Source organism: Gordonia sp. NPDC003376 (genome assembly GCF_053589235.1).
The window spans coordinates 309,590-367,260 of the sequence record NZ_JBSFRM010000003.1 but is presented as its reverse complement, the minus strand read 5'-3'; the positions used below and the strand labels follow the sequence as shown (position 1 = coordinate 367,260).

50 protein-coding genes, 1 tRNA gene and 1 other RNA gene (1 of these 52 cut by a window edge) are annotated in these 57,671 nt (G+C 67.6%); 21 read left to right on the top strand and 31 right to left on the bottom strand.

Annotated features, from left to right (window positions below):
- Positions 1-818 carry the 3' portion of a serine hydrolase domain-containing protein gene (locus ACWDUA_RS05625; RefSeq protein ID WP_449750011.1) on the top strand. It extends 10 nt beyond the left edge of the window, so the window shows 818 of its 828 coding nt (coding positions 11-828); its start codon lies beyond the left edge, outside the window; the stop codon is at positions 816-818.
- 237 nt (positions 819-1,055) lie between these two features.
- A complete protein-coding gene (locus tag ACWDUA_RS05620; protein WP_053777543.1) occupies positions 1,056-1,574 on the top strand; it encodes a DUF3145 domain-containing protein in 519 nt (172 codons plus the stop codon).
- A gap of 111 nt (positions 1,575-1,685) precedes the next feature.
- Here ACWDUA_RS05620 and ACWDUA_RS05615 read toward each other — a convergent pair whose 3' ends face one another.
- From ACWDUA_RS05615 to aceE, 5 genes are all read right to left on the bottom strand, one after another.
- Positions 1,686-2,957, bottom strand: a complete 1,272-nt coding sequence (locus tag ACWDUA_RS05615) for a KasA/KasB family beta-ketoacyl-ACP synthase (protein WP_449750010.1) — start codon at positions 2,955-2,957, stop codon at positions 1,686-1,688.
- A complete protein-coding gene (gene acpM / locus ACWDUA_RS05610) occupies positions 2,954-3,259 on the bottom strand; it encodes a meromycolate extension acyl carrier protein AcpM (protein WP_059034900.1) in 306 nt (101 codons plus the stop codon). Before acpM ends, ACWDUA_RS05615 begins: the two co-directional genes overlap by 4 nt.
- Before the next feature lie 128 nt (positions 3,260-3,387).
- Entirely contained in the window at positions 3,388-4,296 is a 909-nt protein-coding gene (locus tag ACWDUA_RS05605; RefSeq protein ID WP_449750009.1) for an ACP S-malonyltransferase, read from the bottom strand.
- Between the two features lie 195 nt (positions 4,297-4,491).
- Positions 4,492-5,763, bottom strand: a complete 1,272-nt coding sequence (locus ACWDUA_RS05600; RefSeq protein WP_449750008.1) for a PucR family transcriptional regulator — start codon at positions 5,761-5,763, stop codon at positions 4,492-4,494.
- A gap of 131 nt (positions 5,764-5,894) precedes the next feature.
- A complete protein-coding gene (gene aceE, locus ACWDUA_RS05595; protein ID WP_449750047.1) occupies positions 5,895-8,615 on the bottom strand; it encodes a pyruvate dehydrogenase (acetyl-transferring), homodimeric type in 2,721 nt (906 codons plus the stop codon).
- A 433-nt stretch (positions 8,616-9,048) separates the two neighbouring features.
- Here aceE and ACWDUA_RS05590 point away from each other — a divergent pair, with 433 nt between their 5' ends.
- The 4 genes from ACWDUA_RS05590 (at position 9,049) to ACWDUA_RS05575 (ending at position 11,811) form a co-directional block, all read left to right on the top strand.
- Complete coding sequence (locus ACWDUA_RS05590) at positions 9,049-9,603, top strand: hypothetical protein (RefSeq protein ID WP_449750007.1); 555 nt, start codon at positions 9,049-9,051, stop codon at positions 9,601-9,603.
- Between the two features lie 137 nt (positions 9,604-9,740).
- A complete protein-coding gene (locus tag ACWDUA_RS05585; RefSeq protein WP_449750006.1) occupies positions 9,741-10,181 on the top strand; it encodes a DUF3052 domain-containing protein in 441 nt (146 codons plus the stop codon).
- On the top strand, positions 10,178-10,672 hold the full coding sequence (locus ACWDUA_RS05580) for a peroxiredoxin (protein ID WP_449750005.1): 495 nt from the start codon (positions 10,178-10,180) through the stop codon (positions 10,670-10,672). The genes ACWDUA_RS05585 and ACWDUA_RS05580 overlap by 4 nt, the downstream gene beginning before the upstream one ends.
- Before the next feature lie 233 nt (positions 10,673-10,905).
- Positions 10,906-11,811 carry an SGNH/GDSL hydrolase family protein gene (locus ACWDUA_RS05575; RefSeq protein ID WP_449750004.1) on the top strand — a complete coding sequence of 302 codons (906 nt, stop codon included), beginning with the start codon at positions 10,906-10,908 and terminating at the stop codon, positions 11,809-11,811.
- Positions 11,812-11,848: 37 nt separating this feature from the next.
- Here ACWDUA_RS05575 and ACWDUA_RS05570 read toward each other — a convergent pair whose 3' ends face one another.
- From ACWDUA_RS05570 to ACWDUA_RS05555, 4 genes are all read right to left on the bottom strand, one after another.
- Complete coding sequence (locus ACWDUA_RS05570; RefSeq protein WP_449750003.1) at positions 11,849-16,066, bottom strand: acyltransferase family protein; 4,218 nt, start codon at positions 16,064-16,066, stop codon at positions 11,849-11,851.
- 354 nt (positions 16,067-16,420) lie between these two features.
- On the bottom strand, positions 16,421-18,577 hold the full coding sequence (locus ACWDUA_RS05565; protein ID WP_449750002.1) for a protein kinase domain-containing protein: 2,157 nt from the start codon (positions 18,575-18,577) through the stop codon (positions 16,421-16,423).
- Positions 18,578-18,608: 31 nt separating this feature from the next.
- A complete protein-coding gene (locus ACWDUA_RS05560; RefSeq protein WP_449750001.1) occupies positions 18,609-20,882 on the bottom strand; it encodes a protein kinase domain-containing protein in 2,274 nt (757 codons plus the stop codon).
- Between the two features lie 229 nt (positions 20,883-21,111).
- Positions 21,112-21,810, bottom strand: coding sequence for an alpha/beta fold hydrolase (locus ACWDUA_RS05555; RefSeq protein WP_449750000.1), 699 nt, complete (start codon positions 21,808-21,810; stop codon positions 21,112-21,114).
- A gap of 110 nt (positions 21,811-21,920) precedes the next feature.
- Here ACWDUA_RS05555 and ACWDUA_RS05550 point away from each other — a divergent pair, with 110 nt between their 5' ends.
- A complete protein-coding gene (locus ACWDUA_RS05550) occupies positions 21,921-22,490 on the top strand; it encodes a TetR/AcrR family transcriptional regulator (protein WP_449749999.1) in 570 nt (189 codons plus the stop codon).
- A gap of 119 nt (positions 22,491-22,609) precedes the next feature.
- Here the strand turns inward: ACWDUA_RS05550 and ACWDUA_RS05545 are convergent, their stop codons facing one another.
- Positions 22,610-23,536 carry a DMT family transporter gene (locus tag ACWDUA_RS05545; protein ID WP_449749998.1) on the bottom strand — a complete coding sequence of 309 codons (927 nt, stop codon included), beginning with the start codon at positions 23,534-23,536 and terminating at the stop codon, positions 22,610-22,612.
- 79 nt (positions 23,537-23,615) lie between these two features.
- Between ACWDUA_RS05545 and ACWDUA_RS05540 the strand changes: the two genes are divergently transcribed.
- On the top strand, positions 23,616-24,452 hold the full coding sequence (locus tag ACWDUA_RS05540) for a LysR family transcriptional regulator (protein ID WP_449749997.1): 837 nt from the start codon (positions 23,616-23,618) through the stop codon (positions 24,450-24,452).
- 16 nt (positions 24,453-24,468) lie between these two features.
- Here ACWDUA_RS05540 and ACWDUA_RS05535 read toward each other — a convergent pair whose 3' ends face one another.
- Positions 24,469-24,666, bottom strand: a complete 198-nt coding sequence (locus ACWDUA_RS05535) for a hypothetical protein (protein WP_449749996.1) — start codon at positions 24,664-24,666, stop codon at positions 24,469-24,471.
- Positions 24,667-24,870: 204 nt separating this feature from the next.
- On the opposite strand from ACWDUA_RS05535, the gene ACWDUA_RS05530 reads away from it, so the two are divergent.
- On the top strand, positions 24,871-25,275 hold the full coding sequence (locus ACWDUA_RS05530) for a hypothetical protein (protein WP_449749995.1): 405 nt from the start codon (positions 24,871-24,873) through the stop codon (positions 25,273-25,275).
- A gap of 1,876 nt (positions 25,276-27,151) precedes the next feature.
- Here ACWDUA_RS05530 and ACWDUA_RS05525 read toward each other — a convergent pair.
- The 4 genes from ACWDUA_RS05525 to ACWDUA_RS05510 all read right to left on the bottom strand — a co-directional run bounded on the left by ACWDUA_RS05525 (position 27,152) and on the right by ACWDUA_RS05510 (position 30,135).
- On the bottom strand, positions 27,152-27,589 hold the full coding sequence (locus ACWDUA_RS05525) for a hypothetical protein (protein ID WP_449749994.1): 438 nt from the start codon (positions 27,587-27,589) through the stop codon (positions 27,152-27,154).
- Between the two features lie 1,531 nt (positions 27,590-29,120).
- Positions 29,121-29,516, bottom strand: coding sequence for a hypothetical protein (locus ACWDUA_RS05520; protein WP_449749993.1), 396 nt, complete (start codon positions 29,514-29,516; stop codon positions 29,121-29,123).
- An 8-nt stretch (positions 29,517-29,524) separates the two neighbouring features.
- Positions 29,525-29,992, bottom strand: coding sequence for a P27 family phage terminase small subunit (locus ACWDUA_RS05515; RefSeq protein WP_449749992.1), 468 nt, complete (start codon positions 29,990-29,992; stop codon positions 29,525-29,527).
- Entirely contained in the window at positions 29,989-30,135 is a 147-nt protein-coding gene (locus tag ACWDUA_RS05510) for a hypothetical protein (RefSeq protein WP_449749991.1), read from the bottom strand. The genes ACWDUA_RS05515 and ACWDUA_RS05510 overlap by 4 nt, the downstream gene beginning before the upstream one ends.
- Before the next feature lie 216 nt (positions 30,136-30,351).
- On the opposite strand from ACWDUA_RS05510, the gene ACWDUA_RS05505 reads away from it, so the two are divergent.
- Together ACWDUA_RS05505 and ACWDUA_RS05500 are read left to right on the top strand one after the other, a co-directional pair.
- Entirely contained in the window at positions 30,352-31,653 is a 1,302-nt protein-coding gene (locus tag ACWDUA_RS05505) for an AAA family ATPase (protein ID WP_449749990.1), read from the top strand.
- A gap of 5 nt (positions 31,654-31,658) precedes the next feature.
- Positions 31,659-32,282: an RloB family protein gene (locus ACWDUA_RS05500; protein WP_449749989.1), complete on the top strand. Its 624-nt coding sequence runs from the start codon at positions 31,659-31,661 to the stop codon at positions 32,280-32,282.
- A gap of 187 nt (positions 32,283-32,469) precedes the next feature.
- Here the strand turns inward: ACWDUA_RS05500 and ACWDUA_RS05495 are convergent, their stop codons facing one another.
- The 8 genes from ACWDUA_RS05495 to ACWDUA_RS05460 form a co-directional block, all read right to left on the bottom strand.
- Positions 32,470-33,459, bottom strand: a complete 990-nt coding sequence (locus ACWDUA_RS05495; protein ID WP_449749988.1) for a hypothetical protein — start codon at positions 33,457-33,459, stop codon at positions 32,470-32,472.
- A gap of 1,386 nt (positions 33,460-34,845) precedes the next feature.
- Complete coding sequence (locus tag ACWDUA_RS05490) at positions 34,846-35,223, bottom strand: hypothetical protein (RefSeq protein ID WP_449749987.1); 378 nt, start codon at positions 35,221-35,223, stop codon at positions 34,846-34,848.
- A 4-nt stretch (positions 35,224-35,227) separates the two neighbouring features.
- A complete protein-coding gene (locus tag ACWDUA_RS05485; RefSeq protein WP_449749986.1) occupies positions 35,228-38,065 on the bottom strand; it encodes a bifunctional DNA primase/polymerase in 2,838 nt (945 codons plus the stop codon).
- 365 nt (positions 38,066-38,430) lie between these two features.
- Positions 38,431-38,640, bottom strand: coding sequence for a hypothetical protein (locus ACWDUA_RS05480; protein WP_449749985.1), 210 nt, complete (start codon positions 38,638-38,640; stop codon positions 38,431-38,433).
- Positions 38,641-38,735: 95 nt separating this feature from the next.
- Positions 38,736-39,578, bottom strand: a complete 843-nt coding sequence (locus ACWDUA_RS05475; protein WP_449749984.1) for a hypothetical protein — start codon at positions 39,576-39,578, stop codon at positions 38,736-38,738.
- A gap of 1 nt (position 39,579) precedes the next feature.
- Positions 39,580-39,753, bottom strand: coding sequence for a hypothetical protein (locus tag ACWDUA_RS05470; protein ID WP_449749983.1), 174 nt, complete (start codon positions 39,751-39,753; stop codon positions 39,580-39,582).
- Between the two features lie 128 nt (positions 39,754-39,881).
- Positions 39,882-40,016: a hypothetical protein gene (locus ACWDUA_RS05465; protein WP_449749982.1), complete on the bottom strand. Its 135-nt coding sequence runs from the start codon at positions 40,014-40,016 to the stop codon at positions 39,882-39,884.
- A 73-nt stretch (positions 40,017-40,089) separates the two neighbouring features.
- Entirely contained in the window at positions 40,090-40,293 is a 204-nt protein-coding gene (locus ACWDUA_RS05460) for a helix-turn-helix transcriptional regulator (RefSeq protein WP_449749981.1), read from the bottom strand.
- A gap of 294 nt (positions 40,294-40,587) precedes the next feature.
- Between ACWDUA_RS05460 and ACWDUA_RS05455 the strand changes: the two genes are divergently transcribed.
- A complete protein-coding gene (locus ACWDUA_RS05455; RefSeq protein ID WP_449749980.1) occupies positions 40,588-41,856 on the top strand; it encodes a tyrosine-type recombinase/integrase in 1,269 nt (422 codons plus the stop codon).
- A 108-nt stretch (positions 41,857-41,964) separates the two neighbouring features.
- Here the strand turns inward: ACWDUA_RS05455 and ACWDUA_RS05450 are convergent.
- From ACWDUA_RS05450 to ACWDUA_RS05435, 4 genes are all read right to left on the bottom strand, one after another.
- Positions 41,965-42,036: transfer RNA gene (locus tag ACWDUA_RS05450), tRNA-Val, on the bottom strand.
- Positions 42,037-42,120: 84 nt separating this feature from the next.
- Positions 42,121-43,113: a helix-turn-helix transcriptional regulator gene (locus ACWDUA_RS05445; RefSeq protein WP_449749979.1), complete on the bottom strand. Its 993-nt coding sequence runs from the start codon at positions 43,111-43,113 to the stop codon at positions 42,121-42,123.
- Between the two features lie 60 nt (positions 43,114-43,173).
- On the bottom strand, positions 43,174-44,808 hold the full coding sequence (locus tag ACWDUA_RS05440) for a protein kinase domain-containing protein (RefSeq protein ID WP_449749978.1): 1,635 nt from the start codon (positions 44,806-44,808) through the stop codon (positions 43,174-43,176).
- A gap of 11 nt (positions 44,809-44,819) precedes the next feature.
- Positions 44,820-45,797 (bottom strand): alpha/beta hydrolase family esterase, encoded by a 978-nt coding sequence (locus tag ACWDUA_RS05435; protein ID WP_449749977.1) that lies wholly within the window; start codon positions 45,795-45,797, stop codon positions 44,820-44,822.
- A 149-nt stretch (positions 45,798-45,946) separates the two neighbouring features.
- Between ACWDUA_RS05435 and ACWDUA_RS05430 the strand changes: the two genes are divergently transcribed.
- Positions 45,947-46,771, top strand: a complete 825-nt coding sequence (locus ACWDUA_RS05430) for a maleylpyruvate isomerase family mycothiol-dependent enzyme (RefSeq protein WP_449749976.1) — start codon at positions 45,947-45,949, stop codon at positions 46,769-46,771.
- On the opposite strand, the gene ACWDUA_RS05425 is transcribed toward ACWDUA_RS05430, so the two are convergent.
- Positions 46,768-47,586 carry a spermidine synthase gene (locus tag ACWDUA_RS05425; protein ID WP_449749975.1) on the bottom strand — a complete coding sequence of 273 codons (819 nt, stop codon included), beginning with the start codon at positions 47,584-47,586 and terminating at the stop codon, positions 46,768-46,770. The two genes, ACWDUA_RS05430 and ACWDUA_RS05425, sit on opposite strands and share 4 nt — an antisense overlap.
- Positions 47,587-47,658: 72 nt before the next feature.
- Between ACWDUA_RS05425 and ACWDUA_RS05420 the strand changes: the two genes are divergently transcribed.
- A complete protein-coding gene (locus tag ACWDUA_RS05420; RefSeq protein WP_449749974.1) occupies positions 47,659-48,291 on the top strand; it encodes a Type 1 glutamine amidotransferase-like domain-containing protein in 633 nt (210 codons plus the stop codon).
- Positions 48,292-48,341: 50 nt separating this feature from the next.
- Positions 48,342-49,286, top strand: coding sequence for a cobalamin biosynthesis protein (locus ACWDUA_RS05415; RefSeq protein ID WP_449750046.1), 945 nt, complete (start codon positions 48,342-48,344; stop codon positions 49,284-49,286).
- Here the strand turns inward: ACWDUA_RS05415 and ACWDUA_RS05410 are convergent.
- From ACWDUA_RS05410 to ACWDUA_RS05400, 3 genes are all read right to left on the bottom strand, one after another.
- Positions 49,264-50,280, bottom strand: a complete 1,017-nt coding sequence (locus tag ACWDUA_RS05410; protein WP_449749973.1) for an SURF1 family cytochrome oxidase biogenesis protein — start codon at positions 50,278-50,280, stop codon at positions 49,264-49,266. The genes ACWDUA_RS05415 and ACWDUA_RS05410 overlap by 23 nt on opposite strands.
- Before the next feature lie 183 nt (positions 50,281-50,463).
- Complete coding sequence (locus ACWDUA_RS05405) at positions 50,464-50,937, bottom strand: low molecular weight protein-tyrosine-phosphatase (protein ID WP_449749972.1); 474 nt, start codon at positions 50,935-50,937, stop codon at positions 50,464-50,466.
- The gene (locus ACWDUA_RS05400; protein WP_449749971.1) at positions 50,930-51,613 is read right to left on the bottom strand and encodes an HAD hydrolase-like protein; all 684 of its coding nucleotides are present in this window, start codon (positions 51,611-51,613) and stop codon (positions 50,930-50,932) included. The genes ACWDUA_RS05405 and ACWDUA_RS05400 overlap by 8 nt, the downstream gene beginning before the upstream one ends.
- A 33-nt stretch (positions 51,614-51,646) precedes the next feature.
- Between ACWDUA_RS05400 and cobC the strand changes: the two genes are divergently transcribed.
- From cobC to ACWDUA_RS05370, 6 genes are all read left to right on the top strand, one after another.
- Positions 51,647-52,708, top strand: coding sequence for an Rv2231c family pyridoxal phosphate-dependent protein CobC (cobC, locus tag ACWDUA_RS05395; RefSeq protein ID WP_449749970.1), 1,062 nt, complete (start codon positions 51,647-51,649; stop codon positions 52,706-52,708).
- Positions 52,708-53,889, top strand: coding sequence for a Nif3-like dinuclear metal center hexameric protein (locus ACWDUA_RS05390; RefSeq protein ID WP_449749969.1), 1,182 nt, complete (start codon positions 52,708-52,710; stop codon positions 53,887-53,889). The genes cobC and ACWDUA_RS05390 overlap by 1 nt, the downstream gene beginning before the upstream one ends.
- A gap of 129 nt (positions 53,890-54,018) precedes the next feature.
- The gene (locus tag ACWDUA_RS05385) at positions 54,019-54,756 is read left to right on the top strand and encodes a zinc ribbon domain-containing protein (protein ID WP_449749968.1); all 738 of its coding nucleotides are present in this window, start codon (positions 54,019-54,021) and stop codon (positions 54,754-54,756) included.
- Entirely contained in the window at positions 54,756-55,481 is a 726-nt protein-coding gene (locus ACWDUA_RS05380) for a bifunctional RNase H/acid phosphatase (RefSeq protein ID WP_449749967.1), read from the top strand. The genes ACWDUA_RS05385 and ACWDUA_RS05380 overlap by 1 nt, the downstream gene beginning before the upstream one ends.
- A gap of 83 nt (positions 55,482-55,564) precedes the next feature.
- Positions 55,565-55,969, top strand: an RNA gene (rnpB, locus tag ACWDUA_RS05375) — RNase P RNA component class A.
- Positions 55,970-56,004: 35 nt separating this feature from the next.
- Positions 56,005-57,423, top strand: coding sequence for an RNB domain-containing ribonuclease (locus tag ACWDUA_RS05370; protein ID WP_449749966.1), 1,419 nt, complete (start codon positions 56,005-56,007; stop codon positions 57,421-57,423).
- Positions 57,424-57,671: the final 248 nt, after the last annotated feature.

Genomic DNA, 57,671 nt, shown 5'->3' with positions numbered 1-57,671 from the left:
TGTCTGCGCTTGCTGCCCTCGACGACTGGCCCGTGGAGAATGCCGCCGGGGCGGTGATCACCGCCGCCGGTGACATCACCGTCCACGGTGACGTCGACCGTCGATACCAACTCGCCTCGGTCACCAAACTGCTGGTGGCCGAGGCGGTTCTGGTTGCGGTTGAAGAAGGGGCGATCGACCTCGACGACCCCGCCGGTCCGCCCGGGTCGACCGTCGCCCACCTACTCGCCCACGCATCCGGGCTCGCCTTCGCCACCCGCGACGTCGAGGCGCCGGTCGGCACCGCGCGCATCTACTCCAGCGCCGGATTCGAGGTCGTCGCCGAGACCGTCGAGCAGGCCGCCGACATCGCCTTCCCCGACTACCTCGCCGGGGCCGTGTGTGAGCCCCTGGAACTGACCGGTACGGCGCTCGAGGGTCCGGCCGGGCACGGCGCGGTCTCCACCGTCCGCGACCTCGCCGCCTTCGCCGCCGAACTGCTCGCGCCGACCATCCTCTCGGCCGACCTCGCGGCCCGCGCGACGACGGTCAACTTCCCGGGACTGGACGGATTCGTCCCCGGCTACGGCAAGCATCGACCCAACGACTGGGGCCTCGGGTTCGAGATCCGGGGCCGCAAGTCACCGCACTGGACCGGCACCACCAACTCGCCGTCGACCTTCGGGCACTTCGGCCAGGCCGGCACGTTCCTCTGGGTGGACCCGGAACTGGGTGCCGCCTGTGTGGTGCTCACCGACCGCCGATTCGGCCCCTGGGCCAAAACCCTGTGGGCGGGTTTCAATGACAGCGTGGTCGCCGAGCTCGCCACGAGGCGGTAGCCACCCCGGCGGGGACACGAGGGCGGGGACGTCGCGGGAAGCGTCGGCAGGGGCGTCCACCGGGCCGGATCTCTGGAGCATCGTGAATCACTGTTATCTCATCGGATGACAGAAATTGACACAAGAAACTGGCGCAACACGTGCATCGTCAGGCACAATCGAACCAACGTATGTGATATCCGGTGTCCCGAGGTGTGTTGGGGAAGACGTTCCTCGTCGACAACCGGAGGTGAAAAGGTGCGCAATCTGAACCAGTTTGCGGACGTGACAACGGGAGTGGTGTACATCCACTCGGCGCCGGTGGCGCTGTGCCCACATGTGGAGTGGGCTCTGTCGTCGACCCTGAACGCGCGAGCGAATCTCAAGTGGTCGGCGCAGGACGCCGAACCGGGGATGCAGCGTGCCACGGTGGACTGGACCGGCCCGGTCGGTACCGCGGCCCGGCTGGTCAACGCGCTGCGCGAGTGGTCCGGGCTGCGCTTCGAGGTCACCGAGAACGCCAGTGACGGCGTCGACGGCGAACGATTCTGCTATGTGCCCGGGCTGGGCTTGTGGCGCGGATCGATGGGCGCCAACGGCGACGTGATCGTGGGGGAGGCCCAACTGCGCGCGATGCTGGACTCGCAGCCCGACAGTGCCGGGCTGGCCGCCGAGATCGAGGCCGTGCTGGGCACCGCCTGGGACACCGCGCTGGAGGACTATCGGATGGGCGGCTATGGCGCCGAGGCCACCTGGCTGCAGCAGCGCGTGGGCTGAGCACCGCGTATCGCGCCGCGCCGGCGACACCACACGCCGACAAGGGCACCGCGATCGCGGTGCCCTTGTCGGTGTGTTCTGCGTTTGTATGCTGTGTCGTCCGACCGCGGGTCAGTAGCGCCCGAAGGCGAGCGCCACGTTGTGACCGCCGAAACCGAACGAGTTGTTGATCGCGTAGTCGATCTGCCCGCGGCGCGGCTCTCCGTGCACGACGTCGATCTCGCACTCCGGATCCTGGTTCTCCAGGTTCAGCGTGGCGGGGATGATGCTCTCCTCCACCGCCTTGATGGTCAGAACCGACTCCAGTGCGCCGACCGCACCGATCGAGTGGCCCAGCGCCGACTTCGGTGCGTACACCGCGGCGTGGTCACCGATCGCAGCCTTGATCCCGACGGCCTCGGCGGTGTCGCCGATGGGGGTCGAGGTGGCATGTGCGTTGACGTGGGTGATGTCGTTCTTCGTCAGGCCGGCCGTCTGGAGCGCGCGGGTCATGGCCCGTGCGTTGCCCTGACCACTGGGGTCCGGGGCGACCAGGTGGAAGCCGTCGGAGGTGATACCGGCACCGAGCACGCGGGCGTGGATGTGTGCGCCACGTGCAACGGCGTGCTCCTCGCGCTCGAGGATCAGCATCGCTGCCGCCTCGCCGAACACGAAGCCGTCCCGATCCTTGTCGAACGGACGCGAGGCGGCTGCCGGATCGTCGTTGCGTGTGCTCATCGCCCGCATCATGGAGAACGCCGCGATCGGAATCGCATCGATGTGCCCCTCGACGCCGCCGGTGACGACCATGTCGGCGTCACCCATGACGATGTGCCGCCACGCGTGGGCGATGGCCTCGGCACCCGACGAGCACGCCGAGACCGGCGTGATCACACCGGCGCGCGCGCCGATGTTGAGCCCGACCACCGCGGCCGGACCGTTGGGCATGGCCATCGAGACGGCCAGCGGGGAGACCTTCCGGTAGTTGCCGGAGGACTCCATCGCCTTGACCGCGTCGATCATCGCGTCGCCGCCGCCCTGGCCGGTGCCCAGGACCACCGCGAGGCGGTCCGGGTCGACCTCGGGCTCGCCCGCATGCGCCCACAGGCGCTTGCTCATGACGTGCGCGATTCGTTCGACGTAGGCCATCCGACGTGCCTCGACGCGGGTGACCTCCTCGGCGGGGTCGGCCAGGAGACGACCACCGACACGGCACGGCAACTCGCCGTACTTGGTGACGAAGTCGTCGGTCAGCTCGCGGATGCCCGTCTTACCGTCGAGCAGCCCCTGCCAGGTCGAGTCGAGATCGACGCCGAGGGAGGTGGTCGCGACCATGGAGGTGACCACCACGCTCGGGAAGTTCCCGCCCAGCGTGGAGTATTCGCGGAGGGACGGCGAGCTCACGAGTTCTGATCTGCCTCGATCTGCGCCTTGATGGCGGCAGCGGCCTCGGGGTTCTCTGCCTCGAGCTTCTGGATGTAGTTCACCGCGTCACCGACGGTGCGCAGGCCGGCGAGATCCTCGTCCGGGATCTTCACGCCGTACTTGTCCTCGGTCTGCACGGCGATCTCGACCATCGACAGCGAGTCGATGTCGAGGTCGTCGACGAACGACTTGTCCATCGTCACCTCGGACGGCTCGATGCCGGTGACCTCTTCGATGATCTCGGCGATACCGGCAATGAGTTGTTCCTGGGTGGCAGCCACTGGGTGGTTCCCTTCTTCCGATTCAGTTGGGTGGTTCTCCGGAGCGGGTGGGGCGCCGGGGCGCTCAGGTCCGCTTGGACATCCGGCCGGTGGCCGGACTTCCGGGGGTCGCGGACGGGCCGCGACCGCTATCCAAGTTCGATGACCTTCTCGAGGTCGTTCGGGGTCTTCCAGGCCACCGTGGGGGTGCCCTTCAGCTCTCGCTTGGCGATCCCGGCCAGCGCACCGGCCGGCGGCAGCTCGACGATCGCGGCGACGCCCGCCTCGCGCATGTGCGCCGAGCACAGGTCCCACCGGACCGGGCTGGTGACCTGGGTGACCAGCTTCGACAGCGCCTCGGCGCCGTCGGCGACCGGACGCCCGTCGGAGTTCGACAGCAGCGTGCGGGTGGGGGTGCCGGGCGTGATCTTGGCTGCTGCGGCTGCGACCGCGTCCTGCGCGGGGGCCATGTAGCGGGTGTGGAAGGCGCCGGCCACCGCGAGCTTGCGGGTGCGGGCCTTCTCCGGCGGGTTGGCGACCAGCTCGTCGATGGCGGCAACCGGACCCGCGGCGACGATCTGGCCGACGGCGTTGCGATTGGCCGGGACCAGCGCGAGCTCGTCGAGGCGTGCGAGGACCTCGGCCTCGTCGCCACCGAGCACCGCTGCCATGGTGGTGGCCTCCTGGGCGCACGCCTTGGCCATCTCGGCGCCGCGGATGGCGGCCAGGGCGACGGCCTCGTCGGCGCTGATCACCTCGGTGATGGCGGCGGCGGCCAACTCACCCACCGAGTGGCCCGCGACGACCGCGTCGGCGGGCAGCTCGCCCCGCTTGCGGTACTCGTCGTAGGCGAGAAGAGCGGTCGCGACGACCAGCGGCTGGGTGACCGCGGTGTCGGTGATCTCCTCGGCGGTGGCGGTGGTACCCAGCCGGATCAGGTCGAGCCGGGTGAGCTTCGACCACAACTCGAGCTGATCACGGACGCCGGGCAGTTCCAGCCAAGGCGTCAGCATGCCGGGGGTCTGTGAGCCCTGTCCGGGCGCGAGCATCGAAAGCACGTGACCAGAGAACACCCTCCGGGCCCGAAAAGTGGGTGTGGAGGTCAATGAACCTCACCGGACGGATTTGTAGGGTTCCTACAAAGGTAACCGCGGCGCCACCCGCATCGTCATCACTCCGAGATTCGTTACACAACCGTGTCCATAAGGCCTCTGCCAGCGAAAACAGTATATCTGTGATGTTACTGGTGGGTTCTATGGGGCGGATGGCGACGATTCGTTCTTGAAGCGTGTCAAACGGCCGACGGTCGCCGCGACCCGTAAGACGTACGCGTCACGGGGGTTAGTTGGGTCACGTCCTGTGATTTCTGCAATTTTCTTCAGTCGGTACCGGACGGTATTTGGATGGATATACAGTTCGCGGGCGCACGCCTCGACCGACCCACCACAGTCGAGATACGACTCGAGGGTGTGGTTCAAGGTCGACCCGCCGTGGGTCAGCGGTCGGACGAGTGTGTCGATGAGGGTCGCCGTCGCGGTGGAGTCACCGTTGAGTGCCCGTTCGGGCAACAACTCGAGGCTGTGAACCGGGCGCGGCGCACCCGGCCAGCCCACCACCGCGGTCATCCCCGCCATCGCCTCGGTCGCACTGGCGTGCGCGGCGTTGAGATTGGGCATCGTCGGCCCGATGACCACCGGACCGTCGGCGAAGTGGTTGAGCAGCTCGAGGGTGAACCGATCGGTGGGTCGGATCGGCCCGGACACGATGGTCACCAGGAGGGTGCCCTGGACCACCGACAGCGCCGCCCGGTCGTGTCCCTTCGCCGTGTTGTGGATCGCCAGCGGGACCGAGACGTTCTGCTCGGGTGGGGGAGCGCCGATGATCACCGTCGCCGGGGCGTCGGAATCCCAGTTCAGCGCCGCCGCCCGGGACATCAGCTGCGGACCGCTGTCGCCGCGGACCACGGCGTCGACGACGAGCGACTCGAGGCGGGAGTCCCACGCGCCCCGCGACTCGGCGGCCGAGGCGTAGATGGCGGCAGCGGCGAAGCCGATCTCGCGGCCGTACCGCAACACCGACTCGGTGAGCGCCCGCAGCTGTGCGTCGTTGCGGGCCAGCAGCGGCAACCATTTCTCGAAGAACTCCATCGCCACCCGGACCATCTCGACGGTCTGCAGCAGCGTGATGCGGCGGGCGAGATCCTGGGGGACCACCTGGAATGCCTGCACCGTGAATTTGACGTTGCCCTCGGGATCCTGGATCCACTCGACGAAGTTCACCACCGCGGTCTGCACCACCAGCTGCACGCTGGCACGTTGCGCGGCGTCGAGATCGGCGAAGTAGGGCAGCTGATCCTGCATCGAGTGGATCGCCTCGGTGGCCAGACGGCCGCTGTACTGCTTGACCCGGCGCAGCAGGGTGTCGGGCAACGCATCGTGCACCGTCGCCGGCGCGGGCACATGGGCACCGCGCTCCCCGAAGACGTCGGCCGGTGGTTGGGGCTGGTTCACCCGGGCGTCGGACACCCATCCAATGTAGTCCGCGAGGCGCCCGACCGGCCCCGACACGACGTCGTGGCAGTCCTCACCGACGATCGGTGGGGACTGCCACGAGATGACCGTGAGACGGACAAGCCCATCACACCGGTGCGAACGACCTACGCACTGCCGGTGTCGGCGTAGGACACCGCCGCGGCGTTGACATCGGTGATCTTGTACCGCTCGGCGGCCGCCGCGGCCACCGACGAATCGATGTGCCCGTCGCGGGCCAGGGCGACCAGCACGGCCACCACGATCGACTCGGCGTCGACGTTGAACACGCGGCGTGCGGCCGAACGGGTGTCGGAGAAGCCGAAGCCGTCGGTGCCCAACGTCAGGTAGGTCCCCGGCACGTAGGCCCGGATCTGCTCCTGGACGCCCCGCATGTAGTCGCTGACGCCGACGAACGGACCCGAGGAGCGGCCGAGTACCTCGGTCACGTACGGCGTCCCGGCCGTGGCACCCGGCTCACGGACCGACGCCCGGTCGATCGCCACACCGTCGCGGGCCAGTTCGCTCCAGGAGGTCACCGAGTACACCGATGCGCCGACATTCCACTCATCGGCGAGCAGTTCCTGCGCCCGCAGGGCATCGGGCATGGTCACGCCGGAGACCAGGATGTTGGCCGGGTACTGCTTGTCCGGTGCGGCCGGGCTGAACCGGTAGATGCCCTTGAGCACGCCCTCGACGTCGAGGTCGGCGGGCTCGGCCGGCTGACTGATCGGCTCGTTGTAGACGGTGACGTAATAGAAGACGTTCTCCGGGTCGTCGCCGTACATCCGCTTGAGGCCGTCGGTCACGATGTGACCGAGTTCGTAGGCGAACGCCGGGTCGTAGGCCACCACGCCGGGGTTGGTGGCCGCGAGCAGCGGCGAATGGCCGTCGGCGTGCTGCAGGCCCTCCCCGGTCAGCGTGGTGCGGCCGGCCGTCGCACCGATCACGAACCCGCGGGCCATCTGATCGGCGGCCGCCCAGAAGCTGTCACCGGTGCGCTGGAACCCGAACATCGAATAGAAGATGTAGAGCGGGATCATCGGCTCGTCGTGGGTGGCATACGAGGTGCCGACGGCGGTGAACGACGCCGCGGACCCCGCCTCGTTGATGCCCTCGTGCAGGATCTGACCCTCGCTGCTCTCCTTGTAGGCGAGCATCAGCTCGGCGTCCACCGAGGTGTAGAGCTGACCGTTGCGGTTGTAGATCTTCAGCGTCGGGAACCAGGAGTCCATGCCGAAGGTGCGCGCCTCGTCGGGGATGATCGGCACGATCCGCTTGCCGATCTCCGGATCGCGCAGGAGATCCTTGAAGACCCGGACCAGCGCCATGGTGGTGGCGACCTGCTGCTTGCCCGACCCCTTCGCGGTGGTCTTGAGGGCTTTGCTCACATCCGGGTGCAGCGGCTTGGCGACGGTGCGCCGGACCGGCAGCGAGCCACCGAGGCGCTTGCGGCGATCGAGCATGTACTGGATCTCCGGCGAATCCATCCCGGGGTGGTAGTACGGCGGCAGGTAGGGGTTCTCCTCGAGCTGCGCGTCAGTGATCGGGATGCGGGTGGAGTCGCGGAACGCCTTGAGGTCGTCGAGCGTCAGCTTCTTCATCTGGTGTGTGGCGTTGCGGCCCTCGAAGTGCTTGCCCAGCGTGTAGCCCTTGATGGTGTGGGCCAGGATCACCGTCGGCTGACCCTTGTGGGCCATCGCCGCGGCGTAGGCGGCATGGATCTTGCGGTAGTCGTGGCCACCGCGCTTGAGGTTCCAGATCTCCGCGTCGGTCATGTTCTTCACCAGTTCCTTGGTGCGCGGGTCCCGGTTGAAGAAGTGTTCGCGGACGAAGGCGCCGTCGTTGGCCTTGTAGGTCTGGTAGTCGCCGTCGGGGGTGGAGTTCATCAGGTTGACCAACGCACCGTCGCGGTCGGCGTGCAGCAGCGAGTCCCACTCGCGGCCCCAGACCACCTTGATCACATTCCAGCCGGCGCCGCGGAAGAACGACTCGAGCTCCTGGATGATCTTGCCGTTGCCGCGCACCGGGCCGTCGAGCCGCTGCAGGTTGCAGTTGACCACGAAGGTCAGGTTGTCGAGGCCTTCGGTGGCGGCGAAGCTGGCGAAGCCACGCGACTCGGTCTCGTCCATCTCGCCGTCGCCGAGGAACGCCCACACGTGCTGGTCGGAGGTGTCCTTGATGCCACGGTCGTGCAGGTAGTGATTGAACCGCGCCTGGTAGATCGCGTTCATCGGGCCCAGTCCCATCGACACCGTCGGGAACTGCCAGAACTCGGGCATCAACCGCGGGTGCGGGTACGACGGCAGGCCGCCGCCCGGGCCGGCATGGCTGTGCTCCTGGCGGAAGCCGTCCATCCGCTCCGCGCCGATCCGGCCCTCGAGGAAGGCGCGCGCATAGATGCCGGGGGAGGCGTGACCCTGGATGAAGATCTGGTCTCCGCCGCCGGGATGGTCGATACCGCGGAAGAAGTGGTTGAAGCCGACCTCGTACAACGACGCCGACGACGCGTAGGTGGAGATATGGCCGCCGACGCCCACCCCGGGACGCTGTGCGCGGTGCACCATGATCGCGGCGTTCCAGCGGATGAACTGGCGGAACTGGCGTTCCACGGATTCGTCGCCGGGGAACCACGGTTCGTTCTCGGTGGGGATGGTGTTGACGTAGTCGGTGGACGTCAGCGAGGGGATCGCGACGTTCTGCTCACCGGCGCGTTCGAGCAGGCGCAGCATCAGGTAGCGCGCACGTGCCGGGCCGGCGTGTGCGACGAGCTGGTCGAACGACTGCAGCCATTCGGTGGTCTCGTCTGGGTCGATGTCGGGCAGATACGACGCGACACCCTCGCGGATGACCCGGACGCGGGCGCCGGATGTCGCGGACGGGGCGACGCCGTTGGTGGCGGTCGCGTCGGTGGATTCTGCCTGTTCGGTCACGGTGATGCCTACTCCTCGATCTGGGCCGGCGCGGGGTGGTGCGCGGCGGTCGATGACATGCGGACACGACGCGAGGATGGTGTGCCCGCTCACGTGCCCGCTTCTTATCGTGCCCCATGCGCCGATGGTTGGCATCGGGTGAGTGGCTATTCGGTATCCGCGCGCTGACCTGCGGTAGCGTTCGCTCAGGCGTTACCGGCGAGTAGTGAGGGGTGGCGAGTTGCGGCACCGAGGTGATCTGTCCTGCATTGATGTCCGCTGCGCCGAGGGCCCATGGGTCGGTGGTGCCGGGGCGAGCGGTACCCACCGTGAACCGCCGTCGTCCGCGCGGACCACGCGCGGACGCGGTGTGTCGTTGATCACCCTAGGGATGGCGCTGGTCGCGTCGGTCGTGAGCGGTTGTGCCACCTCGGTGACCGGATCGGGCACGGCGCCGTCGGATCAGCTCGCGCTCTACAGCTCGGAGGTGTCGGTGTCGGCGGCCTCGGCGCACCGGCACGAGGCGACGGTCGCCCTGTGCCGGACGGCGACCTCGTCGATGGTCGTGATGGTCAAGGGATACAACGACTTCCTCGAGGCACTCAACCGATTCCACTCCTATGACAAGGTGGGTGACCTCGATGATCGTGCGCGCGCGGCGCTGATCGCGGGTGCCGACCGGATTCGGGACGCCCGCAATCCGGAGGTCCCGGCCGATCTCACGGCACCGGTGGACACCTTCCTGGGGAGCACGAAGCGGCTCGAGGATGCGATCGGCGCGCACGAACTGACCGGACTCAACCCCATCGCCACCCGGTGGAGCACCGACAAGCAGGCGGTCCTCGACGCGTGCGCCCGGTATCTGCCGCCGCCACCGGGGATCGCGACCCGCACGTCGGCGGTGGTGCCGGTGCCGACCGGGTGATCGGTCGGAGGACAAACCGGGGCATGCCTCGCGATTCGCCGACGTAAACGGGCCGGTGGTGCACTACGCTGTGTGCTACGGCTGACACGGACGTGTCGCCGGACGACGTGAACACAGATCTCAGGAGGTCTCGCGCGGTGGTAGCCGCCTCAGGGGGCATTGGCTCCGACGGCAGCAGTGCACAGAAGCTGGGCTTTGCTCAGGGCATGGTGGTCCAGGAACTCGGCTGGGACGAGGACACCGACGACGATCTGCGGGTCGATATCGAGGATACGATCGACGCGGAGATGGTCGACGAGGACGCCGACGATGTCGTCGACGTGGTGCTGCTGTGGTGGCGCGACGGAGACGGGGATCTGGTCGACCGGCTGATGGATGCGATCGGCCCTCTGGCCGACGATGGATACGTCTGGGTCGTGTCACCCAAGACCGGCAACGACGGGTACGTCGATCCCAGTGAGATCGCCGAGGCCGCGCCGACCGCCGGACTCACCCAGACCACGGTGGTCAGCCTCGGTGATTGGTCGGGTTCACGGCTGGTGCAGCCGAAGTCTCGCACCGCCGGCAAGCGCCCATGACCGTTTCAACGGGTTCGCCCGTCGGTCACCTCCGTGAGGGTGACACCGCTCCCGACTTCGAACTGCGGGATCAGAACAACCAGCGTGTGTCGCTGTCGGCGTTGCGTGATGCCGGACACAAGGTGCTGCTGGTGTTCTTCCCGCTGGCGTTCACCGGGACCTGTCAGGGCGAATTGGGCTACATCCGCGACCATCTGCCGGAGTTCGTCGACGACGACCTGCGGACCGTCGCGATCTCGGTGGGTCCGCCACCGACCCACAAGGTGTGGTCATCGGCGCAGGGCTTCCTGTTCCCGATCCTGTCCGACTTCTGGCCACATGGTGCGGTTGCCGGCGCATACGGGGTGTTCAACGATGCCCGTGGCTACGCCGATCGCGGCACGTTCCTGGTCGACGCGGACGGCACCATCAGGTTCGCCGATGTGATGGAACCCGGTGAGGGACGCTCGGAGAAACTCTGGGAACAGGCACTCGGGGTAGCCCGGGCCTGAGTGATGGGCTGACCCCCGATGGAGGTCTGTCCCGGTCACGTCCGCGTTGCCGGTGTGTGCCGTCGCGTTGTCGTGTCTGCGTCGGTGATCGTCCGCATTGTCGGCGTCGCACCTTTTCAGTGTCCGGTGTGCCGCTTGTGTCGGTGTCTCCGGCGGGTCTTGATCAACTCGTTGCCGTCCTGTGGTTGCGACAGGTGTGACTGGTGTAGTTCAGTGTGACCATTGTGGTTAATGTGCAGTCATCTCATGTCGCCCGTTCCCGCCGCCGACGCCTGCTCGGCCGCCTCACCCTGGGCATGCTCGGCGTGGCCACGGCCGCGTCGGTTGCCGGCATCGGATCGGTCCTCGGTGCCGGGTCATCGTCAGCGACCCCGGTCGACGACCTCCCGGCGGTGATCAACGGCATCGCCAACTCGTCGTCCGACAGCGGGTTACCGGATCTCCGGCTGCAAGATCTGCTGCCGCTGATCCCGGGGCTGCCGTCGGTTCCCGGCCTACCGCGGTCCGAGGACCGTCCGGGTATGTCACGCTGCACCAGTGTGACCCAGGTCGGCGACTCCACCTCGCTCAACGCCGACGTCGCGAGTGCCCTACCGGCCGCCGACGACACCGCCACCGCGCACTATCGCCGGGTCGGGGCCCGCGACGTCCGCGTCGATGCGCTGAGCGGGCGGGCGGTGGTGGACGGTCCGTCACCGGATGCCACCGCGGCCGTCGCATCTCAGCTGGCCGCGGGCCGCCACGGCTGCTGGGTGATCGCGATGGGTGTCAACGACGCCGGCGCGATCTCGTCGGGCAGCTCGGTGAACGCCGACGCACGCATCGATGCGATCATGCGTCAGCTCCAGGGGCAGCCCGTCCTCTGGCCGACCATCGCGTCGTCGAATCCCGCCAACCCGGCGTTCGGGACGGCCGCGATGACCACCTTCAACGACGCGCTGCGGCGTGCGACCACCCGGTACCCGAATCTCGCGGTGTACGACTGGGCGTCGGTGGCCCGGCCGGACATGTTCACCGACGGAATCCACTACACCGCGGCCGCCACCGCACAGCGCAATCGGCGGTTCGCCGATGCGCTGGCCACCGCCTACCCCCACGGTGCGGGAGCGGCGCCGGCCACCCGGCTGGTCGCGGGCTGAGCCGCCGGAGCGATCCCCGGGACCGCCCAGGGGCGGCTCAGATCGGGCAGCGGATGCCCGGGTCACGCTTTCCGGTGACGGCCTGACGCAGCCCCGCGGTCACGGCGTCGGCGTACAGCCAGACTCCTGGCCCCACCGGGTGCACCCCGTCGGAGTTGAGGTCCTCGGGATGCGCCGCGGCGATCTGGCACCACGGCGCGAGGAAGACATTCGGGTGGCGCGGCGCATAACGCAACGCCTGCTGCGCGGCCTGCGGGATGCCGTCGACGGGACCGTAGGGAACCAGCAACACGATCTTGTGTCCCGGGCCGATCTCGGTGAGGATGCGATCGAGCTGGCCGTCGAAGGCCTGACCGTTGGTGCCGAAGCCGAGGACGACATACTTGCGCAGTCGGTTGCTCGCGGCCAGCGACTGGATGACGGTCTCACCGCCGGAGTAGTGGCGGGACACCTCGGCGTCGATGTACATCCCCGGGAAGCGGCTGGTGAGTGCCTGGGACGACGCCAGCATCACCGAGTCCCCGATGCCGGTGATCTCCCGGCCGGTGGGCAACGTCGGCACCGACGAGGCCACCGGTGACGGTGGCGGGGGTGGCGCGGCGTTGGCCTGTTCCTGCAGCCGCGCGAGCTGCTCGAGGTTCTGCTCGAGCTGGGACTTCGCCGGGCTGGTGCCCAGGGCGACCCCCGCGAGCAGACTCACCGCGAGCACGCCTGCGAGCGTGGCGACCGGGATCGCCGGGATTCGGGCGGAGGTGGCCAGTCCGCGCACCACCCCGCGGAAACCCCGGCGTCGGAACGGGGTCTCGATCCAGCGGTACGAGGCCTCCGACACGACCAGTGTGATCGCCGCGGCGATCAGGCCGATCGCCCAGTCCGGCAGGTCCACACCGGAGCCCGCGGTGTCTCCCTGCAGGCCCTGGCGAAGGAACACCACGACCGGCCAATGCCACAGATACAGGCTGAACGATCGTTCGCCGAGCCATCGCAGCACCGGTATCCGCAGCAGCCGCGCCACCGGGCCGATCTCGCGGATCGCGGTGTGCACCGTCATCGCGGTCAGCAGGCACGCCACCAGGAGGCCGCCCTGGTAGGTGAGCGGGTCGGTGTCGGGGAGCAGGAAGACGAGCGCGATGAGCGCCGCAAAGGCCATCGGTGCGACCGTGCGGCTCACCAGCAGTGCGGTGCGGGCGCTGACGCGGCGCGGCCACGAGTCGGCGGCGTCCGGTCCCGGCACGGTGATGAGCAAGGCCAGGGCCGCGCCGGTCAGCAGGCCGAACGAGTGCGTGTCGCTGCCGAAGTACACACGGCTGGGATCGGTGTCGGGGTTGTGGAGCACGATCATCGCGCCGACTGACGCTGCGCCCAGTGCGACGGCCACGCCCGCTGCGATCCGCATCTGGGCGCGACCGCCGAATCGGCGGGTCAGCCACAGGATGGCGATCATGACGAGTGGCCAGATGACGTAGAACTGCTCTTCGATCGCCAGCGACCAGTAGTGCATGAAGATCTGCGGTGTGGTGTCGGCGAAGTAGCTGTGCGACTGGCTGATCTGCACCCAGTTGTTGACGAAGAACAGCGAGCCCAGGAACTGCTGCACCAGCTGCACCGCGACATCACCACCCAGCAGGCCGGCGATCGCCGTGCAGATCACCAGCACGGTGACCGCCGCCGGGAGGATGCGCCGCGCCCGCCGCGTCCAGAACTCCGGTAATGAGATCCGGTGCGTCGCGCCGTACTCACGCACCAGCAGTGAGGTGATCAGGAAGCCGGACAGGACGAAGAAGATGTCGACGCCCAGGTAGCCGCCGCGCATGGTGTCGCCGAAGAAGTGGTAGACGACGACCGCCAGGACGGCGATCCCGCGCAGTCCGTCGAGCGCTCGCGAGCGTCGGATTCGGCCCGGGCCGGGAGGAGTACGGACGGGTCCCGGCCGGGCCGGGGGTGCGATGGGTGCCGCCATCGCCGTTGCGGTGACTTTCTCCGCTGTGACTTTTTCCGCAGGGGAGTCTTCCGCAGGGGAATCTTCCGCAGTCGAATTCGTGGTGGCCGCGGCCGGGGCGGGACTCGATTCGGTCTCGGTATCGGCAGCGGTATCGGCAGCTTCGTCCGGTTCGATGCTGTCGGAATCGATGCTGTCGGAATCGGTGCTGGGGGATCTGTCGGTGTCCGGTCCGGCGCTGTCGGAGGTGGTCTGCTCCGATGGAGTGGTGTCGGTGTCGTCGGTGTCGTCGGTGTCGTCGGCGTCGTCGGTGTCGTCGGCGTCGTCGGTGTCGGACCGGGGAGCCGGCACCGTGACGCGCCGCTGTCGCAGATTCGGGGTGGTGGTCACCGTCGCCGTGGCCGGCGACGGTGTGGCGTCCGTTTCGGGTGCCCTGTCTGTGTCAGGTGCGCCGTCCGTGTCAGGTGCGGTGCCGAGGTCGGTGTCGGTCTCGGCCGCGGGTTCACGCTCGTCGGGGGACTCGGGGGACTCGGGGGTCTCGGGGGTCTCGGGGGACTCGGGGGTCTTGGGGGACTCGGCCTCGGTGGTCCCGGACTGGGTGGTCCCGGACCCGGTGGTGGTGGACCCATCATCCGCGTCGGGGGAGACGTCTGGGCCGTCATCGTCGTCGTGGTGGGGATCGTGATCGTAGTCGTGATCGACGTCGACGGAATCGCCATCGCAGTCGTGGGCATCGCAGTCGTGGGCATCGGAGTCGTGGGCATCGGAGTCGTGGCCATCGAGCCGGCGATCATCGGCATCGTCGTACGCCGGGGTGTCCGGGAGTGGGTCACTCGGGGGGAGCGGCAGCAGATACACCGGTTCGGTGCCCGGCAGATGTGCGACGAGCACTGTGTCCATCGGGAGAAGTGCTGTGTCCACCGGGAGGAGCGCTGTGTCCACCGGGAGATACGTCGGAGGTGATCCCGAGACCAGCGGCGATTCGGCGCCTCCGCCATCGGGATCGGCGGGGTCGGCGCCTTCGCTCCCGGGCACCGAGGCGCCGGACTTCGCAGGGCCGGGCATCACCGGGTCGGCCACCGGATCGTCGGAGAGTGCGGCGACCTCGGCGGCAGCACTCGCGGACCGGGCGGTCAGGTGCCGTTCCTGCGCTGCGGTCAGCCAGCCAAGAACGCGGGTGAACAGGGAGATCAGGGCGGTGAGCAGATGATTCATGAGCGTGTCTGCCGTGGCTCGCGGTGTGATGACGGCGGCGAGACCATGGCGGCGGATCGGTTCCTCGAGGTAGCGCCACGAGAGTGCTGCCAGGAGCACGCTCGTGACGACGGTGATGGTTGCGGTGACGGCGAGATGCTCGGTGTGGACCAGGAACGGCAGGAACGCGAGCACCGGCAGATGCCACAGGTAGATGCCGTAGGCGCGCTCGCCCAGCCAACGTAGGGGCGGCACCGCCAGCAGTGTGGCGACCAGGGTGTCGGGCGCGAGGGCCGCGATCACCACACCGACCGTGGCGACCGCCGGTACGGCCAGGCCCGCCGCGTAGGACCAGTTCGAACCATCACCGGGATGGATGAGCAGCGCGACGATCACTCCCAGTCCGACCAGCGCCAGCACATCGAGTGTGCAGCGCTGGTTGTGGGTGACCGAGTACGCCCGGACCGGCAGCCAGAACGCCAGCGCGGCGCCGAGCAGCAGGGCACCGCACTGCGTGTCCGTGCCCTGAGCCACCCGAACCACGTCGTGGCCGGCGTCGAGCAGTAGCTGCGCCCCGATCATCGATGCCGCGGCGAGGGCGAGCAGCACGGGGGTGATCCGCCCACGGGTCACTGCCAGCAGGGCCGGCAACAGCAGCGGCCAGATCGCAGCGAACTGTGCGTCGATCGCCACCGGCCACAGATGGGCGAACGGTGACGGTCCCCCGGCCGGGGTGGGCGGACCGCCTGCGACCGGATACCAGTTGATCGCACCGAACACCGCCGACAACGCCTGCCAGGCGTTGGCCGTCAGCGCGTTGCGGTCGAGGATCGCGGTCGCCGCCAAGGACACGACGAGTACCGCGACCAGCGCGGGGAGGAGACGTCGGATCCGGCCGGCCCAGAAGCGGGTCACACCGAATCCGCCCGTCGACCGACGTGATTCGAGCAGCAACGACGTGATCAGGAATCCGCTCACCACGAACGTGACCGTCACCCCGAGGGAGCCGCCGGCGAATCCGGGGATCCCGAGGTTGCACGCGACGAGAGCGCCGACAGCAAGAGCGCGCAGACCGTCGAGTGCGGGCAGATACGGCGAATCGGAGTGGATGGGGCGAGGCATGCGGCAGCGAAAGGCTCCGGGTCGAAGGAGATGGGTCCGTGTTCAGCAGTTCTGGGTACAGCTGTTTCTGGGTACAGCGGCTCTGGTAGAGCTCGGGGACGGTCACCGTGGGTCGGTGACACAGCGGCCGGCGACGAAACGGATCGCGACCGTGACACCACCGGGAGTTCGGGGACAGCGTGTCCAGAGGGCGGTGCCGAGGTGCGTCGTGAGGGGTGCACCAGCGGGCCAGTGTAGACCGGGTTCAGCTCGGGCTGAACCCGCCACGACGGGGTGTCCTTTGGCCGGACGACAAACGGGTGGTTTGGGTGATATTTGTGGTGGCGCAGTCGATTTCGTTGCAGATTCAACCGATCAGGGGAACGTGACCCGAGCGGGTGCGGTGCGGCTGGTGGTGGTACCGTCGCCGATCGCGCCGTCGATGTTCCCACCCCAGCAATACGCGCCGTCACGGGCGATCGCACAGCTCCGCAGATCGCCGACGGACACGGCGGTGACACCTCGGAGACCGTTGATCGTGGCGGGGAGCAGCACGTCGTCGGCGCCGGCCCGCACCGACCCCCAGCATTCGACCTCGCGTGCCGTCGTGACAGCACAGGTGGTGTTCTCGGAGGTGTCGATGTCGAGGAGGGGACCGGATCTCACCTTTGTGGGCACGCGCCGATCCGTCGCGGTGCCGTCCCCGAGCTGGCCGTGCTCGTTGGCACCCCAGCAGTAGCCCGCGTAGTCGGCGGTGACCGCACATGTCGTCCCCCGGCCGGCAAGGCCTCCGGTGCTCACCGAGCCCGGGAACTGCAGATTCTTCACCTGGGTGACCTCCGCACGGTCGACGGTCGTCCCGTCGCCGAGCTGGCCGGAGGAGTTGCCGCCCCAGCAATAGGCGTTGCTGCCGGAGATCGCGCAGGTGCTGTCCTCGCCGACGGAGACGGCGGTGACGGTTCGGATGCCCTCGACCTTGGTCGGGGCGGTGCGATACCAGCGGGCGCCGTCGCCGAGCTGGCCCGAACTGTTGCCGCCCCAGCAGAACAGATAGCTGTCGGCGATCGCACAGAAGCTGAACCCGTTGGTCGACACGTCGGTCACGTCGGACAGACCGGATACCTTCCGGGGACGTGCGGCCTTGGAACCCCAGCAGTAGAGCTCGGCCGAGGCCACCGCGCACGTGGTTGTGCTCGAGGTGACGATGTCGGTGACATCGGTGAGTCCGGCGACGCGGGTGGGGACCGACCGCGACGTCGTGGTGCCGTCGCCGATCTGTCCCTCGTCGTTCTTGCCCCAGCAGTATGCGGCGCGGTCGCGGACGGCGCAGGTGGTGAACGTGCCGACGGAGATGGCGCTGATCTGGCCGGTGGGCGGCCGGGGGTCGGCAGGCGATCCATTGGACCGCGTCGTCAGGACGGTGGCGGCAATGGCGACGGCGACCACCACCAGCGCGGTGATCGCGGCGAGCAGGATCGCCCGGCGTCGTCGCTGTCGTCGCGGTGTGATGCGGTCGACTGTCGCCGCGTCGGAATCCGCTGCGCTCGACTCCCTCGCCTGTGAGTCCGCTGCACCGGAACCGGGCGCCGTCGACATCCCGGTGTGTGGTGTGCCGGTGACGGACGATACCGGGCCGTCCGGCCCGAACAAGGAGACCCGGTCGGGGGTCGACGCACCCCGGTCCACGGTCGGGCGGGGGCCCGCGGCCGAGGTCCGCAGCACATCGGCGAGCCCGGCCGCGAACGATCGACAATCGGGGAATCGCAGCGACGGGTCCTTGGCGAGGGCCCGGTGGAAGATCGGGTCGAGTGCGACCAGATCCGGCCGCCTCACGCTCAGCAGGGGTGCCGGTCTGGAGAGCAGCGCGGCCATCATCGCCGACGGTGTCGGGGCCTCGAACGGGGCGACACCGGTGAGTAACTCGTAGACGGTGCAGGCCAGCGCATACTGATCGGTGGCGGGCCCGGCGGGCAGACCGTCGAGCAGCTCGGGTGCGGCGTAGGCCAAGGTGCCGATGAATGCCTGCGTGGCGGTGAACCGCGTGGAGTCGGCGAGTTTGGCGATCCCGAAGTCGAGCAGCACGACCTGGTCGATCGAACCGTCGTCCTCGCGGGTGACGATGATGTTGGCCGGTTTCACATCGCGGTGGATCACCTGGTGCCGATGCGCGTAGTCGAGTGCGTCGGCGGCGCGGGTCGCCACCACCCCGATCTCGGCGTCCGACAGACCACCCGCGGCGAGGTCCTGACCGTCGAGGTAGGTCATGGTGAACCAGGGCGAACCGTTCTCGACCCCGTAGTGGTGGATCGCGACGATCCCCGGATGCCGCAGCAATGCCACCGTGCGAGCCTCGTTGGTGAAACGCTGGTGGAACTCCTCGCGGTGCGACGCGGTGACCGAGATGATCTTCAAGGCCTCGCGACGCAAGAGATGGGGATGCTCGACGAGGTAGACCTGTCCCATGCCGCCCTCGCCCAGCGGCGCCAGGACCTGGTAGCCGGCGAACTCGTGGCCGGTCTCGAGCCGGGTCACCGTCGGGGTCCGGATCGGTCGGATGGTGCGCTCAAAACAGGACCTCTCCGGGGTTCGCCGTGCTCGTGGTGTCACCGATACCGAGCTGACCGTCGGTGTTGGCTCCCCAACACAGCAGTTTGCCGCCGGCGGTGGCGCAGGTGTTGTAGCCGGCGGTGGCGACCGCGGTCACCGGTGCGGGCAGATCCGGAAACTCCAGCGGGCTGATCAGGTAGCCGCGCTCGTCCGGGCCGGCTGCGTTGACCGGGTTGTTGCCCCAGCAGTACAGCTTGTCGTCGGCGACGGCGCAGACGGTCTGGCTCTCGGTGGACACCGCGGTCACCGGCGGGAGATCGGCAACTCGCTGCGGGGTGCGTGCCGGTCGACGCGAGGAGTCGCCGAGCTGCCCGAACCTGTTGTTGCCCCAGCAGTACAGCCGGCCCTCGGTGCCGATCACACACGTGGTGCCCACAGCAGTGGTGACGGCACTGATCCGGGACAGGCCGGGGATGCGCACCGGGACGTGCTGGTCGGTGTCGGAGCCGTCGCCGAGAGTGCCGAGTGTGTTCTTGCCCCAGCAGTAGACCTCGCCCGGCGCGGTGAGCGCGCATGTCACCGCCGACGATGTGGTGACCGCGGTGGCGTCGGGCACACCGCCGATCCTGGTCGGGGTGTGGCGCGCGGTGAGGGTGCCGTCGCCCACCTGCCCGTGGGAGTTGTCGCCCCAGCAGTACAGCGAACCGCCCGCCACCGCGCAGGTGGTGGTCGGGTAGGCCAGTCGGTCGCTGTCGAGGACGAGGTCGGTGCCGGTGGCCACCGAGCTGACGCCCGACAGCGCGCCGACCCTGGTGGGTTCGAGTCGATCGGTGGTCGACCCGTCGCCGAGTTGCCCGTTGTCGTTGCCGCCCCAGCAGTACAGCGCACCGCCGGCGATCGCACACACCGACGTCCACGACACGGCGACCCCGGTCACGTCGCTCAGGCCGGACAGTCTGACCGGGCTCGTGCGGTTCTCGGTGGTGCCGTCCCCCACGCGGCCGCGTGAGTTCTCGCCCCAGCACCACACGGAGCCCTCGCGGATCGTGCACGTGGTGCCGTTGGTCGATGACGTCGTGGCGGTGGTGGTCTGCGCCGGGGCGGTGTCGCTGCGGAGGATGACCAGCGCCGACACCGCGACCGCGACGATCACCACGGCCGCGACCACCAAGGCGAGGATGCCACCGAGGTGCCGTCGGCTCCGGCGCGACGGCGTGGATGGCGATGGGGTGTCGGTGTCGGTGTCGGGGGGTGGCGGGGGCTCGGGCAGGCCACGTAACAGGGTCGGTGTCGGCGGCTGTTCCCTCGCCGATGGTGCCGGTGCGACGGGGTCCGGTGGGGGCAGCGTGTTGCGCGACCGGTCCGGCGCATCCGACCCGGATACGTCATTCGAGGGGGCGGACGGCGACCCGTTGTCGGTGGGGATCGCGGTGTGAGCGGGAACAGTGGTGTCGGCGGGTACGACCGTCGGCTGTGCCCGGCCGCGAAGCGAGGGGACCGGGTCGTCGGCCACCGGGATCGTCGCCGAGCGCGCTGCCGACGCCGAGCCGACAAAGCTGCGGCAATCGGGATAGCGCTGGGCAGGGGAGTCGGCGAGGGCGCGGGCGAAGATCGGGTCCAGCACCGTGAGATCGGGGCGGTGGGCGCCGAACCCGGTGAACGAGAAAGCCGGCGGCATCCCGGTGAGCAGGGTGAACAGGATGGCGGCCAGCGAATACTGGTCCGCCGGTGCCCCCGCTGTGCCTCCCGCGCGTACTTCCGGGGCAGTGTAAGAGGTCCCACCGGACAACGGATTGGCCTGGTGGCGGGGCATCAGACCGATGACGCCGATGTCGAGGACGACGACGCTTCCGGGAGCACCGGGCGGCGTGGCCGCGGTGAGTAGGATGCCCTCGGGGGCGAGATCGGTGTGCAGCACACCGCTGCGGTGGGCGTGGTCGAGGGCGTCGGCGACCAGGGATGCGATCGCGAAGGCCTCGGCGTCGTCACGTCGCCCGGCGGGCAGTGGCACACCGTCGAGATGTGTGGTGGCCAGCCACGCGTACTGCTGGTCGATGCCATGGTGGGTGACCCGAGGGAGTCCGGGATGGTGGAGCCGTGCAAGTGCGCGGGCCTGCGTGTGGAATCGGATGCCGGCGTCGTCGGCGGCCGCTCCGGGAGGGAGGATGCGCAGGTCCTCGTGTCGCGGCGGGGTGTCGTGGTCGCCGAGGAACACCTGTCCGATGCTGTCGACGCGCATCGGCCCGAGCAGGCGGTAGCCCGCGATCGAGCCCACATACTCCCCGCTCACAGAAAACCGTCCCCTCGGCATGTTCCGGCCGTGTAGCCCGCGTTGACGATACCGAAGGGGAGTGTCGCCACGGCCGGACCCGGCCGTCGGGGCCGGTCATGGGACCACGCGCGGGGTGGTCCCATGACCATGGACGGACGGCCCCCTCGGCGGACGAGCCTCTCGGGAGCCGTGGTGGTCCGTCTGCGTCCGTACGGAGCAGGATCGTACGGACGCAGGACCGTACGGATCAGGAGACCGCGCGGGCGGCCTCGGCGATGATGTCGGTGACCGTCTCCGGGCGTGAGCTCGCAACGGCGTGGGATGCGTCGACCCGCACGATGTGCGAGCCGGCACGAGTGGCCATGAATTCCTGCTCCTTCACGGGGATCGCGTTGTCCTGGGTTGCGATGAGCGCCCACGACGGCAGCGTGCGCCATGCCGGTGTGCCTTCGAGATCGGCGGTGAGGGCCTTCTGGGTGACGGGTCGTTGGATGGTGGCGCTGAGGCGGACGCGCTCGGGTGCGACGTCACCGGCGATGACCTCGCCGAAGCTGTCCGCGTTGACCCGCAGCTCGGGCTCGCCGGCGTGGGTCAGGACCGTGGAGGTCTCGGCGCCGAGTGCGGTCGCCCCGGACAGACCGAAGGCGTTCTCACCGGTGTCCGGCTGGTATGCGGCGACGTACACCAGTGCCCTGACGTTCGGCAGCTGCTGTGCCGCACGGGTGATGACCACGCCGCCGTACGAGTGCCCGACGAGCACCACGGGGCCATCGACGGCGCGCACGATCGAGGACACGTACTCGGCGTCGCTGTTCACATCACGAAGCAGGTTGGGTGCGGCGACCACATCGAAGCCCCGGCCCCAGAGTTGGGGGATCACATCGCTCCAGCTGGACGAGTCGGCGAACGCCCCGTGTACGAGAACGATGGTCGGGTTGCTGCTCATGAAGATTCCTTACTGGTAGAACGACCGGTCTCTCCGGTAGTAGAAAGACTAGTCGTTCTGCCCGCCACCACGCAAGCCAGAGATACCGGTCGTTCTCGTATACTGGGCGGGTGACGACTACTGAATCCATGACGAGTCCCCGGGATCGGCTCCTGCGCACCGCCTCGCACCTCTTCTATACGGAAGGGATTCAGGCTGTCGGCGTGGAACGCCTGGTGAAGGAGGCGTCGGTCACGAAGGCCACCTTCTACCGGCACTTTCCCAGCAAGGACGACCTCGTGTCGGCCTACCTCACCGACACGGCGCAGGGTATCCGCGAATCGGTGGATGCCGCCCGGGCGGGGAAGGCGCCGCTGGAGGCGCTGCATGCGGTCATGGCGGCCCTCGGCGACTCCACGCTCGAGGACGGGTTCCGGGGCTGTCAATTCCTCAACGCCGCGGCCGAGTATCCCGATCGGACCCATCCGGTTCGAGCGGTCATCGACGATCAGAGGGCATGGTTGTCCGGAGTGCTGCGCGACCTCGCCGCCGATCTCGGCCATCCGGACCCCGACTACGCGGCACGGCTGCTCATGCTCCTCCATGACGGGGCTTTCCAGTCGGCCGAACTGGACGGACCCACGCGCGTGCGCGAGACCCTGCGTCGGGCGGTGAACCAGCTCTTCCCGGCGCCGCGCTGACCGGGGGTCGGCGCGGCACCGGGAATGGTGGTGTCAGGAAGTGTTGTGCCACAGGTGTTCTGCTGATCTGAGCCGTCCCCGGTTCCGTTTCGGATCACCGGTCGGGGCGTGGCGTCGGGTCATGCATCCGTGGCGGAACCCCTCGTCGTATTCCGTGCGAGAAGCGTGGGTTCGGGTCTCGGGGCCGGCGTCCGGCTCTGCACGATGCACGCCGCGGCTCCGAGGAGGAGACCCCCGATGGCATACGGCGACAGGGTCTCGCCCAGTCCGACCCACGCCATCACGCTCGCGGCCGCGGGGATCACCGCGAAGAGGATGGACGCCGCGCGCGCCCCCGCCCGGCGAATGCATGCGGCGTACAGCGTGGTCGCGCCGACCGAGGTCAGCACCGTCATGACCACGATCAGGACGATCGCGCGCGGCCAGTCGCTGCACTCGGCCGGGCCGGTGAGGGTCAGGACCGCGGCGATGGGGGTGGAGGCGGTGACGCCGATGGCGGTGACCGTCCACGGATCGACGTCTGCGCAATAGCGACCCTGGTGGATGCCGCCGTAGCACAATCCGAGCATTGCGACGACGACGGCGGCAACCGGGATGCCGATGGAATGGTCGGCGAGGAGCTTCGGAGTGCAGGCGAGGACGACCGCCGCGACGCCGAGAACAAGGGCGACCGCCCCCGCGGGGCTTTCGCGATGCCCCAGCGTGACGGACATGATGAGTGCTGTGACAACGGGATTGAGCGCGACGATCAATGATGCCAGTCCCGGTGACACGCCGTTCGCCAGCGCCCAGTACAGGCTCAGGAACTGCACCGCCTGCGTCAGGACGCCGGCGATGACGGCGTGTATCACCGTGCGCCGCGACGGCCGTTTCGGGTGTCGGATGGCGACGATCACCCAGAGGATCAGTGCCGACAGCGCGAACCGCAGGAGGACGACCAAACGCGGCGACATGATTGCCACGGTCGAACTACCGAGCGGATACCCGGCGCCGTACAACACGACGGTCGGGACGAGAAGTCGGGCGGACAAGGCATTCGATCGCATGATCTAGATCGTTGTCGGCCTGCCGACACAACCCCAAGACCGATCACGAATCGTGAATGGTTGTGACACGATCGGTGAGGTGACCACTCTGGATATCGTCCCGCTCCGGAGCTTCGACGCGGTCGTCGCGTTCTCCAGCGTTCGGTGTGCGGCGCAGGCGCTGCACCTGTCGCAGCCCGCGGTGTCCGGGCATCTCCGACGACTGGAGCGGCAGGTCGGGGCCGCGTTGGTGATGCCCCAGGGTCGCGGCATCACCCTGACCGGCGACGGCGAGCTGCTCGCGACCTACGCGCGGTCGATCCTTGAACTGCACGACGAGGCCGTCGACGCGCTGACCCCGGCGGCCGACGGCGAACTGATCGTCGCCGCCTCGGAGCATGCGGCGGACGGGCTCGTGCCCTCGCTGATATCCGCACTCGGCGCCGAGCTTCCCGACGCGGTCATCCGCCTGCGTCTCACCCGGAGTGCGCGGGCACGGGAGATGCTCCATGACTCGAGGGCCGACATCGCGGTCACCCTGACCAGCCACGCGCAGGGCAGTGCGAAAGTGGCCACGGTGCCTCTGGAATGGCTGGGGGTCCCCGGGGCCCCGACCGACCGCGTGATCCTGTTCGAGCGCCCGTGTGCGGTCCGCGATCAGGCGGTGGCCTCCCGCCGCGTGGCCGACTTCGAGATCGTTCGGGAATGCTCCAATCTCACCGCTGTCGTGGCCGCGGTCCGTCATCGGGAGGGCATCACCCCACTCCCACGCATCGGCGCGCGTCCAGACGGACTCGAGCGGGTGCGCGGGCTCCCGCCGCTCCCTGCCGTGCCCGTCTACCTGGCCACCGGTCCACGGGTTCCGGCCGGTGTCCGTGCCGCGGTGACACGTCGTATCCGGTCGGTGCTGCCGCCGCAGGACGTCCTGGTGGACTAGTGAATCCGGTACTCGGTCAACGTATCTGGTCACCGTTGCCGTTGCCGTTGCCGTTGCCGTTGCCGTTGCCGACGTCGGGGCCGGTCACCGGGCCACTCGGAGGCCGGCCCGGTGGCCGTCGATCGCGGTTCTTGTTGAAGACCACCGTCGCGATCGGTACGGCGACGGCGATGACCACGAGGACCAGGAGGAAGATCGCGACGATGCCCAGCATGTGCTGGAGCGTAGCGGCCACCGTTTCCAGTTCGAGTGTTTCCGGTGCAGCGGTGTCGGTGGTTCGAATGAGCCCGGTGCTACCCGGCCTGGCCTGCGGAACGTTGGGTGACCACGTCTCGCTGCCCTCGGTCCGATTCCGGAGGCGGCCGGGTCGGCGCGTGCGGCGGTGTTGTCGGTACCGGGATGCGGGCATGGCCCTGCGGTGGCGTCGACGATCCTGACCGCGGCGCTGCCTGATCGCATGGCGGTGTATGACCGCCATGCGGCGAAAGCTCTGGCGACTCTGGGTTTCGAGCATCCGGGCCAGAGCTACTCGGCGTACATGGCGGCGGTGTGCGACGTGGCGCAACGGTTGTCGGAACACACGCAGCGCGAGTGGTGTCCACGTGATGTGGACAAGGCATTGTTCGTCGGCCGGAGTCACCACGACGTGATCGAGGAATGCGAGCTGTCGGATGTCTTGTCGGTGGTGGCTCTGCTGCGCCTCGACGGGACGCGTCTACAGGGACGCGGGTATCCGGCTTCGTCGGATATCTGCAACTCGACGAGCAGGGCCGGCGGTGACCAGAGGATCAGGAGGAAGATCGCGGCGATGCCCGGAATGTGAAGCACCCGAAGGTGTTTCGATGTAGAAGTGGGCACCGAGGATCGGTGTCCGAGGTCCGAATCAGGCCAGATCGGAGTGAGTGATCGGTGAATCATCTCCACGGCGCCTTTCACCGCAGACGGGTCGGTCCGTCGGGGACCTGGCGGGCAGCGGTTCTTGTCCAGTTCGAGGAGCGATACGCCCCGTGCAGTGAGCCGAAAGCGCAGGGGTCGCGTCGTAGCCGTCTCGATGATCCCGGCATCGTCGAGGCGCCGCAGTCGCGGGCGGACGAACTGGCTGGACCGACCCACCACGTCGGCGAGGGTGTTCGCCTTTACAGCGGGGTTCGCATCGAACCTGGTCAACAGGAGGCGCCGACTCGCGATCGAGTCCGATGCTCGGTGGAAATTGCTCATCCTCCACCAGGGCGCGGAGACGCGCCGCGATCATCTGGGTGCCGCGTTGAGGCTCTGAGACCTCCGGCCGCATGAGCGAGCACCCTTGATGTCTGTCTACTTGCCTGGATGTGTGTGCTTCAAGGACTTGCCGATGAACTTCACAAGCGAATGATCAGCGACCGACCCTCGGATTGCTCGATACGCCCCGGTGCGCCCCGATGAGACGTATGAACGCCTGGTGACCGGGGTCGTACGTGTGCCCCGCCAATTGGTATGAATGGGTGGGGTGATTTTGGAAATGGGAAAGTTGGCGGGTGAATATGAAAAAGTCGCTGTCATCTTTGAGGATTAACCCGTCCTCGGATATCTGGAGCGATTTGAGTGAGAACTGCTATCTATTCGAGGGATTCCACCGTTCAGATGAGTTTCGGTATTTCGGCTGGTAGGTGAATGCCCGACGGGGTAGGTTTCACCCGTCTGAAACGTTCCCTAGAACGGAGCCTCACATGCGCTCGATCCGTGCCATTCTCGCGGTTGCGTCCTTGACTGTGACCCTGTTCCTGGGAGCATCACTCGGTACCGCCAGTGCTGCGCCAACGGAGACCCAAGCGAGTATGAACCCGGGCTACTTCGCCACGACGTAGGGTGGTCATGATCGATCAATGACGTTACGCCCCAACCACACCGGCACCTCTTACACGGGCGCGGGGGTTGACGACTTCGAGAGCTGGAACGTTCTGTGGGGGTGACTGGGACGGTAGTGTCTACGTGACGCTGGCAGAACAGACACAGAAGGTGGGGAGTCGGAATCGGGGATTCTTCCCCGGTAGAGTTCTCGCCTTCACTTTGTCTCGTAAGTATGGAAATCCGGCTCTCGTCAACGGCGGTACTCCGTGGTGCTCGCAGATACACGGGTGGTCTCCGGTCTGCTGACAGAGCGCGAGGGGATTGGATACCAGATCATCCGCGTCGGCACCACCAGCCCTTACAACTGGCTGTGAACACCGTCCCAGTGGGAGCGCGGAGCTGCGCTGCGCACCCGACATGACCGCAGGATCGCTACCTTGTGGCACGAGGCATAGGAGTTCGGTGTCTGTCACAGTGTCACCGACTTGTGACACGATCGCATGTGACGACGCCAGCGAGAGCGAACAACCCCTCTGACCTGGTGCGCGCAAAGGGATTCGAACCCCTGACCGCTGGTGTGTAAGTTCCGCTATCTGCGAAAACATACTTTACCGGAGGTTACCGGCGATAGTCCATGATTCACCGAAAACCTCTGGTTGGAGTGCGTAAACTACGGTAATCGTTACCGTTGTCTAATCTTGCTTGCGTCGCGTTCTGCGGACTGGTTGCGGACTGAACCCGACGACTTTGGACAACGTCTGATCGGCCGCCATAGGCTCGACCGGTCGGTTGCGTCCGGGTCTCATGACCTCCCCAACGCGGCGCAGTCCACCCGGCAACGAGACCCCCGCGGGTCGTCGCTAGCGGGGGTCTCAGTGTTGAAGGATCTGCAACACCACTTCTGTTGCCACGGCCGCGATGAGGACCACTACGAAACCAAGCTGAAACTGTAGCGCTCTCTTGGCCTGGCACGCCCGTCGCTCGTTGGCTTTCCGAAGCGCGATTATTGCCTCGACGTGGCGCTTGGCGACTACACGTTGTGGGTCGTCATCCTGGTCGATCCACTTGTCGCCGATCATCCTGACGAGCATCGTGTTCGACGTAGAGAGAATCTGACTTGGCGCCGACTGCGCCAGCGACGCCGCGGCGAGGGCACCGATCCCTAACAACGCTGCAACCCCGGCGATGATCCATGTCGCGGTATGTGGGCGAATGCCGATACTCGCGCCGAGTGCGAGCGCGGCGGCCGCAACTAGGACGGTCAAGATCGATAGCACTGTGCGCGCGATGACTTCTCCGCGGGCGGTCATGGTTGCCATTCGGTCGTACTCGCGTTGCAGTAGGCCTTCTAGATGATTGGAGAAGACTTCGGGACCCCGGGGGCGATCAGTTGCCACGTTCGTGCTTGAAGTGCACTGAGTCCGGGTCCTGGCCGTGAGTCTGCACATCGCTCGACCCCCAATCGACGAACTCTGGCGTCTCAGTCGTTCCCTGCGTCTCGACCACCGGGAAATCCTCACCGCTGTCTTCTGGGTTGCTCATTGGGTCTTACCCTTTCCGTCGCCGTGTTCGGGGTGGTGGGGCGCTGCCGGTTAGTGAGTCGCTCGATCCCCAATCGACAAACTCGGGCCGGTCGGCGCTGTCCGTAATGCGTCGGTCTTGGGCGTCGGCGGGCTGCTCAGACTCCGATTCGTTGTCATTTCGACCGGCCATGCTGGCACCCTTCTGAAGAATGTCTATCGCTCTTGTTCAGGTTAATCGTCAACTCTGACACTGGTGGATAACGGCACCGACCGGAGTCGTCCAATCGGACCCTAGCGTCGAGTCGGACGTCGATGGTCGCTCTGCTCGGGCGGTGGGGCGTAACGCCCGAACCCGCGTGTTTGATTCAACACGCGTTGCCGTTGTTGTTGGTCGGCGAGCCATGCTCGGTAGGCGTGCGGGTGTCGGTCGGGGTCGGGGCGGTTGCTCATTGCTGGGGCTCTCTGCTGCTGAATCCGACTGCTGGTGAATCCGAATCCGCTGGGCGGTCGACGTTCGACGGTCGCTTGTCGTGTCTGGTTGCGGTGGTGGCGGGTGCCTACGCGGACGATCTGGGGTCGCGGTCGGCGCGTGCCTCGATGGTGGCCTGCGACAATGACCGCGGGCAGTTGGGCGTCGTCGTGTTCGTCACGCCATTCCGCAAGATCGGGGCGTTCAGTCTCGGCGCTCACTTCGTAGATCGAGGTGTCGAGGCCGTCGGCGTCCTCCTCGTCTGCGCCGACGACCTCGATCGCGAGGACCTCCCGGCCCAACACTTCGAGCGAGATTCTCATGCCACCCCACCCCGTGCCGACGACATCGCAGAACGAATCGCCGCGGTGGCGGCTTCGTTCTCCCGGCGGCGTTGCTCACGTCGCAGGCGTGCGTCGCGTAGCTCCTGCTCAGCGAGTTCGGCGGTGACTCGCGCGTGCTCGGCCGACTCGCGCTCGGCACGTAGCTCCGGCGTGGGATCGGGGTCGCAGTGTCCCCACCCGCATGCGAAGTCGACCCGTGTCCACCAGCCGGGCGAACCACCTTGGGACCCGTGTCGCGGCCACGCTGCGTCCGCGGGTTGGGGACGACCGTTCATCGGCTGACGAACGAACCGGCCCTCGTCGAGCACTCCGGCCGGGACTGTGGTGTCACGGCCGTGATGGGCGCGGTAGCAGTCCACGCGAAGACACCGCACACACTCCCACCGAACCGGTTGCGAGGCCTTACCGTTGGCGCTCGCGGCGAGACCTATATGCGTTGTGCGGGCCGTCAACTCGTGACCGCGCCGACAGTATTCGGGCACGCGCAGCACCCACGGGCTTGCGCTCACCGGACGACGTGTCGTTGAGCGGCGAGAAACTCCCGCGGGGGTCGGCCCTTGTCGTCGAGCAAGCTCCGGTCGCGGCACCACTGGTCGAACGTTTCGCCCGCTCTCTGGGCGGCGAGCATGCTGCGCCAGTGCGGCCACGGGTGCCGAATCTGGGCAGTCAGTGGGGAGGGCCGGTCGTGGGGGTCGGCGAACGGGTTGAGGGTGTGCCCGGCGCGCATCTCGGCGCCGGTGTGGCCGTAGGCGGCGAGACATTCGTCGTCCCGGTCCAGTCGAGGCATGCCCTGTTCGTCGCCGATCTCGTCGAGCCAGTAGTCGGCCCGGCATTGATCGGGGATTGCGGCAGGTGTGATCTGGCGTCCGGTGCTGCCTGCGACCTCTCCGGCACCGGCCAACCGGGCTATTACCGGGCCGCCGATCGCGGGGCGGTCGGCTGGTTACGCCGTCTCGGCTTGCGCGGCGCTGCGGTTCCCGCGGTGCCCATGTACGGGCCGCGGGTCGAGCCGGGCACGGCACCCGTCGAGGTCAACCGGCCCTCGTTGGCGGCGACGGTGAAGTTGTGGGCGATCAACGCTTGCAGCTTCGACAGGGCGAGGCGCTGTTGCCGGATCTCGGTGGTGGCCGGGTTGTTCTTCACCCCACCGGTCGGAGAGACGATCACCGCACCGTCGGTGTCGATCGACCGCTGAAGGGCGGTAATGGTGTCGATGGTGGCGCACGCGTTCTCGATCAGTACCTCGTCGGCGTGGTCGAGAATGAGGTTCAGTCGGGCGGCCTCGTCCACATAGTGCTGACGCAACGCCCGCGACGACATGTCGACACCGGCGGGCTTGGCCTTCGGCGTCCGCTTCGCAGGCTTGGGGGTGGTCATTCGGTCACCGTCGCCAGCATTGCATGCACCTGGGCGAGGGCCGTTTTGAACTGGGCGGCGGTGGTGTTCGTGCGCGCGAAGTCGGTCGCGGCCTCGGCTGCGAGCGTCTCGGCGGTGCTCTTGTGCTCTGCTGCGATAGCCATGCTGGTGCCCTTCCACTGGTCGATGTCTCAGTGTGGGCCGCGGCCTACCAGCATTGTCAAAACTCAGCACGGCGGCCAACCGGGCGAACTCGCAAGTCCTCCTGCATCGGACTAGGGCATAAGCCGGTTGCGTGGGCGTCGTCAACTACTCAATTTCGTAGGTGAGTGACGAAACCGGGCTGGTTATCGCACACCAGCCGCGTATAGCATGTGTGCATGCTCATCCGCTTTGAAGTGTCCAACTTCCGATCGGTCAGCGGTGCCGACCCGGTCGAGCTATCTCTGGTCGCGATCGATGACGACAGATCGGCTTCGCGCTGGCAAGACGCGTTGGGCCTCAGCTTGCTGCCTGTCGTGGCAATCTACGGTCCTAACGCCTCGGGTAAGTCGAACGTTCTAGCGGCGCTGGCCTGGCTGCGTGATGCCGTCACGACCTCCCTGCGCTACTGGGACGACGAGATTCCGATTGATCCGTTTGCTTTCAGTTCTCATCAGGATTCGAGTTCCGTCTTTGAGATCGAAATGATGGTCGACGGCGTGAGGTTCGAGTACATACTGGAGCTATCTAGTTCCCACGTATCGTACGAGGGACTGTTTCACTATCCGAATAAGAAACGGCGCAGAGTATTTGAGCGCGAGGGGCTCAACCTGACACTACAGCGTGGTGTCGGAACAATTTCTGGGACTCGCGAGCTACTCACCGACAGGACGGTGGCCCTAGCGGTTGCGAAACGTTTTGATGAGCCACTAGTTAGCCGTTTTGCCGAGCAAATCGGAAAACTGAGATCATTTGGTTCCGTGCATCCGTCGCGATATCGACGCCGTTTTGGCGTTCCCGGGCGGTATTTCGGCCTCAATCAGACAATGTCCTTGTTCGACGATGAACGACAGTTCAGTCTATTTGACGACCTTGAAGATCCGAACCGCGGCCGGTTAGGAGATGGTCGGGATGCGGCATTGGCAATGCTTCGTCTTGCTGACCTAGGAATCGATGATGTTTTGGTCGAAAATGAAGAAATAATCAGTCCCAATAACGACAGAAGGGAGGTCCGCCGAAGCGTCCGACTGGCGCATCGTGTCGGATCTTCTAGTGAATATCTAGATTTTCATGATGAGTCTGATGGAACACAGATGTGGTTTCGGCTAATTGGACCCGTTGTACGGGCTCTGAACTCAGGTTCGGTAGTAATTTTCGACGAACTCGACGCAAGCCTTCACCCTACTTTGTCCGCGCAGTTGATTCGCCTCTTTCATGACCCAGGAACGAATCCGCTGGGTTCTCAGATTATTTTCAGCTCACACGATACAAGTCTTCTCAATCATCTGAATAGGGATGAAGTCTGGTTAACTGAGAAGCGCAAGGATGGAAGCACTCGACTAGGTGCGCTCTCGGATTTCGCTGGGGAGCGCGTACGCCGTTCCCGTAATCTTGAGTCTGCCTATCTTCACGGCCGATTCGGGGCTTTGCCTGATATTGATCAAACAGATTTTCTGCGGGCCCTCGGGTTGATTGGATAGGCTCGATGGGTCAGCCGAGGGGTAAGAGAAGTGGTGCAAAGCCGCTGAAGAGGCGGGTGGGACAGCGCAGGGAAAGGCGAACTATTCTCGTGCTGTGCGAGGGTGAGAACTCGGAGCCCGACTACATTAAGGGGTTGAAGTCGCTTCCCGTGGTCATGGAGAACTCTGCAATCGACATCGCTATTGCTGATGAGCATGGCGTGCCGATGACTCTCGTTGATATCGCGGCTGAGCGTAGGCGCAATGATGAGGAGCTCGACGAAGTTTGGTGCATTTTTGATGTTGAATGGCCAAAGAATCACCCTCGACTGAAAGATGCGCTTCAAAAGGCTAGGGACAATGATCTAAGGCTCGCCGTTTCAAATCCCTGTTTTGAACTCTGGCTAATTCTGCATCTAGAGGACTGCAGAAAGTGGAATGATTCCAAGGCTGCAGAAAGCAGAAGTCGGTCATTGGATTCGCGCTCCGGAAAACACATTGATCCGGATAAATACATTCCGTTTCTCGCGGAGGCATGTAAGCGTGCAGAACGCCTCGATGGGATGCATGAACAGAACGGCACGGATTTTCCTCGCAACAACCCATCGTCGACGATGTACCGGTTTGTCCGGGCGATCGGCGCGGTATAGGGCTTCGATCGTGGTCGTAGTCCGGAGATGTTGGAATTTTGGTACTCGGCTCCGGGGCGCGGCGGGCGTCGTCCGCGGAGAGCTGAGCGAGGCAGGAAACCCAGTCTTCCAAATTAGTCGTGCCGGTCCTGGTTTGGCTGTCGCGCTGGCCGCCGTCGGCGCTCGCGTCGTCACGGACGAACAGCGTCTATCCGTCCGTCCGGGACGCGGCGACGAGTACCTCGGTCAAATCTGTTAGATCGTGTAAGACCGTGGTGTCGTGTTGGTCCGCCAGGCCTAACTGGTTGATGTGTCTGGCCCACTGACGTTCGGTCACAACGACATCGCAATAGGGAACTGCGATCGACAAAAACAGTAAGTCGTTGAGGTCGTTTCGCTTCCACGGCTGTTGGGGGTTGCGTAGGCGAACCCGCCGGAGTTCGCTCATTACCCACCTGCTGGGGATGCCCCTCAGCAGATCGTATTGCGCCTCCTTGCTGCCGATCAGATCCCTGGGGTCAATTCCGCTGCGGTCACACTCGGACATCAGTGGGTCGAGAATGTCTGCGAGTTCTGACATGACCGCCACGTCGTCGAGGCGGCCGCGCAGTTTTTGTTCGACAACGGCCCTGCCAAGGGTGGTTTGTCCGTCGACGAAGGCTTGCGAGCTGGTATGGATCTGCGAGGCGGTTTCGAGCATCTTCCGCGCGGCTTCGGGTGCGTTTTCCGGGGCGGCAAGAATAAGCTCTTCGGCCTTGTTTCGGATGCGCGCCTTGACTTTTGCCCGTACCGCAGGTGGCAACGTGTCCTCATTCGTTACCTTGAAGCCTGCGACTAGATCGATGTCGGTGCCGAAGGCGTGCTTGAATCCGACGCCGAAGACGTTGATCTGTGACCGCAGGGGCTCGCCGGTGAGGTACTCCCGAATCTCGGCCGGCACAATCTTCTGAACAGGGGCGATTGCGTGAAACTTGGTTAGTTCGGCCATCGTCTCGCCGAGTTCGCTACGACTGCGACCTCGCCCGCGGAGTTGGGTCTCGTAGTAATGCGCGCACGATAAGACGAACGACACCTCCCCGCGGTCTACAGCAGTCCTCGCGAGGTCGAGAACGTCGGCGTACCGGGCGCCGTCGGGCTTGCCCACGCGACGCTTGGTGAGGTCGATCCACTCGGACTGATCTAGATAGATCCGCATCATCCGTGCATTGTCTCGTAGACGTCTGACATCCTCACCGTCTTCTACTGCCCATTGCGCAAATTGCTGTCGCGGTTCATGATTAACGTCAATCCGCACGCTCTGTGCCTAGCTCTCACCCGCTGGTCTGCCGGAAGGTCCCCGTTGCCCACGCTGTCCGTTACGTGTGTCCTCGCCGTCTTGGCGATGTTCGCGTTGGGCGTCGCCCGTTGGGCGATGGGCGCGGCGGCCGGTGTGGCGGGAAACCTAGTCTTCCAAACTAGGCACCGGCCCTCGCTTGGCTTGCCGCATGGGTTACGGGGCGTGCTGACCGTCGATCGTCGGCTCTCGGGCCGTCCGTTTCGCCCGCTGTGTGCCCCGCTGGCGGGTTTTCGGCCGCTGCTGGTCTCCGTGTTAGCGGGGTCGAACCGTCTGCGGGCTTCTGGGGCGTTTCTGGCGCTGCCCTCACCCGCGGTGGGGGTTGGCCGCGTTCGGGCGTTCGGTCTGTCTGCGATGGTTCGGCACGGGTATCGTCAGATACGTTGCGCGGCAACGTATCCCGTCGTTTTGCGGTGTGGTTCGGTGCCGAATTGGCCTGGCTGTGGATCGCTCAGGGCCGGTTGCGGCTGTCTCAAACCCGCTGTTCGAGACGTTATTAGGTACCCCTAGGGGGTACGGTCTATGCCCGGCCGTTCGGTTGGACAGTACGCGGCGGGCTGCTGCGTGATCGACCGGGGAGGGGTCCCCACCCCCCTCTACCTGTGGGCGGCGCGTCCTCGGCGCTGATCATGCTTCCACCACCTCCGCCACGCCGTGCCGTACATGCCGCTGGTTGCCCCGCTGCCGCCACGTCGGCCGCTCGACACCGAACGACCCGACTGTTGAGGCTCCCTCGCGCGTACGCGCGCGCAGGCGACTCCCCTGGCGATTACGCCGAAGAGCCCCAAATCGGCCCATTTTCGGCCGGTATCACGTAGGGGTGGTGCTACGTGATACCGAGATTTCGGCCTATCAGTGCAGGTCAGGGCTATTGCGACCCTGTGAGTATCGCGGTATCACGTAGATTTCACATTGATTTCCTACAAGGGATATAGACCCCTGTAGATCCTGAGAGGTTCCTCAAATGCTCACTACCTACCACTCACACCGCCAATAGAATCTTTGTCTACTTCTACGTGATACATGTGATACTCATACCCCAAATAGGACCCCTGGCCTGCGAATATGGTGGTATCACGTGCGGTATCACGTGGCCTATCTGGTATCACGTCACGTGATACCGAGACCCTGCCGAGAGCGACCCCTACCTGTCAGGATTGAGCGTCAATCCTGACGTCGTGGGGCGACCTCTTGCCTACGACAACGGCCCTCACACCCGAAGGCGCAAGGGCCGTGAGGTTGTCGAGGGCGTTAGTGGCGATTGAGTCGTTCTTCGAGCGCGTCGAGCGTCGATCCGTCCTCCCGTGAGAACGAATCACCGTCCGCGTAACGGTCCATGATCCGAAGGTACTTCGCGCGAACTCGGCTATGCAGTTCACGCAATGCGGCCTCGGCGTGATTCGCGTTGCCGGACGACGACACCGTGTATTCGACATCTCCCCGTGCCGCTCGGGCTATACCCTCTTCCTCGTCGTAGTAGACAGGGGCAGCAGAATCAAAGTGCTCGCCGCGCCGTTGCGAGGCCCAACCGATGACGGGTGCCCGTTCGATCACCGGGGTCTCGTCGCTGACGCCGCTTGCGAGATAGACGACGACGAGGCCGGACTCGCGGTCAATAGTGAAGGACATGGGGTTACTCACTTCCCGCGCACTCGCGCATCTCGGGGTTCATCTTCAGGGTTCGGGCGACCTTCACCTTCGCTTTACGCGGGTGGTCGGCGCGCCATTCGTCGACCTCGTCGGTGGTCACCCGCGGCGGTTGGCCGTCCTCCTCGACGATGTAGGCGCCGGTGCTCTCGTTGGCCGTGAGGCGATGCACGCGGGTGTGAACACCACCAGCGCCGGGGATCTTGCCGCGTTGACCGGACTTGTCGACCCGCGCGGTCTCGAACGTCGCGGCGATCTGGTCGCGCAGTTCTCGGGGTCCCTTCAGACCGACACCGATAGCCCCGCCGGGTTCGGTGGCCTCGGCGAGGTCCCACAAGAACGCGTGTACGCCGTTGAGCGACAGAATCGGCGCGTCGGTCTCGTCGGGTCCGATCGGCCGGAAGTGCTGCAACCCGCGGCCCACGAACGATGACGACCGCCAGATCTCGGCGGTCTCATCGGCCACGCTCGCAGGGACGCGCAGCGGGTCGGCATCCTCGGCGTAGTTCGCTCGCACTTCGGCGAGGGCGTCGAGATACAGGTTCAGCACGCCGGGACCTTCGCTCTCGAACAACCGTCGGAACTTGCCCTTAGCGTCGGCGACTTGGCCGGTGGCGTGGCGGTGATCACTGCCCCACGGGAGCGCGACGGCGATCATGCGACGCCGGATACCGGTGTCCTGCTTGCCGAAGTTCATGTCGGTGTCGTTGGTCAGGAAGGTGACCAACGGGCGCGGCGCCTCGCCGGGGGTGCCGTGCTTGCGCTCGACGTGCATCGTCGCCGACCCGGTGAACTTCTTGAGAAAGTCGCCGTCGATCGCTGACGCGGTGCCGATCGCCTCATCGACGGTGACCAGCCGGGCACCGGCGACCGAGTCAGCGAGGTTGCCGCGGTGCTTGCCAGACGCGTTGCGCTTCTGGAAGTAGCCGCCGTCCATCGGCCGGGCGTAGCGACCAAAGACAGCGCGGGGCATGTCAGCGCCGAAGGTGTTCTTTCCGGACCCGCCGGGGCCGTTGAGGTTGAGAAACTCCTGTACCTCGGCGGCGAGCTCAGGAACCATACCCGCGACGTGCCAGCGCAGAACAAAACGGGCGCGTTCGGCCCCCTGGGCAAGATCGGGTTCGCCGTCCTCGTCGGCCGGGCTGAACGCGTGAACCATCCATTCCCAGATCTCGGGCGCTTCGGCGTCGGGGTTGTAATCGACCGCGAACCGTTCGGTGACCAGATCGGAGGGGGTGTACGGCCGTAGCTCGTGGGTGCGGTTGTTCAGAATGCCGTTCGCACAAGGCCATTCGTCGGCGGGCAGGTTGTCGAAGTCCGTCGAGTCGATCAGTAGCAGACCCCGCGCGGTCTCGACAACGGCTTTGGCGAGTCTCAGCGAACCGGGCACGGCGACGAACTCGCCACCGCTACCGAGACACTGAAGCCCGACGCTTTCGCGCAGCGTGTGCCACATACCGACCACGCGGGGGTCGTCGCGGGTGGTGATCTGCCACGTCTGCGTCTCGTCGTCGTAGCGGGCCCATGACTTGCGGTCGTCGACCCACCGCAACCGACCGCGGTAGTGGTCGGCGAAGATCTCGGCGAGATCGGCTTCGGCATCGTTCGCGGACTTGGCGACGACACACGGCACGTCGGTGTCGACGTCTTCGCCGGTCTCGGCGTCGAGGGTGGTCACGGTCGTGTGCTCCCGTCGGTAGCGCGCGGTGTCGAGCCACGCTGTGAGCGGTGCGAGGTCGACGTCGAAGGACCCGGCGTCGAGACCCAGGTGTGAGAGTGATCGAAGGCCCGCGTCGATCTCTCCGCGGAGTCTGCCGACGGCGCCGGTCAGCGAGCGGTCCCATTCCCGCTCGGCGGTGTCGAGATCGCGGCGCGCATCGGTGCCGTTACCGCCGAGAACTTCGCGGTAGAACCCGTCACGAATGGCGCGGAGAGCCTCGCCGAGACCGTGATGTCCCTCGGCCGCGAGCGTGACCAGGTGCCAGACCGGTTCGACGATCGCGTCATGAGCGCCAACGCCGAACGCGGCGATCGCACCCGTGACCACGTCAGCGACGACCGGAGTCGGGGCATCGTCGTAACCCGCGATGTGCTCGGCAAGCCACGCGCGAGAGTCGTCGGCGTCGAGACCGCGGAGCATCGGAATGGACTCGGCCGTGGTGCCCTTGCGCAGGAACTCGACCCAACTCTCGGGCAGGAACGGGAGATCGCGAACGTCGGGGACGTCGCACTCGTTGCCGTCGGCGTCGTACCACCGGTAGGTCCTGCCGGAGACGGTCGAGGGCCAAGCCACCGCATAACGGTGGGTGCGCTGGATGATCTCGATGTCCGGGCCAGGCTTTCCGACCCACTTCAGCCCGCCCTCGACGACGAAGAACTGGATGCCGGAGGGATTCTCGACCGAGCGCGAGGTCGAGCGGTACGTCCGCGGGAGTGAGCCGTGCTCGGCGACGAGATCGGCCAGGGTGTCGGCACCGGTCTTGCCGTCGTAGTGATCGACGTCGATGCCGATGACCTCGTACTGCTTGCCGTCGATGGTGAAGGTCGGCATCCGCCCCGCGGTGTTGGACTCGGGGTCGGCGCCGTCCCACATGTCGCCGAGTTCGGCTGTGGAGGGGTAGCTGTAGTTCCCTGTGGTGAAGTCCGGCGGCGGAAACTTGCGGCCCGCCGGAAGAGGCAGCGGGCACCACCCGCGGTCGTTGTAGATACTCGCGGCGTCGCGCGCTCTGCTGTTAAGATTGGCGGCGTGTCTCGACGTGTCGTCGACAACATGCCCGGCCGAACCCCTGCCCTCACCGGCGGGGGTTTTGTCGAAGTGCTGCACTGTGTCTCGATTCAGATGTGGCGAGACACGAACCGTCTTCCCCGGTCGCCTTGGCTGACCCGGTTAGTGTCTCTGTGTCGTCTACGCGGTGCCACCCGCACAGTTATTCAGTTGTTACGCAACGCGGTTGACGTCAACCGTGACAGGCTCCCTCAGGTAGGCGACGGCGACGTCCTGCTCGACACGCGAGCCCGGCCGGATCGAACGGCACGCGACGTTCTGGTGAGCCAGTCGCTTGCCGTCGCGCCGCTGTTCGACCCAACACGCGCCGCGACGGAGAACACCGCCAAAGCGCCAGCAGGTGCGACAGACGGGCATTGAAAACCCGTCGGGGTCGTAGAACCTTGCCGTTCTCCGGTGGTTAATCACGCGGCATCGCCGCCGTTGTCACCGTCGCCGTACTGGGCGGTCCACTCCTGCTCGATCTCGTCGGGCTGGTCGGCCAACGGGTCGATGGGCTTACCGTCAAAGCCGAACGTTGCCGACCCGGCGGCGATCGCGGCGCGGATACGCGCCCGACGCTGCTGCGCAAGCTGCGAGCGCTTCAGCGTCGAAGCCTCACGAGAGCCGTCCACGTGCTGTCCAAATCCGCGTCGGTAGGACGGGTGTCGCCGCTTGGCGGCCTCGGTCTGTTCAGTCCGTAGATACTCCCCAAAACCCTTGTGCGCCATTACTTTGCCCCCGTCATGATCTCGATTGCGGCGTCGCTGACTCCCATGTCGTCAAGCGTCGCGTCGATGATCGACCACGTCGCGGACGAGACGAGTTCGTCGTCGGTGCCCGGCGGCCACGCGTCCGGCCGACCGGTGGTGTCGGGTGCGAACCCCCGTTTGACGGCGCGGCGCACCCAGTGGAGGCTGCACGCGACGGTGATCACGCGCTCCCGGACAAGCCCGCGTGTCGACCACGCGCTGACCGCGGCGTCACCCCTGGTGATCGCGGCCTCTGCCGAGTCGACTCCGTCGAGACCCTCGACGACCTGCTCGGCGAGCTTCGCGAGGTCTTCGAGGTCGGCACGCACGGCCGACAGAAGGTCGTCTTCGAGGTCGCGCACGTCGGCTGTGAGATCGGCGGCGACCTGGGTGCGCAGTTCCCGGCGCGCAATCGCCATTGCGTCCTCGTCGAGGCGACGGCGGTGATAGTCGGCGATCGCGGCAACCTGTGTGTCGTCGAGGGCTTCACCGGCTTCACCCTGGGCGCGCAAGTTTGCGATGATGCGCGGAGTCGGGTCGGTGATCTCCTCGACGGTGAGGCGTCCCATGACCCGCTGGAAACCGCGCATGGTGCGCCTGTGATGCGGCGTCCAAAGCTCACCGGCGCGGCCGGAGAGCTTCGCCGACAACTGCGGGCGGCGCTTCGGCTGGTTCGCGTGGGCGGCCTCGGTGGCGATGCGGGTCGCGGTGACCGTGCGCTGCATGTAGTCGTCGCTGGCCTGGGCCTCGCGCTGCGAGACACCGGCACGCCGCGCCTCGTTGGCGCGGGCGAACCCGTCGAACGTAATCGTTTCGGTCATGTCAGTTCTCCTTGCGTGCATCGGCGATGATCTGATCGACGTCGAATCCCCACCGGCACATCTGATTGACGTCGCTCTCGAACGGCTGTTCGCCGTTGCGAACCATGCGCCGGATGCGGGCGGTGATTCCCTGGACTCGCGCGCCGGGCGGCGGTGCGAGGGTGTTGCTGTGCATTTTTAGGACCCCCTTGTCGGGTTGGTCCTCCCCGGTCACCGACGGGCGTCGGTGTCTTACTGCTGCTAGGTGGTGGTAGCGCGTTCGTGCCACGCGGCCCGACACGTGTGGATGAGGTCGGCGAGGCCCTAAAAGAAACTCTGACGCTCTTTCTCCGGGGCGTGGTCGGCCCACATCAGGGCCAGCCCGTAAAGCTGTGCGGCGAGCGGGGCGACCTCGACGGCGGCGAGGGTGATCACGCCATCCCCGTAGCCGACGCGCACGGTCGCCGTCTCGTCGTCCCAGTCGATAACAGTGCGTCGAGAGCCTCGAACCGCTCGAACTCGTCGAAGCCGCTCACGCTGCACCGCCAACCAACGACGCGGCCTTCTGCTGTGCGACGTAGAGGTCGAGGTCGCGCCGATCGTATTTGAGCCGGTTACTGAGAAGGTACGACGCGGGACCGGTGCCAGCGCTGCGCAGGTTGTAGAGCGTCTGAGCGCTGACACCGAGATACACCGCGGCCTCCTTCACGCTCAGCCGCTCGGAATTGTCACTCATGGGTTGAGGTCTCCTTTTGTTTCCGGAGGTCGGGGGTTGACCTCGTGAAAACAGCATGGACCGGACTCAGTGACTTTGTCCAAAGTCGCTGTTTCACAACGAAATTGGCTGGCGTAAGGGTTGTCGATCAACCCTTACAAGGAACCTGCTCCTGGTCTGCGCATTCGCGGATAGTGGTCTCACGTGTCAGAGTTCACGAACAAATGAGACATATGTGTCCTGAACTGCGACTATGGAAAGTATAGTGACTTGCATCACACTCCATTCCTAGACCTCTTAAGTTACTGTCGCCTCATGGCGATTACTCCCGAATCCATCCCGACCAAGCGCATAACCGGGGCGCGTGTCGAGGACCGGTGGACCCGCAAAGACGGCACCCCGACGATTCGCCACGGTATCGGGTTGCGATGGATGGCCCGATATGTCGGCACCGATGGCCAGGAACACACGCAGTCGTTCCGGACTCAGAAACAAGGCGGTGCATGGCTCCGCGAACAATCCGCGGCCGTCACTCGCGGGGAGTGGGTCGACCCGTCGAAGTCGGCGGTCACCGTCGACGAGGTTGCCGAGACATGGCTTGCGGGAAACAAGGCGAAGACGGCCGCGACTGCGGCGAGCTACTCGAACGTGTGGACCAAGCACGTGAAACCACGGTGGGGCGACGTGCCGCTCGCGCAGGTCGACCACGATGAGATCGTCGTGTGGGTTGGCGGGCTCACTGACGGCACTGCCGAGACATCGGAACGGAAGCTCTCGGCTTCGAGCGTCCGGCACTGTCATGCGGTGCTGCATCAGATCCTCGGCCTTGCCGTGCGGTCGAAGCGGTTGCGCTCGAACCCGGCGAGCGACGTCCCGCTCCCGGCGATGACGCCGACCGACAAGGTCTTCCTCGACCCCGCCGAGATCGAACGGTTGGGCCGCGCCGCGGACTACCTCGCCGCGACCGTCCGCTCGCGTATCGCCGCGGGGAAGGCGTCGGAGACACCCGCCGACTGGTCGGCCGTCGAGGTCCCGATGTCCGATAACGGGCTCGCGCTGCGCGTGCTCGGTCTGTGCGGTCTGCGCTTCGGCGAACTTGCAGGGTTGCGGGTGTCACGTGTCGACCTCGACCGGCGGCGGTTGGTCGTCGACACCGCGGTCTCGGAAGTATCAGGCCGTGTGGTCGTCGGCGTGCCGAAGAATCGAAAGACGCGCGAGGTACCTGTGCCCGCGGCTTTGGTCGCCCCGCTGCGGGCACAGATCGCCGACCGTGAACCCGGTGACTACGTGTTCACCACAACCATCGGTGGGCCGCTGCGCCGTGGCAACTTCAGCAAGCGCGCGTTTGCTCCTGCGCGGGATCTCGCCGAGATCGACGGTGACGCGACGTTGCACTCGCTGCGCCATAGCTTCGCCTCGATCACGCTCACGTCGGGCGTTCCGCCGAAGCAAGTTCAAGAGTGGATGGGGCATCACTCGCTGAAGCTCACCGCCGACGTCTACGGGCACTTGTTCGCGTCGGAAACCGACCGCTCGCTCGCGCTGCTCGACCGGGCGATCGGCGGCAATGGAAGCGCCGAGTAATGCCCGGTAACGGCCTGGTGTGTTCTGTACTGCGGACTGGTTGCGGACTGCGGACTAGAGCAACGCGAAACAATCGGGTCGTTAGTCCTCTGAACTGCATCTATACAGTGCGCGCAAAGGGATTCGAACCCCTGACCGCTGGTGTGTAAGACCAGAGCTCTACCGCTGAGCTATACGCGCGGGGCGGACGTCGCGACGCCCGCACCAGTCAACGAATGTAGTCGCTGAGCCGGGCAACCCCCAAACCGGCCGGAACCCGGTAAGTCATGAGGGGTCACCGTCGCGGTGGGCGGCCCGTCGATAACGCGCGGCGAGCTCCTCGTGATAGTCGGCGACACTGCGGCATTCATCGCGCAGGGCGTCGGGCTCGATGACGGTGAAGTCGACGCCGAAGGCACACATCCAACGGGCGATCGACGTCAGCGACGACGAGTACATGCGCAACTCGCAGCTGGATTCGTCGCCTGCCTCGATGGTGCCCCAGGAATCCGACATCATCGGGGCGATGGTCTCCAGCGGGGCATGCATCCGCACCCGCGCCGACACCGCATGGTAGACCGCTCCGATACTGCGTTCGAGGAATGCCGACGCCCCGCCTTCGGGGAGGTCGCGTGGGGTGAATCGGGGACCGGTCGGGGTCTTGGGCACCATGCGGTCGATCCGGAACGAACGCCAGTCGTCGCGGTCGGGGTCGAAGGCAACCAGATACCAGCGCATCCCGTTGCGGACCAGCCGATACGGCTCCACGTCACGCCGGGACTCGGTGCCGTCGTGGCGGCGATAGTCGAACCGCAGCCGCTCGGTCCGATGACAGGTGGTGGCGATGTCGGTGAGCACCTCGGCCGACAAGGACCCGGCCCGCGTCTCGTGGGGGACGGCCTCGAGCGCCAGGGCGTCGAGTCGATGCCTCAGCCGGGAGGGCATCACCTGCCGCAGTTTGGTCAGTGCACCGGCCGAGGCCACGGCCATCCCCGACACCGGACCAGTGGTCACCGCGTCGAGACCGAGCGCGACGGCGAGGACCTCCTGGTCGTCGAGGAGCAGGGGCGGCATCTGGGCACCCGCACCGAGTCGGTACCCACCGCCGACGCCGACCGTCGCATCCACCGGGTAGCCGAGCTCGCGCAGGCGGTCGATGTCGCGCCGCACGGTGCGTGTGGTGATCTGCAGTCTGTCGGCGAGCTCCTGTCCCGACCATTCGCGTCGGACCTGCAGCAGCGACAGCAGCTGTAGCAGGCGGGCCGAGGTGTCCAGCATGGAACCCATCGTGCCGGACATCGCGGACAGATGTTGTCCGCATTGCGCCGAGATCGCTGTTCAGCCGCCGCACTGAGCGGGCGTGATGAATGTGGTGGGGTCGGTGATGTTGTCGAGCCATTTGCCGTAGGCCGAACCACCGAGCTGGTTGCGCACCCGGCAGATGTCGGTGAGGGTGGGGCCGGCCACCTGGTAGACGGCATAGATCACGTTGCCGTTGTCGTCGCGGTCGCGCAGGGACCCGCACGATTCGTCGGTGCGCAGGTAGCTCGATCCGGGGTACTGGTCGAGGAAGCGCTGGATGTCGGCCGGGTACTGACCGGGTGTGACGGCATTGCCGACGACGACGATCCCGGTGCCGTCGCAGGCGGGATGACTGATCGGCGTGCTCAGCCCCAGGTCGCTCGACGTGCGCACCTGTGTTGTCGGCGTGGTGGTCTGGGTGGCCGTGGGGGTCTGGGTGACGGTTGCGGTCTCGGTGGGCGCGGAGGCGACGGGGGCGGGGGCGGTACCCGGATTCTGCGCGTCGGAGCCGCCCGACGCGGAGTTGCCCGACGATTCGGCGGACAGCAGCATCCAGCCGCCGAGCCCGATCCCGGCCAGCAGCAGCACTGCCACCACGCCCAGTGCGATCGCCGCCGCCGAGCCGCGACCCGCTCGGGCGGGGGCGATCGGATACGGGTGGGCGGTCGGCGAGTACCGAACCTGCCCGGTCGGGGCGTAGGCGGCCCCCGGCCTGGTGACCGGGCGCGGCCCCGGCGGATACGACGACGGAGGCAACGTGGGGGTCGCCGCCGGAATCCGCCCGGACGGCGGTGGGGGAGGCGGCGCCGGCGGCACGATGGTGGGTGGCGAGACGGCCGAACCGCCCTGTGGGGCCGGTGCTTCGAGCGCCGCGCGGGCCGCGGCGATCAGCGCGCCGGCGCTGGCATGACGCGCGGCGGGATCCTTGGCCATGCCGCGGGCGATCACCGGGTCGAGCGGAGTGCCGGTGACGGGTGGCTGTTTGTGCAGGTGTGCGGCGATGAGCTGTTCGATGTTGGTCGCCGACGCGAACGGCTGTGCACCGGTGACACTTTCGAAGAGCACACACGTCAGGGCGTAGATGTCGCCGGCCGCGCCCACCTCGTCGGACCCGAACCGTTCGGGTGCCATGTACCCGAACGATCCGATCGCCGCACCGGTGGAGGTCAGCCGGGTGTCGGAATCTGCCTGGGCCAAACCGAAATCCGCGAGATAGGTGAAGTCCCGGGCGTCGACCAGGATGTTGTCGGGTTTGACGTCCCGATGCACCAGGCCGCTCTCGTGTGCGGCGTCGAGTGCGTCGGCCACCTGACCCAGGATCATCACCGCCCGTGCCGGATCCAGCGCGCCGGAGTCGGTGATCAGCCGACGGAGGTCGTGTCCCCCGACCAGCCGCATGTCGATGAACAGCAGTCCGTCGATCTCACCCCAGTCGTGGATCGGCACCACATGCGGTTCGCTCAGCCGCGCGGCGACCCGCGATTCCCGGAGGAACCGGTCGCGGAAGTTGCTGTTGCCGGCCAGCGTCGAATGCAGCAGTTTGAGGGCGACGACGCGTCCCTTTCGGGTGTCGGTGGCGCGGTAGACCTCACCCATGCCGCCACGGCCCAGCAACTCCTCGAGCCGGTAGTGCCCGAGCATGGTTCCCGAGCGATCGTCGGGGTGACTCATCGGTTCCTCCGTCAGGGCGCGATGTGGCGGCCGAAGAACTGCCAGATCAGGGACGTCGCGGAAATGCTGTCGCTCGGCCCGGTGCGGGTGGTGCGGACCGCCGACCCCGGCCACAGGTGGCTGCCACCGGCGATGCGGTAGTGCACGACCTCCTGGCCCACAGACGAGCACAGCGGCCAGTCCTCACGGAGGACGACGCCGTTGACCGCGGTGGTGATCGGCACCGGCACGCAGCCGGCGCGGCGGACCCAGGTCTGCGTCGCGTCGGAGATGGCGGTGTAGCGCGACCCGAACCGCACACCGCCGGCGTAGTGGATCACCGGGTCGGCGGTGCCGTGGAAGCTGATCACCGACGCCGGTGGGGCGCTCGGGCACGCCCGCCACGTCTGGGCATAGAGAGCCGGATTGACCAGCGCGTACGCGGAGAACTCGCGTGGCAGAAGGCATGTCAGCATCGACACCAGGCCGCCGCCGTTGGAGCGGCCCACGGCGTAGGTGCGCGCCCGGTCCACGCACGCCAGGCCCCGGACCTCACGCAGGATGGTCGAGGTGAAGGCGATGTCGTCGGCCTTCGGCGCCGAATACGGTGCGCCCTGCCACGACGACGTGCCGTCGGTGCCGGACATTCCGGTGGGGTAGACGACGATCGCCGGCAGGCGAGACAGGCCGGTGTACCGCTCGAACGCCGCGGTGTTCTCGGCATGCCCGTGATAGGCGAGGATCAGCGGATAGGCGCGGGATCGGTTGTATCCCGAGGGGATGTGCAGCCGATAGGTGCGCGCGACCCCCTTGACCTCGGTGGTGCGCACGGTGGTGCCCGGGGTGAGGGCGGTGCGCGCAGTGCAGGCGGCGACACCCGTCGCCCCGCCGGGTGCAGCGGCCGCGGGGGCCGGCGCGAGGGTGGCGCCGAGCACCGCGATGCCGAGTACCGAGACGAGAAGGCCGACAACGACACCACACCACAGGGAACCGACCCGACGCACACGCACCGGAACAGCCTAAAGGGTGCGAACCCCGTTTCTCTCACGATGGTCGGTCGTCGGTCCTAGGGTTGGGGGCGGCGGTGTCACCACACGTGACCCAACAGCATCACCTGTCGTCAGACCCCGCAGCACCCACACCGAACCGGAGGACGTCCATGGCACGCACGATCGTCCCCGTCGTCGAGATCACCGGCGCCCTGATCGCCCAGTGGGCCGCGATCCGGGAGGTCGCGGCACGGCTGTCGGAGCCGCAGTGGACCGCGCCGTCGATCCTGCCCGGCTGGACTCACGCCGACATCGTCGCGCACGTGATCGGCACCGAGTCGATGCTCGCCGGCCGAGACGTCGACGTCGCGGCCGACCTCGCCGACCGAGACCACGTCCGCAATCCCATCGCCGAGTTCAACGAGAAGTGGGTGGACCACTTCCGAGGCCGCCCCCGGGCCGACGTGCTCGCCGCGCTCGACGAGATCACCGCAGTACGGGCCACCGCGCTCCGGGCGATGACGCAGACCGATCTCGACGCCGAATCGCTCACCCCCGCCGGCCCCGAGACCTACGGCCGGTTCATGCGAATCCGGGTGTTCGACTGCTGGTTCCACGAGATCGACCTGCGTGATGGTGGTGGAGCAGGGGCACCGACGGACCCGGTCCCGGCCGGCTTCGCCCTCGACGAGCTCGCCGCGTCGTTGCCGTTCGTCGTCGGCAAACGGGCCGGGGCGCCCGACGGCAGCCGCGTGGTGATCGAGGTGACCGGCGTCGCGCCCCGCACCGTGCGGATCGCGGTGGACGGCCGGGCCGGGCTCGTCGACACGTTCCCCGGTGGGGACGCCACCGCCGACGTCACGCTCACGGTCGACGGCGTGGATCTCGCCCGGCTCGCGGGCGGACGCAGCAGCGCCGACCCGGCTTCGGTGACGGTGACCGGGGACGCCGAGCTCGCCGCGACCATCGTGGGGACGCTGAACTACACGATCTAGGGGGTGGCCGGCGGATCGTGGCGCACCTGCCCACGCCCGAACGCCCGGGCGTCGTCGCCGGCGACGGTGTGTGCGGGCAGCGGATCGGAGAGCAGGCGCCGCACCAGCGCCGCGGATGGATCGAGCGGGGCGTCGCTGCCGACGATCACCACGTTGCCGGTGCGTCGGCCCTTGAACATCGCTGGATCGGCCACCAGCAACACATGTGCGAACACCTCGGCGGTGGCGGCGACGTCGGCCCGGACATTGCGCAGATCACGCGAGTCCCCGCAGTTGGCGAGGTACAGCCCGCCCGGCGCGAGCACCCCGTGCACCGCGGCCACGAACTCCATCGTCGTCAGGTGTTCGGGGGTGCGGTCACCGGAGAAGGCGTCGCGCACCACCACATCCCGTGACTGCGGCTGCAGCGACTCGACGACGGCGCGGGCGTCGCCGACGCGGATGCGCAGCCGTGGGGCGCGCGGCAGGTCGAACCACTCGCGGACCAACCGGGCGAGTTCGGCGTCGATCTCCACGGCCACCTGCCGCGCCGACGCATACCGCTGCGCGAGATAGCGGGGGAGCGCACAGGCCGCCCCACCGAGGTGCAGCACACGCAGATGCGCGTCGTCGGGATACCGGTCCTCGATCACCGCGGCCATCTGCCGCAGGTACTCGAAGTCCAGGACGGTCGGGTCGTCGGGATCGATGTGCGAGGAATGCGTGCCGTTGATCTGCAGCAGCCAGCCGCCCGACACCGGGTCGGGTGCGAGCTGGGCGGTCCCGCAGTCGATCGGGTATTCGCCGGCGACGGGGGTGGGGCGTGATCGGGCCATCGGGGACGCAGTCTATTCGCCCGTCGCGTCGGCCTGTCGGGCGCTCCCGAGCGCACCGGTAGCGTTGCCGGGGTGAACCTGCTGCTGTTGTCGCTGGGATTCGGTGCGGCCCACGACTTCCTGACCGAGGCCACCGGCCGGGCTCCCGCGACGCTGACGATCGGCTATCTCGGCGACGCCCAGATCCCGTACGCCGACGCCCCCTGGGTGCATTCTGAGCGGGCCCGGCTGGCCGAACTCGGTGGCACGGTGGTCGACGTGTCGGCGGCCGACCTCGAACTCGATGCGTTCACCGAGATCCTCGACACCACCGACGCCGTGTACGTCTCCGGCGGCAACACCTACGCCCTGCTGTGGGCGCTGCGCCGGGTCGGGGCCGCCGACGTCCTCACCGAACGTGTCCGTGCCGGTCTGCCGTACATCGGGTGCAGTGCCGGATCGGTGATCGTCGGCCCGTCGATCGCACCGATCGGCGACATGGACGACCCCGCCGAGGCGCCCGGACCCGTCGACCCGCGCGGGCTGGAGCTGATCGACCACGTCGTCATCCCGCACGCCGACGGACAACTGCCGTGGTACCCGCGGGAACGAATCGACCGGGTCCGCACCGAGTTCGGCGACCGGTTCGCGCTGAGCTTCGTCGGCGACGAGCAGGCGGTGCTGGTCCGGGACGGCCGGACGACGACGATCGTGTCGGGCTTCTGATGGGCAGGGTGTCCGGGAGCCGGGTCCCGGGGAGCCGGGCGACCCGAGTGGTGTCGTGGGCGTTCCGGCCGTCGCCGACCGGCCTGGCCCTGGGGCTGCTGGCCGACCGCGTGCTCGGTGATCCACGCCGGTTCCATCCGGTCGCGGGGATGGGGCGGGGGGCCGCCGCGCTGGAGGCCCGCCTCTACGCCGACGACCGCCGTGCCGGTGCCGCCGAGGTCGCGGTGTGTATCGGGGCCGCTGTCGGGGTTGGCGGCCTGGCCGCGGTGATCACGTCGTCGCACCCGGGCGGGCATGTGCTCGCGACCGCCGCCGCGACCTGGGCCGTGTGCGGTGGGACCACCCTGGCCGGGGTCGGCGAACACATGGCCGACGCCCTCGACGCCGGTGACCTCGAGGCCGGACGCACCCTGGTGCCGAGCCTGTGCGGACGTGACCCGCAAGCCCTCGACGCCGCGGGGATCTGTCGTGCCGCAACCGAATCGATCGCCGAGAACACCGCCGACGCCACCGTCGGACCGCTGGTGTGGGGTGCCGTCGCCGGACTGCCCGGGCTCCTCGGCTACCGGATGGCCAACACCCTCGACGCCATGATCGGCCACCACAATCCGCGCTATGAACGGTTCGGGTGGGCCGCGGCACGGTTCGACGACGTGCTGAACCTGCTGCCGGCCCGGCTGTCGGGGTTGTTGGTGGTGGCGCTGGGGCCCGACCACCGGGGTGCGCTGCGCGCGTGGCGAGGCGATGCCGCCGCACATCCGAGCCCCAACGCAGGGGTGGTGGAGGCGAGTTTTGCCGGGGCCCTCGGCGTGGCGCTGGGCGGTGAGACGGTGTATCCCCATCGCGTCGAACAACGGCCGGTCCTCGGTGACGGCCGACCGCCCGGCACCGCGGATCTGCGCGCGGCGGTGGCATTGTCGCGGCGCGTGCAGCTCGGCGCCCTCGCGGTGTCGGCGGGTGTGGCAGCGCTGCTCAGCCGCCGTAACGCTGGGTGAGTTTGTCGCGGACCACACCGACGGTGTGCTCGGTGTCGGGTCCGACACCGATCCCGGCGGGCATCGAGGCGTCGTCGTCGGAGCCGGCCTCGGGCACAGGGGCGCCACCGGCGTTGCGGAGCTCGGCACGGAGTCGTTTGCGCCGCTCGGAGCGGCTGAGAACGCCCCCGTCGCCCACCGGTGTGGCGGAGTCCGACGTCTCCGGGCCGGACGCCGAAGGAGTGGCCGCCGCGGCCGCGGACCCGGCGGCGGCCTTCGACCGACGGCGCTGCCGGATCTCCGAGTACAGGAAATACCCCACGCCGAGCGGTGCCATGATGCCGAACGCCAGCCACTGCAGCCCGTAGGACAGATACGGTCCGGAGTCGAGCTGAGGGAGCGGGATCTCGCCGAGTGAACCCGGCTGATCCGGCGACAACTGCAGGTAGAACGGGTCCATCGCGGTCCCCGTCGCCGTGGACAGCTCGGCCGGGTCGATCGTGTACACGGTCAGCGCGCCGTCCTCGACGCGGGCACCCCGCCCCTCCGACGTGCCCTCGCTCGCCCGGATGCGGGCGGTGATCGTGACCTGCCCGGCGGGCGGGGTGGGGATCACCGGTGTCTGGCTCTGGTCGGGACGGACGTAACCGCGGTCGACGGCGAGTACCCGGTCGGTGCCGGTGACGCGGAACGGGGTGAGTACCTCGATCGCGGGGCGTTCACCGGCCGACCGCAGCCGCACCAGGGCCTGTTCCTCGGTGACATAGGTGCCGGTGACGGTGACCTCTCGCCATTCGGTGGACTTCACGAACGGCGCTCCGGCCGGGGCGACCTCGCTGAGCGGGACCGGCCCGGTCGCGACCGCATGCTTGATCAGCTCGTTGCGTTCGGAGGTGGACGCGTTCTTTCCCAGCTGCCAGGGGGCGAGGATCATGAAGCAGGCCGCCGCGAACGCCACGACCACGATGACCAGGGCGATCCAGCCCGGTCGGAGAAGGGTCCGCAGCACGCGCATACCCACCACGGTACTCAAGCGCGGGGGTGCCCAGGCGCGCGGTCCTCGAGCACGGGAGCACCCGGGCACGGAAGCGCACGAGCACGGAGGCGGAAGCGCACGAGCACGGAAGCGGAAGCGCACGAGCACGGAAGCGCACGACCACGGAAGCGCTCGAGTATGGGGACCCGGAGGTCGACGGGGTCAGTCGTCGAGTTGTTCGCGCACCCACAGCAGCAGACCGGGGACCGCCGCCTCGATCTGTCGGCGGGTCAGCGCGAAATCCTCGGGCGTGCCGTAGTACGGGTCGGCGAGATCGAGATCGTCACCGGCCTGTGGGTCGAAGCTGCGGAGCAGGCGCACCCGGTCACCGAGGCGTTTGCGTTCGAGTTCTTTGACATGACCGGCGTCGGCGGCGACGAACAGGTCGGCCTCGATGTGCTCGCTGCCGAGCTGACTGGCCGCGTGCCCGTCCGTGTAGCCGTTGGCCAGCAACTCGGTCCGGGCCCGGTTGTCGGCCGGTTCGCCGACATGCCACCCGCTGGTTCCGCAGCTGCTGACCTCGACCCGGTCGGCCAGACCCTCGTCGGCGAGCAGTTTGGCAAAAATGTTCTGGGCCATCGGTGACCGGCAGATGTTGCCGGTGCACACGAAACAGATATGGAGTAGATCAGACACCGAGTACCTCGCGCAGATGGTCTGTGGACTCGACGCGCCAGGCGGCAGCGTCGCGCTCCCCCGGCAGAGCGTAACCCCACTCGACGTGGATCGTGGGGATACCGAATTGTCCGGCTCCCTCGATGTCGTGGGATCGGTCGCCGATCATCACCACCGGTCGAGCAGGTCGGCGTGTTTCCGGGTCGAGCGATATGTCCAATTGTGCCAGTGCATGCGCGATCACGTCGGGCTTGTGGCGGCGGACACCGTCGTCCCCGGCACCGGCGACCACCCGGAAGTGGTCGACCAGCCCGAAGTGTTCCAGGATGCGCCGGGCCGTGGTCTGGTGCTTCGACGTGGCGATCGCGAGGGTGCGACCGGAGGCGTCGAGGTCGGCGAGGAGCTGCCCCATCCCGTCGAACACCGAGTTCTCCAGCCACCCGACGTCGGTGTAGCGGGCGCGGTAGGCGGTCATCGCGGCGTCGGCCGTGGCCGGGTCGAGCCCGAGCCCGAGCAGGGTGTCGATCATCGGCGGTCCCGCGATCCCGGCGACGACGGACTCCGGGGCCGGTGGTGCGCCGACCTCGACGAGGGCATGCCGGAAACTGTTGGCGATTCCGGCGAAACTGTCGGTGATCGTGCCGTCGAGATCGACGAGCAGAACGGTGGTGGGATCAGCGGGGTCCGGTCGCGACATCACCTCACCATCGTGCACGTAGTCTCGATGTCCATGACATCGGGGCTGTTCGCACTCGACCGCCACGGCGACCGGGACTGGGCGCCGGGAATGCTCGATTTCGCCGTCAACGTCCGGGGCGCTCCGCCGGGGTTCGTGCGGTCGGCGGTCGCCGACACGCTCGACGACCTGGCGCGATACCCGTCGTCGGAGCTGTTCGAGGCCGTCACCGACCAGATCGCCGCACTACACGGCCGCGACCCCGACGAGGTGGTGCTGCTGGCCGGCGCCTCCGACGGATTCGAGTTGCTCGGCCGGCTCGGTGCGCGTCGGGCCGCGCTGCTGCAACCGTCGTTCACCGAACCGGAGCTGGTGCTGCGCGCCGCCGGTGTGCCCATCGTGCAGGTCCCGATCGACCCCGCCCGACCGCTCGATGCCCGCGCGGCGGCGGCGATTCCCGACGACGCCGATCTCGTCGTGATCGGCAACCCCACCAACCCGACGTCGGTGCTGCACCCGCGAACCGTGATCGAGACGCTGTGCCGACCCGGGCGAATCGTCGTGGTGGACGAGGCGTTCGCCGACCTCACCGTCGACGAGGCGACCGGGGTCCGCGAACCGGAGTCCGTGGCCGCCGCGCGGCTGCCGGGGCTGGTCGTGATCCGCAGTGTCACCAAGACCTTCGGGTTGGCCGGCCTGCGCGCCGGGTACCTCCTCGCCGACCCGGCGCTCGTGGCCCGGTTGTCGGCCGGCCGGCGGGCCTGGCCGATGTCGACCCCGGCGTTGGCCGCGCTCGCAGCGTGCTGCGGACCAGAAGGGGAGGCGTACTGCGACGAGCAGGCCCGGCTGGTGGCCGTCGAACGCGACGCCATGCTCATCCGACTCGCCGAGGTCGGGTGGCGACCGGTCGCCACTCCGCGCGCACCCTATGTGCTGTTCGAGGTACCGAATGCGCTCTCGGTTCGAGAAAGTCTGCGGCACAACGGCGTCGCAGTGCGAAGTTGTGCGAACTTCGTCGGCCTGTCCGACGATCATCTGCGCCTGGCGGTGCGGCCCCACGATCAGGTGACACACCTGGTCGAGGCCCTTCGCCGGGTCCCGACGGAGGTGAAGTGATGAGTCCCGACAACCGCCCTGGTACGGACGTCCCGGTTTCGGATCCGGCTCGTGCGGAGGTGGCGGTGTCGACGGTGCTCGACGTCCTCGAGGCCGCCTACCCGCCACGGCTCGCCGAGAGCTGGGATTCGATCGGCCTGGTCTGTGGTGACCGCACCGAACCCGCACGCCGGGTGCTGGTCTGCGTGGACGTCACGGCCGGCGTCGTCGACGCCGCGATCGCCGGCGGATACGGGCTGGTCCTGGCCCATCACCCGCTCCTGCTGCGGGGGGTGGACTCGGTGGCCGCCGACACCGCGAAAGGGTCGGTGGTGCACCGACTCATCCGCGCCGGGATCGCGCTCTACAGCGCCCACACCAACGCCGACCGTGCCCGCCCCGGTGTCTCCGACGCCCTCGCCGAGGCACTCGGCCTGATCGACCTGCGCCCGCTGGAGCCGGCGCCTGGCGCCCCGCTCGACAAGTGGGTGGTGATGGTCCCGGAAGGCAACGCCGAACAGGTCAGCGAGGCGATGTTCGCCGCCGGTGCCGGGGCGGTCGGCGACTACCGCGACTGCGCGTGGTCGGTGGTCGGCGTCGGACAGTTCGAGGCGCAGGACGGCGCCGACCCGGCGATCGGGGAGATCGGCATCCGTGAACGCGTCGACGAGGCACGGGTCGAGATGGTCGCCGCGCGCGGCCTGCGGCCGGCGGTGTTGGCCGCCCTGCGTGGCGCCCACCCGTATGAGGAACCGGCCTTCGACGTGCTCGAGCCTGCCACCCTGCCCACCGGCCTCGGGCTCGGCCGGATCGGGCGGCTGCCGGTCCCGATGACGCTGCGCGACTTCGTCGACCATGCTGAGGGTGTTCTCGGCGGGCCGTGGGGTGTGCGCGGCGGCGGCGACCCCGAGCGCGTCGTCGAACACGTCGCCGTGTGCGGCGGCGCGGGCGACTCGTTGCTGGCGGCGGTGCGGCGCGCCGGGGTGGACGTGTATCTGACCGGCGACCTGCGCCACCACCCGGTGGACGAGTCGTTGCGCACCGGCGGGCCGGCCCTCGTCGACGCCGGGCACTGGGCCACCGAGTTCCCGTGGTGTGCGCAGGCCGCCGCACTGATCGGCGACCGCACCGGACTGACCGCCGACGTGTACCGACCGACCACGGACCCGTTCGTCGTGAATGCCGCATCACCGATCGCATGAGGCGGGGCGCGGTGGACGGTCGGTACCTGACGGCCCGGGCGGGCGCGTAACGTGGACATCTCATCCCGGCCACCCCGACAGCCCCGCTCCGGACACCGGTGATTCACCCCACGACCGAGGAGACACCCGATGAAGGTCGATGCCGCCCGGCAACGACTCCTGCTCGACCTGGCCGACACCGACGCCTCGCTGGCCCGACTCGACCACCGCGCCCGGAACCTGCCCGAGGACGCCGAGATCGCCGAGACCACCACCCGCATCGAGGCGGCGCGTGAGGATCTCGTACGCGCCGAGATCTCCGCGGAGGATCTCGACCGCGACTATCGCAAGATGGACAGCGAGATCACCGGCATGCGTGACCGCGAGCAGAAGGACTCCGCACAGCTCACCGCCGGCGGACTGGCACCCAAGGCGCTCTCGGAGCTGCAGCACGAACTCCACGGGCTCGCCCGGCGCCGATCGGTCCTCGAGGACGACATGCTGCAGCTGATGGAGCAGCAGGAGGCCGTGGCCACCGAGCAGGAGCGGGCCTCGGCGACCGTCGCCCAGTTGCAGCAGCAGGTCGACACCCTGCAGGCCCGACGCGCCGAGTCGCTGGCCGCCGTGACCGCCGACCGCGAGGTGGACGCGCAGCGGCGAGCCGCGATCGCCCAGGACGTGCCGGACGAGCTGCTCGCCATCTACGACCGGCAGCGCGCCGACAGCCGGATCGGCGCCGGACTGCTGCGTCAACGCCGGTGCGGGGCATGCCGGATGGAGATCGACCGTGGCACCCTCACCCGGATCGCCGCCCTCGCCGACGACGACGTGGTGCGTTGCGAGGAGTGCGGCGCGATCCTGGTCCGCAACCACGAGTCCGGCCTCTGATGGGCACCGAGGTCACCGACACGGCCGACTCCGACACCACTGCCACCACCGCGACCGCTGACGCCGCCACCGACACGGGACGGGCGCAGCCGACCTGGCAGGGGCAGCGGGCCACACCCACGCGCCTGATCCTGTTGCGGCACGGGCAGACCCCGCTGTCGGTGGAGCGTCGGTACTCCGGCCGGGGCAACCCGGAACTGACCGAACTCGGGCTCGCCCAGGCGGCCGCGGCCGCACGCCGCGTCGCCCGGGAGACCGACATCGCGACGATTGTGTCGTCGCCACTGGCCCGCACCCGCCAGACCGCCGACGCCGCGGCGGCGGCGCTCGGCCTCGACGTGATGACCGACGACGGATTCATCGAGACCGACTTCGGGCAGTGGGAGGGGCTGACCTTCGCCGAGGCATCAGCCCGCGACCCGCACCTGCATGCCCGATGGCTGTCGGACACGTCGCTGCCCGCCCCGGGCGGTGAGAGCTTCGACGCGGTGGCGCGCCGCGTCGTCGAGGCCACCGATCGGCTGCTCACCGAACATGCCGGCCAGACCGTCCTCGTCGTGTCGCACGTGACCCCGATCAAGTCGTTGCTGCGTCACGCCCTCGACGTCGGACCGCAATTGCTGTTCCGGCTACATCTGGATCTGGCGTCGGTGTCGATCGCCGAGTTCTATCCCGACGGTGGTGCCGCGGTGAAGGCGGTCAACGAGACCGCACACCTGTTCTGAGCGGCGCCGTGCCGGCGTGGGGCGGCGTCATGGTGCCGCCGTGTCGGGACGCCGGGGTGCGCAGCGTATCCTGTACAGGCGAACGAGTCGGCCGGGCGGCCGCGGCGCGCGGGACGGCCAGTCACTGGACACGCCGCTCGCCGAGGAAAGTCCGGACTCCACAGAGCAGGGTGGTTGTCAACGGCAACCCGGGGTGACCCGCGGGACAGTGCCACAGAGAACAGACCGCCGGCCGTCAGGTCGGTAAGGGTGAAACGGTGCGGTAAGAGCGCACCAGCGATACGGGTGACCGCATCGGCTAGGTAAACCCCACCCGGAGCAAGGCCGAAGCACGGACCGTCAGGTGCGTGTGCGCGGATGTATGAGGGCTGCTCGCCCGAGTCCGCGGGTGGGCCGCTCGAGGTACCCGGCGACGGTGTGCCCAGATGGATGGTCGCCACCGACCCTCGTGGTCGGGACAGGATCCGGCTTACACGCCGACTCGTTCGCCCCACACGTCCGCCGCTCTGGCTAGGGTCGGGGAGTGCAACGCAGACTCTCCGCCCCCGACATCGACTTCGACGCCATCCGTGGCGAACTCGGTGTCGACGAGAACTACGGGCAGGACGCGCTCGCGGAGGCCGAGAACGCCGTCGACCGGCATGCCGCCGACCGCGTCGACCGCACCGACATCCCGCTGGTCACCATCGATCCGCCCGGTTCGATGGACCTCGATCAGGCGGTGTGCCTGCGCGCCGACGGCGACGACATCGTCGTCGACTACGCGATCGCCGACGTCGCCGCCCTGGTCGAACCGGAGGGTGCACTCGACTCCGAGAGCCGACGCCGCGGCGCCACCATCTACTTCCCGGACCGGTCGGTGCCACTGCACCCACGCGCGCTGTCGGAGGGCCGCGGATCGTTGCTGCCCGACGTCGACCGCGCGGCCGTGCTCTGGACGATGCGGGTCAGTGGGGCGGGCGAGGTCACCGAGGTGAGCGTCGGCCGGGCGCGGGTGCGTTCACGGGCGCGCCTCGACTACGCCGGAGTGGCCGCCGACGCCGCGGCAGGACGACCGCACCCGTCGATCGTCGAGCTCCCACGGTTCGGGGAGCTGCGCCGCCGGACGGCGTTGGCGCGCGGCGCGATCGAACTCGACCTGCCCGACCAGGAGGTCGTGCGCTCACCGTCGGACGGTCCGTGGACATTGCAGATCGCGCCCCGCACCCCCGCCGACATGTGGAACTCGCAGGTGTCGTTGATGACCGGGATGTGCGCCGGGACGATCATGGCCGACGCCGGCATCGGACTGCTGCGGACGCTCCCGCCGGCCCCGGCCGACGCCGTCGACCAGTTGCGGGCCACCGCCGCGGCGCTGCGGGTGCCGTGGCCGGACGGTGCGACACCGGGGGAGTTCCTGGCAGGCCTGCCGCAGGACGCGCCGTCGACGCTCGCGTTGATGAGTCACGCCGGGACGCTGATGCGCGGGGCCGGATACAAGGTGCTCGACGCCGGTGAACCCGACCTGACCCACGATCAGATGGTGCACTCGGCGATCGGTGGGATCTACGCGCACGTGACCGCCCCGCTGCGGCGCCTCGGCGACCGGTTCGCCACCGAGGTGTGCTTGTCGGTGTCGGCGGGCACGCCCGTCCCCGACTGGGTGGTGCGCGCCTTGCCGACCCTGCCGAAGATCTTGCGGTCGGCGGATGCGCTCGGGTCGTCGGCGGACCGGGAGAGCGTCGACCTCACCGAGTCGGTGGTGTTGGCGGGCCGGGTCGGGGAGCGGTTCGACGCGGTGGTGTTGTCGGCGGGAACGGACAAGCGCCCGGCCAAGGTGTTCGTCGCCGAACCCCCGGTGATCGCAGCATGTAGCGGTGCTCCCGAGGCCGCCATCCGATTGCCCGTCGTCCTCGCCGCCGCCGACCCGGACACGCGAAGCGTCGAATTCGCGCCGGCGTGATCTCGTGCTCGACGGTGGTCGCGTACCGAGGTCGGCCGGCGGGGGTTTCGACACGCCTTGTCGCTGCGCTCCTCGTCGGCTCAACCAGCAACGGCCGGTTGCTGATTGAGCCGGGACCGAGCATCGCGAGGACCCGTGTCGAAATCTCTGGCGCGTGGGCTGGGTGGTGACTGCGTTCTTCGTCGGCTCAACCATCGCCTGCGGCAGGGTGATTGAGTGGGAGCCCCCGAACGGTGATTGAGCCGGCG

Coding starts and splice junctions, on each gene's coding strand:
- ACWDUA_RS05500 (WP_449749989.1), top strand. CDS start 31,659: ATGGGTCAGCCGAGGGGTAAGAGAAGTGGTGCAAAGCCGCTGAAGAGG.
- ACWDUA_RS05475 (WP_449749984.1), bottom strand. CDS start 39,578: ATGACCGAAACGATTACGTTCGACGGGTTCGCCCGCGCCAACGAGGCG.
- ACWDUA_RS05470 (WP_449749983.1), bottom strand. CDS start 39,753: ATGCACAGCAACACCCTCGCACCGCCGCCCGGCGCGCGAGTCCAGGGA.
- cobC (WP_449749970.1), top strand. CDS start 51,647: ATGACATCGGGGCTGTTCGCACTCGACCGCCACGGCGACCGGGACTGG.
- ACWDUA_RS05570 (WP_449750003.1), bottom strand. CDS start 16,066: ATGCCTCGCCCCATCCACTCCGATTCGCCGTATCTGCCCGCACTCGAC.
- ACWDUA_RS05400 (WP_449749971.1), bottom strand. CDS start 51,613: ATGTCGCGACCGGACCCCGCTGATCCCACCACCGTTCTGCTCGTCGAT.
- ACWDUA_RS05455 (WP_449749980.1), top strand. CDS start 40,588: ATGGCGATTACTCCCGAATCCATCCCGACCAAGCGCATAACCGGGGCG.
- ACWDUA_RS05510 (WP_449749991.1), bottom strand. CDS start 30,135: ATGGCTATCGCAGCAGAGCACAAGAGCACCGCCGAGACGCTCGCAGCC.
- ACWDUA_RS05580 (WP_449750005.1), top strand. CDS start 10,178: ATGACCGTTTCAACGGGTTCGCCCGTCGGTCACCTCCGTGAGGGTGAC.
- ACWDUA_RS05545 (WP_449749998.1), bottom strand. CDS start 23,536: ATGCGATCGAATGCCTTGTCCGCCCGACTTCTCGTCCCGACCGTCGTG.
- ACWDUA_RS05440 (WP_449749978.1), bottom strand. CDS start 44,808: ATGAGTCACCCCGACGATCGCTCGGGAACCATGCTCGGGCACTACCGG.
- ACWDUA_RS05430 (WP_449749976.1), top strand. CDS start 45,947: ATGGCACGCACGATCGTCCCCGTCGTCGAGATCACCGGCGCCCTGATC.
- ACWDUA_RS05390 (WP_449749969.1), top strand. CDS start 52,708: ATGAGTCCCGACAACCGCCCTGGTACGGACGTCCCGGTTTCGGATCCG.
- ACWDUA_RS05445 (WP_449749979.1), bottom strand. CDS start 43,113: ATGCTGGACACCTCGGCCCGCCTGCTACAGCTGCTGTCGCTGCTGCAG.
- ACWDUA_RS05555 (WP_449750000.1), bottom strand. CDS start 21,810: ATGAGCAGCAACCCGACCATCGTTCTCGTACACGGGGCGTTCGCCGAC.
- ACWDUA_RS05495 (WP_449749988.1), bottom strand. CDS start 33,459: ATGATGCGGATCTATCTAGATCAGTCCGAGTGGATCGACCTCACCAAG.
- ACWDUA_RS05525 (WP_449749994.1), bottom strand. CDS start 27,589: ATGACCGCCCGCGGAGAAGTCATCGCGCGCACAGTGCTATCGATCTTG.
- ACWDUA_RS05515 (WP_449749992.1), bottom strand. CDS start 29,992: ATGACCACCCCCAAGCCTGCGAAGCGGACGCCGAAGGCCAAGCCCGCC.
- ACWDUA_RS05505 (WP_449749990.1), top strand. CDS start 30,352: ATGCTCATCCGCTTTGAAGTGTCCAACTTCCGATCGGTCAGCGGTGCC.
- ACWDUA_RS05425 (WP_449749975.1), bottom strand. CDS start 47,586: ATGGCCCGATCACGCCCCACCCCCGTCGCCGGCGAATACCCGATCGAC.
- ACWDUA_RS05410 (WP_449749973.1), bottom strand. CDS start 50,280: ATGCGCGTGCTGCGGACCCTTCTCCGACCGGGCTGGATCGCCCTGGTC.
- ACWDUA_RS05380 (WP_449749967.1), top strand. CDS start 54,756: ATGGGCACCGAGGTCACCGACACGGCCGACTCCGACACCACTGCCACC.
- ACWDUA_RS05460 (WP_449749981.1), bottom strand. CDS start 40,293: ATGAGTGACAATTCCGAGCGGCTGAGCGTGAAGGAGGCCGCGGTGTAT.
- ACWDUA_RS05490 (WP_449749987.1), bottom strand. CDS start 35,223: ATGTCCTTCACTATTGACCGCGAGTCCGGCCTCGTCGTCGTCTATCTC.
- ACWDUA_RS05535 (WP_449749996.1), bottom strand. CDS start 24,666: ATGCTGGGCATCGTCGCGATCTTCCTCCTGGTCCTCGTGGTCATCGCC.
- ACWDUA_RS05385 (WP_449749968.1), top strand. CDS start 54,019: ATGAAGGTCGATGCCGCCCGGCAACGACTCCTGCTCGACCTGGCCGAC.